Below are 57,671 nucleotides of genomic sequence, written 5' to 3' on the forward strand. Positions count from 1 at the left end.
CATCTGCCGGCGAACAAACGCCGCGAGCTTGCACGTGTGCTGGAGATCATCTTCTTCGAGGCTGAACGGTTCCGTGCGACCAAGCTTTCCGCCAAGCGGTCGGACGGCAAGATCCTCAAGGTCATCCTCTATGGTTCCTATGCCAGAGGTGACTGGGTGGAAGACCGGCTGAGTGGTTACCGTTCCGACTACGACCTGATGGTAGTCGTCAACTCGCAAAGCTTTGCGGATGAAGACGAACTATGGCTTGCACTCGATGAGCGGTTGATCCAGGAACAGATCGCGCATCGCATTAAGACGCCCGTGCTGCCGGTGGTTCATTCCCTTCATGACGTTAATGACCAGCTGGCACGCGGCCGGCCATTCTTTGTCGATCTCGCCCGCGATGGCATTGTGCTTTATGAGGAACCCGGCCATCCGCTCGCGCAGCCGAAGCCGCTATCAGAAGCGGAGAAGCATGCGGAGGCACGGCGGCATTTCGATCAGTGGTTCAAGCTTTCAAAAGAAGCATTACAGGTAGCTTCATACAGCGTTGAAAATAATATCTTTCGCCACGGCGCCTTCATGCTGCACCAAGCGACGGAGGAAGCCTATCATTGCCTGCTCCTCACCCTCACGCTCTATAGCCCGAAATCGCATCGTATCAAAAATCTTCGATCGAAGGCCGAGGATCTCGACACCCGGCTGGTCGATGCCTGGCCGCGGGATAGCCGCGTTGCCCGGCGCCACTTCGAGCTTCTGTCGCGGGCCTACGTCGAAGCTCGGTATTCTGCGAGCTACGAGATCACGGCCGAGGAGCTCAACTGGCTGATCCGGCGCGTGAAAGTTCTGCAGGATACGGTGGAGATGGTCTGCCGTGAGCGGGTAGGCCAAGAGCGGCACAGCTGATGCTCACCGACAACTTCCGGCGCGTTTGAGCCCTCGAAACACGTCCCAGTTAGCTGTCAGCAAACTCACTTCGCTAGCTGAACCCAAGTGTTGAATTGCACGCCGTGGCCGGAACGTGATGTCCTGCCATCCAGGACGGGTCTACATGGTCTAGCGCCTTTCTCCGATGCTCGTGCGGCTTTGTGCCTCCCCCTGGCGTTCGATGTGCGGCTTCAGGTATGCAGTTAGCGAGCGCGCGCTGGACTTGGGTGGCAGCTTGGAAGATGGCCCGCTTGTCGTCACGTAGCACCGTCAGCCAGCTGTCGACGTGGAAGTGCGAAAGCCTGATCCGAGCGACACGGCTTTCGCCGCGAGTTGATTTGTGCAAAAGAGTGTACCTTGAACATGCCCTCACATATTAAGATATGTTATGAAACTACCAATTTTGGAAAGCTTAGCACTGCTTGGCCCGAAGACGCGCCGGAAGCTGCCCATCATTACCGTCAGCTTCGGGCTCGCCGCTGCGCTTGATGCTATCGGGGTTGCGCTGTTCTTTCCCCTCGTTCTCGCTCTTGTTAACCCAGCAGCGTCGGCCAAGCTGCCTTTGTTAGCGCGGTTCTTAGATACAGCAGACTTATCAGAGCCTCGCCTTGTGATCTTGCTGCTTGCAGGCCTGATCGCGTGCGTATTCATGTTCAAAAACATTCTCTCGATGGTATTGGTTTCTTGGCAGTACAAGATCCTCTTCGCAGCAGAAGCAGAATTGGGCACCAGGTTGTACGCCAGATACCTTCAGCGGCCATGGCCCTCGATCGCAACCAGAAACTCTTCAGAGTTGATCCGCAATGCATCTGTGTCTTGCAGCCAGATCTTCCTAACTTTTATCATCCCGATGTTCACGATCATTGTGAACATTTTGCTTTTCCTCGTTATTTTCGCGTTTCTGCTCTTTGTGGATGCGCCGACCGCCATAGGAGCTGCTTTCCTCGTCGCTATTTTTGGCGGCGGCTATTTCTGGGTTGTGAAGACCCGCCTTTATCGCATAGGCGTTCAGTTTCAGGACGCGAATTTCGAACTGCTGAACGAATTGAAGCAGGGAATTGGCGCGGGTCGCGAAATTCGTGTTTTGGGTAGGCAAGAAGAGTTCATTCGAAGACTACACTCCTCGCGCATGAAGTATGCTAGTGCGCAGAGATCGCGGAATGTTCTTACGCAGTTGCCGAGATACTATCTTGAAGTAATTCTCGTTTTTGTCGTTCTAGCCATTATATCAATGATGACCATCGTTCGACCGATAGCGGATATTGCTCCTGTGCTCGCCGTCTTCGGATTTGCGTCCTTGCGCCTTATGGATGCGGCAAGCTCGATCCTCGGTGCAGCTCAACAAATGCGGGTTGGAGCGCCTGCCGTCTTCGCCGTCAGCGCCGAATTCCGCGATAATCCCGATGCTCAGAGCGTCGCTCAAAAAATGGATAGCGATGAACAAGAGCTTGGCGAGACGGGGCTGATTCTTGACAGGGTGAAATTCGCTTATGATCGAGGTGAAAATATACTAAATGGTATTAACCTCAGGATACGATGGGGCGAGTGTGTCGGCATAGTTGGAAAGTCGGGCAGTGGAAAAAGCACTCTTTTCGACATAATGATCGGACTGTTGCCGCCGACGTCAGGCGCTGTTCTCTGCGATGGGATGGACATATCGGAGGGGCGGCAATCATGGTTGTCACGTATCGGTTATGTACCGCAGTTCGTTTATTTGTCGGACGAAAGTCTGCGCCAGAATGTTGCCTTTGGCATCGAAGATGCAGCAATCGATGATTCCCGCGTGTCCAAAGCAATCGAACTCGCGCAATTGAATGACCTAGTTATGCAACTCCCCCTTGGCTTCCACACTTTGGTAGGTGAACAGGGAGCCACCATTTCAGGCGGTCAGCGGCAGAGGATCGGCATTGCGCGCGCCCTGTACCATAACCCTGACGTCATTTTCATGGATGAAGCGACCTCTGCGCTCGACAACGAAACAGAAAATGCTGTTGTCGAAACGCTGGAAGCGTTAAAGGGCGAAAAGACGATTGTGGTCATCGCCCACCGGCTAAGCACCTTGAAGTCCTGTGATCGTATTCTCCTTTTGAAGGAGGCCGTGCTCTGGCCCTTCGATGAAAACGTGGCCGCGGAAAGCACAGGCTAGGATTAATCGGCAGAGGAATCGGAATGAACACACGTTGGTTGATTGTTGGAGGGAGCGGCATGCTCGGGCATGCTTTGAGTTCATCCCTGGTTGCGCGGGAAAAGCAGGTTTGGGCAACGACCGGCAATCATCTCATGGTCGTGCCGGAGGTTCACTCGGTGCCCTTAGACCTCACGGGCAAACTTGATGCAAAGGATGTTATCAAACAGATCGAGCCTGACGCCGTTGTCTATGCAGCAGGCCTGACCGATGTTGACAAATGCGAATCTAACGAATGGCTGGCTGAACGTCTCCACGCTGGAGCAGCAGGCGAATTTGCGGCGGCCAGTCGCGGCAGGTGTCGGTTCCTGTATATATCGAGCGATCACCTCTGGGACGGCACGGAGCCTAACGTTTCGGAAGATGACGCCGTTCATCCCCTGAATGCCTATGCCAGAACCAAGGTGACAGGCGAGCGGATGACTCTGCGGGCGAATCCGGAAACACTTGTCTTGCGTACGAATTTCTTCGGACAGGGTCTGCCATGGCGAAAGTCGTTGTCCGATTGGATGACAGATTGCCTGCGCGCAGGCGAACCACTCGGCGCATTTGCCGATGCCTATTTCACGCCGATTGCGCTGCCGCTTCTTACCGAGCTTATCATCCAGTCCGTGGATGACAATTTGACAGGCCTATATCATTGCGCGGGTTCCGAGCGCATTTCGAAGTTCGAATTCGCCATCCTGCTGGCGGACAGGCTAGGCCTTGATCGAACGCTAGTGTTCCCGCGTTACCTCGCCGATGCCGGTCTGAAAGCGCTGCGTCCCTTGGATATGTCACTTTCGACCCGAAAGCTGTCAACAGCACTGGGGCGTTCTATGCCGGACATCTCCGAAAGTCTTGGCGTCCTTTTCCCTCTGCTGCGCAGCAACATAGGCTGATCTGTTGAGCCCGCGGACCGATACCACTGTTACCAAACACAAAGTTCTGGTTTTCTGCGATTACTATCTCCCGGGTTACAAGGGCGGAGGGCCAATAACGAGTATCCACAACGTAGTTTCACGATTGAACAGCGATGCCGATTTTGCTGTTTTTACACGTGCGAATGATTTGGGTGAGACAGGTACATACCTTGGGGTTCCTCTCGATGTCTGGCATCCTTTTGCTGGCGCTTGTGTCCAGCATTCGACCCCTTCAAATTTGACGATTTCAGGCATTCGACGGGCATTGCGCGAGACGAGACCGGATGTGATTTACATAAACAGCCTTCTTTCGCGAAAATTTTCGCTGCTTCCGTTGATTGCGGCAAGGCTTGAGCGGTGCCGGGCACGCATCGTTCTGGCACCGCGCGGAGAACTCTCGCCCGGGGCGCTGGGATTGAAGCGGATCAGGAAGAAAATCTACCTGTCGGCTCTGCGGGCAAGCGGTCTGCTTCGCAATGTCGTCTGGCAGGCGTCGAGCCCATTCGAGGCAACGGATATACGGTCTGCCATGGGAAACGATGCAGACATCGTCGTCGCCGCCGACTTGCCCTCGATGCCGCTGGAGCCATCACCCCGAAGGGAAAAGGCCCCGGGTGAAGCGAGGATAATCTTCGTCGGCCGGATTTCGCCCATGAAGAACCTCGTCGGCGCCCTTGCCATGCTGCGTCCGCTTTCCGGGAAAATCCTGTTTTCCGTCATCGGCCCGGTAGAGGACCTGGACTACTGGGAAGCCTGTAAACGCGAGCTGGCCACGATGCCCGAAAATATCCGGGTCGAATTCGCTGGTCCGCAAAAGCCGCAAAACGTGCTGGCGTCACTATCCAATTTCGACGTCTTCTTCCTGCCTTCGCTGGGCGAAAATTATGCGCATGTGGTCTTTGAAGCTCTTGGCGCGGGTTGCCCGGTAGTCATCAGCGACCGCACGCCATGGAAAGATCTGGCCGGGAAGGGAATTGGGGCGGATATCGCCCTGGAGAGGCCGGAACTGATGTCCGCCGCCCTTCAGAAGATCATCGACACGGATGAGGCCGACCATGCAAGAATGAGACATGCCGCCGCAGCCTATGCGCGATCATTGCTGGAGGATGACAAGGATATTCGGGCGTCGCTTGACCTGCTGGGCATCAGACGACGGTAGAATTGGCTCCGGCTTCGAATGGTGGCGCGGGTTGTACTCCAAGCTGGCTCCATCGGCTTGTGTTGCATCCCGCCCAGTGATAACAGCACCATAATTTCCAACCTTGCGGTGTCCAATGTCGTTTGAAGCCAGACTTACACGTCGACGGAATCTGAAACAGAAACTGCGTAGCCGCGAGCGGGTTTTCGGCGGTTGGGTTTCCTACCCAGATCCATCGATCGTCGAAACGTTTGCCCGGACGGGTTTCGACTTCATCGCGATCGACATGGAACATACGACCATCTCGCTCGAGCAGGCGCGCCATATCATTACGTCGTGCCAGGCTGAAGGCACGACTTGCCTTCCCCGCCCGGTCTCGCATAGTAACGACATCTTCAAGCCCCTTCTTGAAGCGGGAGCTGACGGGCTAATCGTCCAAATGGTCGAGACAAAGGATCAGGTCCGGGCGCTGATCGATTGCGCCAAGTTTCCTCCTTTCGGCCTTCGGAGCTACGGCGTCAACCGCGCCCATGGATATGGCTTCGACTTCGATGACTATATCACGACATGGAACGAATCATCGATTGTCATGCTTCAGGTCGAATCGATCGCCGGTGTCGAAAACATCGACGAATTGCTGAGTTTCGACGAAGTCGATGCCGTCATGGTCGGACCCTACGATATTTCCGGTTCACTGGGACTGCCGGGCCAGGTCAACCATCCGCGCGTCCGCGAGGCGGCGGCCAAGGTCGTAGAAGCCTGCCGTCGCCATGGCAAGGGATGCTGCACGCAAGTCGCTCATGTCACGCATGAGGCTGTGCAAGATATGTTCGACCAGGGATATACCTTTGCCATTCTTGGTTCGGACCTGTTCGTACTGTGGAAATGGGCCGAGCAGACGCGCGCGGTGGTTTCTCAATTCAGGACTGTCTAGACAATGTCGAAATTCGTTGAAAAGCTGTTCGATCTCGAAGGCCGTGTCGTCGCCATCACGGGCGGAGGCGGCCATCTCTGCGGCGAAATGGCCCGTGCCTTTGGTCAAGCCGGATGTAACGTCGCTGTTCTCGACATACGTCCTGAAAAGGCGGACGCGGTTGCTGCCCAGATAAGGGACAACGGCGGCTCGGCCATCGGCCTGGCGCTGGACGCTACCAGCAAGGCCAGCTTCGAGACCGCTCTCGCTTCGATCAACATGGAATTCGGACCGCTCGACATCGCGGTCAATGGTGCGGGCACCAACAGTTCCACGCCGTTTTTCGAGATGGAGCTGGAAGAGTGGAATTCGGTCATGGATTCCCAGATCACCAGCACCTTCCTCGGTTGCCAGGTGTTCGGCCGCCATATGGTCGAAAAGCGCTCGGGCTCGATCATCAACATATCCTCGGCCTCCGCAGGTCCACCACTGTCGAAAGCGTTTCCGTATTCCGTTGCCAAGGCAGGCATCAAGAACCTGACGCAGAATCTCGGCCGCGAGTGGGCCAAGCTTGGGGTCCGCGTTAACTCCATCAGGCCGGGATTTTTCCCGACGGACTGGAACCGGAAGAATTTCATCACCCCGGAGCGTGAGGCGGCAATTCTCGGTCACACCGCGATGGGGCGGTATGGCGAGGTTAGCGAATTGGTCGGCGCGATGATATGGCTCGCCTCCGACGCGGCCGGTTTTGTAACCGGTGCCGAGATAGCTGTCGATGGCGGCTTCTCGGCCATGACAATCTGAGGCAACGGCGATGAAGGTTGCAGTAGTCACCGGTGGAAGTCGTGGTATCGGACGATCTCTCGTTGAAGGGTTTGTCGACGCCGGCTACAAGGTTGTGGTCGGTGCGCGCAACGATAGCGGAATCTCCGAAGTTTCGGATCAGATTCGCTTCGAGGCCGTAGATGTCTCCAACGAGGATGCACACCGCCATCTAGTTGATACAGCTAAGACATGGGGCGGCAAGCTGGATGTCTACGTCAACAACGCCGGCTTTTCGGAATGGCGGCCCCTTGAGGCTATTGATGAACCGTTCTTCGACACGATGATCGATGTTAACCTGAAAGGTGCTTTTTGGGGCTGCAAGGCGGCGGCCGCCGCAATGCCGCAAGGTGGCTCGCTGATCAACATCTCTAGCCTCGCCGGAAAGCGCGGCAGCGCCAACAATTCTATGTATGTCGCTTCCAAGTTCGGAATGAACGGGCTGACGCAATCCCTCGCCAAGGAGCTCGGGCCTAAGGCCATTCGTGTCAATGCGCTTTGCCCTGTTCTTGTGCGGACTCCGGGACTTGTCGAGGCGCTTGAAATGGAGTGGTCGCCCGCAAAAGGCAAGCCGGATGAGTTCCTGAAGACATTCACGGCGGGCAATGCGGCGCTCGGCTGGCTGCCACGCGGGGAAGACGTTGCCGCAATGGCGGTCTTCCTGGCTTCGGAAGCAGCGTCGGCGATTACCGGCCAGTGCATCAACGTCGACTGTGGTGTCTTTCCCCAATAAGGTTTTGCAACTCAATGAAAGTCGTTGGCCTCATACCCGCGCATCTCGCATCCGTACGCTTCCCGCGGAAGATTCTGTTTCCGTTTCACGGCGTGCCCATGATCGAGCATGTACGCAGGCGAGCCCTGATGGCGGAGGGCCTGGACGAGGTCTACGTCGCGACCTGCGATGAAGAAATTGCAGAGGCCGTGAGAGCTTCGGGCGGCGATGTCATCATGACCGCCAACACCCACCGCAACGGAACGAATCGCTGTGCGGAAGCGGCGGCTTCGCTCGATTGCACGCATGTGCTGCTGCTCCAGGGTGACGAGCCCTTGCTGCTGCCGCAGCACGTTTCGGCCATGATCGCCGCAATGAAGGCCAACCCTGACGGCCACGCCTGGAACGCGACTGCGCCCATCAACGAGTTCGGTGAACTCGACCGCCATTCTTTCGTCAAATGCGCCTTGGGGATGCACGAGCGCATCAGCTTCTGTTTTCGCCGCTCTCCCTCGGTAGCACCGTTCGATGTACAGCAGGGCGCGATCCGAAAGATTCTCGGGATGATCGGCTTCCGGCGCGACTATCTGATGGAGATCGCCGGCCAGCAGGCGACGCCTTTCGAGAAGTCCGAGTCGATAGAACAGATGCGGATCATCGAAACAGGCGGGATACTGACGTCGGTTAGCGTGAACGAAAGCCTTCCGTCGGTCAACGAGCCCGGCGAAGCGCAGCAGGTGCTGGAGTATGTGAGCCAGTCCGGCGAGCAGGCTGAACTGCTGCGCCGCGTTCTGGCATGGTAGGGCATCGATGAGCTCCGGCAGGGCAGTGTCGCAAGGACAGTCGACGGCTTCACGACTGCAGGCGATAGCGTGCTCCGGAACCGAACTGTTGCGTGGCGCCACGAACCCGGCGGTTGTCGCCGCGCCGATACTGCATTTCCGAAATGCTCACCCGAACTCACTGAAATCCTATGCCGATCTCATGCAGTCGCGTTTTGCGGGAGCGTTGGCGCGTGCCTCGATTCCGGTCCTGTACCACAATCTCGCGAAACCCCTTCGCGCGGGTTTTGACAGGCGAGATTCGCGGCAGCAGCAGGACCGGCTGCCTGAGCATACCGATATCCTGTTCATTTCCCACCTGCTCGATGTGCGACGCATGGAGCAGGCAGACGACAACTACATCGGCAATCTTGCCGAGCGCCTGCAGCGTCACGGCATTTCGTCGGTGAACGCCCTTATCGACCACACCGGCAGCTCCCCGCCGCGCATCTCGCAATCGCCAACACCCAGGGTCGTGCTTCCAAGACAACTCGGTTTCCTCGGTGAACTGAGCATTTCATCCCGGCTTGTGCGTGCGGCGCTGGGCCTGGCGGGCAAGGCTGTCGGAAGAAACGCGGAGCTGGCCCGGTTCGCAGCGCTTGATGTCCTTTCTCCTGCTGCGCGGGACGCGGTGCGCATTGCCGACCAGATCGGCGCGCTGGTCCGGCGGCTGAAGCCGCGAATAGTGATGACGACCCTCGAAGGGCATAGCTGGGAGCGGCTTGCATTTCACGCTGCTCACCAGGCGGATCGCTCGACGGTGTGTGTCGGATATGCACACGCCCCCCTGTTTCCTATGCACCATGCGCTGACTGCGCACCTCGGCAACGGGTTCGACCCTGACGTTATCATGGTCCCGGGGGACGTATCTCTGTCGATCCTTCGGAACAATCCGGCCATGGCTGGCAGCGACATCAGGATTCTCGGCAGTATCCGGAGTTTTGCAAAGGGCGAGGACCTGCCGTCGACACCGGATTCGAAGGTCTGCCTGCTCCTTCCCGAAGGTCTTAGCGACGAAGTGGCAGCGCTGATCCGGCTGAGCCTGGAGGCGAGCTCCAGTTGCCCGAACGTGCGGTTTCGAATTCGGCTGCATCCGGCCATGTCGAGGGAAGCCTTCGTGACGGAGCGGCCCGAATTCGCGAATTTGCCGCCGGCCTTCGAATGGTCGACCGAGCGCTCGCTTAATGTGGATCTGGCGGAGGCGAGCTGGGCCGTCTACAGGGGAAGCACGGCCGTCATCAGCGCACCGCTCCTGCGAACCAAGCCGCTGCATTATCGTGTGCCCGGCGATCTCGTCGATATCGATCCGCTTTTCGCGCTGCGGGGCTATCGGGAAAGCGTTGAAAGTCCTGCGGAGCTGACGCGCATCCTGTCTGGAAACGAAACCAGCCCGGAAGCGGAGCTGCTTGCCGCCATCGATTTCTCCACGAAATTCTACGTGCCTCTGCGTGAGCAGGTTTTCGTCGATCTCGTGCGCGATTTGAACGGAAAGAACTGAAACCAAACGGGGGTGGGTTGCTTGCCGAACGTTTTGACGCCCGATCCGGCCCTGGCCGGCGTAAAGCTGCTGACATGCGACGTCGATGGCGTGCTGACCGACGGCGGAATGTATTTCGGCCCCGATGGCCTTTCCCTTCTGCGCTTCCATGTGCAGGATGGAACAGGTCTCAAGCTGTTGATGTCGGAGGGGGTCGAGGTGTGTTTCATTTCACAAAGCCAGAATCCCATCATAACCAGGAGGGCATCCGTTCTTGGTATACGGCACTGCTGTCTGGGCGTCGACAACAAGCTTGCGCCGATAGTCGACCTGGTAGGCCAGCTTGGCATCGACCTCAGGGAAGTCTGCCACATCGCCGACGATGTGAACGACATGAGCCTGCTGGAGAAAGTTGGATTTCCGATAACGGTTCCCGCGGGCGTGGACCGGGTGAAGGCTGTTTGCCGTTATGAAACGAAGGCAGCCGGCGGTCACGGGGCGGTCAGGGAGCTGTGCGAGGCGATCCTTGCAGCAAGAAGGCTGGGATGACCGACCTTTCTGCTCGAGATACCGGGAATTACGGGAGCCAGATCTGACGATTGGCCGGCTGCCGTGCATTTGCGCACCTCCGATTTCTCATGTAGTGGAAACACTCTCCACGGTTCGCTTGAACATGAGTTGTGTCACCGAAGTCGCCAAAACAGAAAACCGGGCAGTGAGAATATCATGCGAATACTGATATTGGGTGGCGACGGCATGTTGGGGCACCAGTTGCTGCTGTCGCTTCGTGATCGTCACACCGTGAAGGTGACCGTCAGGCTCGCGCTGTCGCAATACGAGGCCTACGGCCTGTTCAATGAGTCGAACACCTTCGATCAATTGGATCTGCGCGAATCGGCAGCTCTTCGCGACGTGATTTCCGCATTTTCTCCGGATCTGGTGATCAACGCAGCCGGGATTGTCAAGCAGCGAGATGCGGCATCCGAAGCGCTGGTGAGTCTCGAGATCAACTCTGTGCTGCCTCACCGGCTGGCAGAATACTGCCGCGCTGCCGGAGCCTACCTGATCCATTTCAGCACGGACTGCATTTTCAAGGGAGACAGGGGCGGCTACTCAGAGGCTGACAATCCCGACGCAACCGACCTGTATGGACGGACGAAGCTGCTCGGCGAGGTCTCAGCGGAGAACTGCATCACCCTGCGTACTTCCATCATCGGCTTGGAACTGCACAGAAAAACGAGCCTTGTCGAATGGTTTCTGAGTCAGACCGGCGAGATTAAAGGCTATACTCGGGCTATCTTCACCGGCATTACCACAGCGGAAGCCGCGCGGCTTGTGGATTTTCTGACCTCACGCCTTGGAACGCTCAGCGGCATCTACAATGTCGCGTCCAAGCCCATATCCAAGCATGACCTCCTCCTATCCTTATCCGAGAAAATGTGTCGGACAGACGTAAGAATTGTGCCCGACAGCAGTTTCCATTGTGACCGAAGTCTTTTAAATGACCTCCTGACCGAGAAGAGCGGCTACAGTCCGCCCTCTTGGGACGTGATGCTCGAGGAACTGGCCGGGCTGATTGGAGATAGGCAAGCGCCGAACGCAGCGTCGGCTTGAGATTGCTAGAAAGAGATCGCATGACAAACATACTGGAAGACAAGCGAATCCTCATCACCGGCGGAACCGGCTCGCTTGGCAAAAGCCTCGTGCGCCGGATCATCTCCGGTGAGCGCGGCAATCCCAAAAAGGTTATCGTAATGAGCCGCGATGAGGGCAAGCAGCACGAAATGCGGCTTTCCTACCTCAGCAAGGGCGCGAGCACGGATGAGGTCATCTATCGCAACTTCCTGAATATGCTCGAGTTTCGCATCGGTGACGTTCGTTCCTACGCCGATGTCTGCGCAGCGATGCGCGACGTCGATATCGTTATCAACGCGGCCGCCTTGAAGCAGGTGCCGACCTGTGAATACTTCCCCGAGCAGGCTGTCATGACGAACTGTCAGGGGCCGGTCAATATCGTTCGCGCCGTGCGGGAACGCATGTCGGCGCCCGAGGTCGTGATCGGCGTCTCCACGGACAAGGCCTGCAAGCCCGTCAACGTCATGGGCATGACGAAAGCCATCCACGAACGCATCTTCATCGCCGGCAATGTCCTGGCGGAGAAGACCCGTTTCGTGGGCGTTCGCTATGGCAACGTACTGGCCTCGCGTGGATCCGTCATTCCTGTCTTTCACGAGCAGATCAAGAACGGCGGGCCGGTCACGCTGACGGTCCCGGAAATGACGCGCTTCCTGCTCACCCTCGACCAGGCGGTCGATACGGTCTTCGAAGCCATCGAGCGTGCACTTCCCGGTGAAATCGTCGTGCCTCGCGCGCCGTCCGCAACGGTTCTCGATATCGCCAAGGCACTCATCGGCGACCGTGACATTGCCACGAAGATCGTCGGCATACGTCCCGGGGAGAAGATGCACGAGCTGATGGTCTCTGAAGAAGAGTGTGACCACACCGTCATCCGGGGCAACTTCATGGCCATTCTTCCCATGCTACCGGAACTGCAGAAGGACGCACCCGATAACACCGTCTTCCTTGGCAAGGAATTCAGCTCCGGCGACACGGTCATGAGCCTTGCCGAAACGAGAAGCCTGCTTGAGCGGCATAAGCTGCTGGTCGAACAGCGCGACTTCACGGACACTTCCGAACTCCTGCGCTGAGACAATCCATGACCGGATCGGGAGAAAAATCGGCGCATCGCCTCAGGGTCGCGACCATTGTCGGGACGCGGCCTGAAATCATCAAGTTGAGCCGCGTGATCAACGAACTCGACCGGCATGTCGATCACCTTCTCGTTCACACGGGTCAGAACTACGACTACGAACTGAACGAGGTCTTTTTCGAGGACCTGCGCATCCGCAAGCCGGATCACTTCCTGAACGCCGCCGGCGCCAATGCCGCGGAGACGATCGGAGCGATCATATCCAAGAGCGATGCCCTGCTGCGCGAGATCAGGCCGGATGCCATCCTGCTCTATGGCGATACCAACAGCTGCCTCTCGGTCATTGCTGCGAAGCGGCTGAAGATTCCGATCTTCCATATGGAGGCGGGCAACCGCTGCTTCGACCAGCGCGTGCCGGAGGAAATAAACCGGCGTATCGTGGATCATCTCAGCGACGTCAACATGACGCTGACCGAACACGCGCGGCGGTATCTCCTGTCGGAGGGTATACGGCCGGAACTGACGTTTGTCACCGGGTCCTCGATGCCGGAAGTTCTGGCGCATCATCGGCAGGCAATCGCCGAATCGACGATACTGGACAAGCTCTCGCTTGAGAGGGGCGGATATTTCGTCGTATCCAGCCATCGTGAGGAGAATGTCGATTCACCGGAGAAGCTTCAGATGCTTCTCGAGGGACTGGATCTGCTGGCAGAGCGGTTTGGAAGGGAGATCATCGTTTCCACCCATCCGCGCACACGCAACCGGCTAAGCGGCGCCGAACTCGAGAGATCTTCTCGCATACGCTTCCTAAAGCCTCTTGGCTTTCTCGACTATGTGAAACTGCAGCAGGAAGCATTCTGCGTGGTGTCGGACAGCGGGACGCTTACCGAGGAATCCTCCATTCTCGGCTTTCCGGCCGTGATGATCCGTGAGGCGCATGAGCGGCCGGAGGGAATGGATGTCGGAGCTCTCGTCATGAGCGGCCTCGATCCCGAGCGGCTGTGCGACAGCGTCGCGGTCGTCACATCACAGGCCGCGGATATCGCTGCCGGCCATGCTCAACCGCTGATGCCGCCTCGCGACTACATGGTTGATGACGTTGCACGGAAGGTGGTTCGGATAATCCTGAGTTACACCCAGTATATTGACCGGACAGTCTGGTCGAAGTGATCGACCTGGGTCCTGAACGCGGAAGATGCCTGTGCGCGACAGAATAGCTTACGTGGTTCCGACCAAGGATCGACCGGACGACCTGCGCAAGCTGTTCGAAAGCCTTCGCAAGCAGGAAGACGCGCCGGATCAGGTCATTATCGTCGATGCGAGCGAGCCGCCGGTCAAGACCATCTGTGACGAATATTCGGATCTTCCCCTGACTTACGTCCGCGAATATCCGCCATCCCTCGCCAGGCAGCGCAATGCCGGAATGGCGGCACTGGAGGAGAGCATAACCATCGCTGGCTATCTCGACGACGATCTGGAACTCGAGCCGGACGCGACCGGCAGGATGAGGGCTTTCTGGAATGCGGCGGGAACGGATATCGGCGGGGCTGCCTTCACGATCGTCAACCAGCCGCTACGAAGCTCGGCTTTCGGAGCCGTCGCCGATTTCTTCCTGCTGAATGCAAAGCGCCAGGGGCAGTTGCTGCGCTCCGGTTTCGCCTCCTCCATCGCCGTTCCTTCGGAAAACACCGAGACAGACTGGCTGTACGGCGGCGCCACGCTCTGGCGGCGAAGCGTGATCGAGCAGCATCGCTACGACGAGTGGTACATAGGTCACGGGTTTCTGGAGGACGTCGATTACAGCTATCGGGTCTCGCGCGAGCACCGGCTCTGGGTCGTTGCAGGCGCGCGCGTGTGGCATTGGCCGCGGCCCGTCATGGCGTCGCGACAGTTCACGCTCGGCGTGCAGCAGGTCGTCAATCGCATATATTTCACGAGAAAGATGCGTACCTTCTCTGCCCTCGCCCTCTCGTGGGCACTCTTCGGACAATGTGTCTTCAACATTGCGCAGTCCATCCAGCAAAGAGAGAGCAGCGGTTTCCGCCGGTTTCTCGGAAACCTCAAGGGCTTTACCCTCATCATGGGCGGCAAGCTCAATTCGGTCGACGGCATCTGGAAGTAGCACGACGCTTTTCCGCCGGCGATCGAAGGCCGCCGCACATCATGAGGATTTTCCGAGACCATGCGCATCCTATTGATTTCACAGTATTTCTGGCCCGAGGATTTCCGCGCCAACGATATTGTCCTGGGACTGAGGGAGCGCGGCCACGACGTCGTGGTCGTCACCGGCCTGCCGAACTACCCGGGCGGCAAGCTTTTTCCGGCCTACTCGCTGTTTCGAGGCCCCTACAGGGAAATGTGGAACGGCATCGAAATCATCCGCAGCCCTCTGCTGCCACGCGGTCAGGCAAGCGGCATCAAGCTCGCGCTGAACTACGTCAGCTTCGCACTGCTGTGTTCCCTGGTCATGCTTTTTCGCCGCCGGAAGGCCGATATCGTCATATGCTGGATGGTGTCGCCCGTCACACAGGTCCTGCCCGCGATCGTCGCCAAAGCGCTGCTGCGCGTTCCACTCGTTCTCTGGGTGATGGACCTCTGGCCGGACAGCCTTTTTGCCTCCGGGCGGGTATCGAACGGACGCGTTATCCGTCTCGCCGGCAAGTTGACCAGATGGATCTACAGGCGCTGCGATGTGATTCTTGGGCAGTCCCGCCGGTTCGTCGGTCATATCAGAAAGACCGGGGAGCTGTCACACGACCGGGTCTATTACATGCCGCAGTGGGAGCCGCCCGTGCCGGTTGCGGATTTCGACCAGGGCAGTCTCCCGCCGCTGCCCGATGGGTTCAGGATCGTGTTCACCGGCAATGTCGGTTTCTCGCAGGATTTCGGCACGATCCTCGAAGCCGCCCGCCGACTGTCGGCAAGAACGGATATCCACTGGATCATCATCGGAGAGGGTGATGCGCTTCCGTGGGTGCGCGAGCGCATCGCAGAGGCGGGCCTGCAGGCGAACTTTCACCTGCTCGGACGCTATCCGTTCAGCGCGATGCCGTCGTTTTACGCGAAAGCAGATGCCCTGCTGGCGACCTTGCGCCAGGTCGAGATATTCAGCATGACCATTCCGACCAAGATCCAATCCTACCTCTCCAGCGGAAAGCCGCTGATCACGGCGATCGATGGCGAGGTTGCCGAAATCATCTCTGAAAGTGGGGCAGGATTTGCCGCTGCCGCGGGCGATGGCGCGGCGCTGGCCGAGGCCGTCGAGAAAATGGCGGCTCTTTCCGAAAGGGAGCGTGCGGAGATGGGGCGAAGCGGACAGGAATATTTTCGAAAAAACTTCGGAAGAGATGAACTCCTTGACCGCCTGACGACATTGCTTGAAAAAGAAGCGGAATCGCCTCGCGATCCTGACACAGTGAAATGAACAAGGCTGCGGAGCAGCAAACGCAGCCGTCGCCTGCGAAAGATGCGGAACGACAGGTAACAAGGACACATACATGATTCCCTACGGCCGTCATCACATAGACGAGAGCGATATTCAGGCGGTTGCGGACCTGCTGCGCGATGGCTTTCTGACCCAGGGCCCCATGGTGGGCGCTTTTGAAAATGCGGTTGCGGCCTATACAGGATCGAAGTATGCGGTTGCTGTCTCCAGCGCCACGTCTGGACTACATCTTGCGGCTGCAGTTGCCGGCGCCGGGCCGGCCAGGGCATTGGTCACCTCGCCGATCACCTTCGTGGCCAGTGCCAATGCGGCTCTCTACAACGGCGCGGCGCCACTATTCGTCGATATCGATCCGGAAACGGTCAACCTGGACCCTGCGAAGCTGGAGAAACTGCTGGCGGCCAACAGCAACGTCACGGCTGTCATGCCGGTTCACTATGGCGGACTGGCTTGTGACATGGCAGCGATTCGCGACATCGCGAACCGATACGGCGTTTCCGTCATCGAGGATGCCGCGCATGCGCTAGGCGGGCACTACGCAGACGGCGGAGTAATCGGCAACGGCGCGTTCTCCGACATGACGGTTTTCTCATTCCACCCCGTGAAGGCAATCGCGGCGGGCGAAGGCGGGATGATCATCACCAACAGCGAAGAATCCTACCGGCGACTTCTGAGGCTGCGCAGCCACGGTATCAACAAGCTGGACGATCCATTCATCCATACCGAAGACGCATTTGCCGACGGCGAGGCCAACCCCTGGTACTACGAGATGGTGGAACTGGGGTATAATTACCGCATCACCGACATCCAGTCTGCCCTCGGCCTGTCGCAGTTCGGGAAGCTTGACCAGTTCATCTCCAGACGGCGCCAGCTCGCCAAGCGCTACGATGCAGCTTTCAGCGATTTTGCAAATCTCCGTCCTGCACAGCCGGGTGAAAGCCGCGATCGGAGCGGGCTTCACATCTACGTCGTACGGATCGATTTCAAGAAAATCGGCATGGGACGTGGGGAGCTCATGCGGGCCTTGAAAGCCCGCAACATCGGTTCCCAGGTTCACTACATTCCGGTGACAAGCCAGCCTTACTATCGCAACCTTGGTTTCAGGACCGCGGATTATCCAAACGCGGCGGATTTTTATGATCAGGCCTTGAGCATTCCACTGTACGTCGATCTGTCGGATGATGAGCAGACAATGGTCATAGAGGCACTTCGGGAACTGGTGGGATGAAACTGAGCTTGGGGACTGCACAGTTTGGGTTGACCTATGGCGTCTCCAACACCACCGGGCAGCCCACTGAAGCAGAGACCGCGCTTATCATCGCCTGCGCCCGGCAACGCGGTATCCAGACGATAGACACGGCGGTGACCTATGGTGACGCCGAGACGAGGCTGGGCGAGATCGGGATCGATGGTTTCGAGATCGTGACGAAGATCAGCGGCGTTGCCGGACCTGACCTTGCCGGGCATATCCGATTGTCGCTGTCCAGACTGGGCGTTTCAAGCGTCTACGGTCTTTTGCTGCACAGGCCTCTGGAACTGCTTGGCTACCAGGGTACAGCTCTCAGGAGCGCGCTGGAGGACTTGCGCGGCGAGGGAACTGTGAAGAAGATTGGCGTGTCGGTGTATGATCCGTCCGACCTCGACGCGATCGTGCCGACTTTCCGGCCTGATATCGTCCAGTTGCCCTACAACATCGTGGATCGCCGGATGGAACGCAGCGGCTGGCTGGGGAAGTTGAAGGACATGGATGTCGAAATCCATGCCCGATCGGCCTTTCTGCAGGGTCTCCTGATCATGCCGGCATCGTCGCGCCCGGCCCGCTTTGCGCAGTGGCAACTGCTATGGCAACGATACGGGCAATGGCTGGAGGCTGTGAAGCTGACACCGGTCGAGGCCTGCCTCGGATTCGCGATTGCAAACCCGTTGCTGGACCGTGTAGTCGTGGGTCTCGTTAGCACGGCACAACTGGAGGAACTGCTGGCTGTCGATCCGCTGCGGGACGAGGTTCCCGAAGCCCTGGCGAGCGACGATCAGCTTCTGATAAATCCAAGTCTATGGAACAGCTAGATTCATGCCGTATGGACAGTTTGGGCGGAGTGGAATGACATGAAGGTTGTTGCGATTGTCCAGGCGCGGATGGGCTCCTCGCGTCTTCCCGGCAAGGTGCTTCGGGAGATTTCCGGTCAGCCGCTGATTTCCGTGCTTCTGAAGCGTCTGGCACAATCGCGACGGCTGGACGAGGTTGTCCTTGCAATTCCTGAAGGCGCGGCAGACGACGTTCTCGCGGAGTTTCTGGGAACCAATGGACATAAAACCTTCCGCGGCTCAGAAAACGACGTGCTGCAGCGATATTTCGATGCGGCAACGGAAATCGGCGCCGATATAGTCGTAAGAGTGACCGGGGACTGCCCGTTCATTGACCCTATGGTGCTCGATACTGTTATCGACAGCCTCGTTTCAAACGGCGCGGACTATGCATCGAATGTTGCGCCTCCCACTTTCCCAGATGGGCTCGATGTCGAGGTCTTTCGATTTTCCGCCCTCTGGCGCGCCAATTCGGAAGCAAAAGAAACACCTCAACGGGAACACGTTACACCGTACCTTCGGGAGAGTGGTCTTTTCAAGACCGTGAACGTCAGTAACGAAACCGATCACTCCGCCGAACGATGGACGGTGGACGAAGCAGGCGATCTTCAGGTCGCGGATGCGATCATGGCACAATTGGGGCCAGGTATCGATTTCAGCTGGCGGGATATTCTCCGGCTCAAGGCCGATCGGCCCGATCTTTTCCAGTTCAACAGCGGCATAGCAAGAAACGAAGGCTTGACCATGGGCAAGGGACAGAAACTCTGGAAGCGCGCAAAGGATGTTATCCCGGGCGGGAATATGCTGCTTTCGAAGCGGGCCGAGATGTTTCTGCCGGAGCAGTGGCCCGCCTATTTCAGCAAGGCCAAGGGGCATACGGTCTGGGACCTCGACGGCAACGCTTATATCGATACCTTCCTGTTCGGCGTTGGAACGAACACGCTCGGATATGGCCATCCGGAGGTCGATGCTGCCGTGATGGCCGTGGTCGTGGACGGCAACATGTCGACGCTGAACGCGCCAGAGGAGGTCTACCTCGCCGAGCGGCTTGTCGACCTTCATCCATGGGCAGACATGGCGCGCTTCTGCCGTTCGGGCGGAGAGGCGAACGCCGTTGCGATCAGGATCGCCCGGGCAGCCAGCGGGCGCGATAAGGTCGCCTTCTGCGGCTACCATGGCTGGCACGACTGGTATCTGGCGGCCAACCTTGGAAACGACCGCGTGCTGGCCGGCCATCTCCTGCCGGGACTCGAACCACGCGGCGTTCCGCAGGAATTGCGGGGATCCATTCGCCCGTTCTCCTATAATTCGATCGCCGAGTTCGACGAGGCCGTCTCCGACCCGGAAGTCGGGACGATCTTCATGGAAGTGTCGAGGAATTCCGGCCCGCAGGAAGGCTTCCTGGAACATATCAGGGATGTCGCTTCGCGGCGGAACCTAGTCCTGATCTTCGATGAGTGCACCTCCGGCTTTCGACAGAGCTTCGGCGGACTTCACAAGATCTATGGCGTCGAGCCGGATATGGCCACCTTCGGCAAGACGATCGGCAACGGCTATGCTGTAACCGCCGTCATTGGCCGCCGGTCTGTCATGGAAGCGGCGCAGTCGACTTTCATTTCCTCGACCTTCTGGACCGAGCGCATCGGCTCGGCAGCGGCCCTCAAGACCCTGGAAGTCATGGAGCGGGAACGCTCTTGGGAGGTCATTACCGCAATCGGCCTGGACGTCAGGCGCAGATGGCAGCAGCTTGCCGATGAAACCGGGCTTGCGATCGACCACTGGGGTCTCCCCTCGCTTTGCGGCTTTACCATCAGGAGTGAGAACGCGCTGGCCTACAAGACGCTGATCACACAGGAGATGCTGGCCAAGGGCTATCTCGCCGGCAACAGCATATACAGCTCCATCGTCCACACGCCTGATGTCATCGAGACCTTCTTCGAGAAGCTCGCACCTGTCTTCGCACTTATCAGGGAGTGCGAAGATGGACGGGACGTCATGGAACTGCTGAACGGGCCTGTCGCCCACGGCGGTTTCAAGCGTCTGAACTGAGGATGCGGCAGAGGCCGCGTTCCACAGGAGAACATCGAATGTCCGGGAATGCCAGAACGATCGTCTTCCGCTGCGATGCTTCCATATCGATGGGCAGCGGCCATGTGATGCGCTGCATGACCCTGGCGGAGAAGCTTCGCAAACTTGACTACCGGGCGCATTTCATCTGCCGGGAGCTTGAAGGAAGCCTGATTTCCGTGCTGGCCGAACGGGCTTTCGAGATCCATCGCCTTCCCCCGACACCGGAATCCCCCCCCGAGGTTCAGCAGTATGAGCCCTTGGGCGAACAGGCTGACGCCTTGGCATGCCGTGACATCTTGGACGCGATCCGGCCTCGATGGGTGGTTGTCGACAGCTATTCCCTTGCGTCGGAATGGGTCGACCGGGCGGTTCCGAAAGGTTCCGACGTCCTGGTCATAGACGATCTCGCGGACAGGCCGTTGTCCTGCGACATCATGCTCAATCAGAACTTCGGCCGGAAAATTGAAGAATACGATCATCTCCTGCCCGGCGGCGCCAAACGCCTGGTCGGTTCCCGATTTGCGCTAGTGCGGCCGGAATTCGCCGAGGCCAGGGAGCGCTCGCTGGCGAGACGGCGGGGAAAGGGCCTCGAGCACCTGCTCATCGCGTTCGGCGGCACGGATCCGGGCAATTGCAGTGGCAGGGTTCTCGAATACCTCCTTCAGAAACGCCCTTCTTCGCTGGAAAAGATCACGGTAATCCTTGGCGCGCACGCGCCACATTTCGACGAGGTATCGCGGCAGGCGGAAACCATGCCCCTCCCGGTGGAAGTTCGTTCCGGGGTGACCGACATGGGGGAATTGCTCATCGGTTGCGACGCCGCGATCGGAGCGGCCGGGACAAGCGTGTGGGAAAGGTGCGTCCTCGGCCTTCCTTCGCTGTTGCTCTCATTCGCCGAGAACCAGAGAGCCGGGATGATTGCACTCGATGAAGCGGCAGCCGGCGCAGCACTTGGAGACGACAGGTCGGAAGACTGGAAGACCAGGCTTGGAGAGGCACTCGCCATGCTCAGCGACCCTGATGCCCTGCGGCTTTACAGCGAACGCGCCGCCGCAGTTTGCGATGGCCTGGGCGCCGACCGGGTGGCGCAAGCGATCGTCTCCCATGGATTGACATTGCGTGAAGCAGGGCTTGATGACGCTGAGGCGGTCTGGCACTGGAGGCGCGGCGGAGGCGCGGACCGCTACTACAGATCTCCACAAGGCGGTGATATCGCCTCGCACATAACCTGGTTCAAGGCGGCATTGGCCGACAGGAAGCGCCATCTTCTCATATTCGAACTGGATTCCGTCCCGGTCGGGCATATCCGCCTCGACAGGACGGAAGACGAGCGGACGGCGGACGTCAGCATATGCATCGATGTCGCGCATCGCGGGGCCGGCCTGGGATCGCGCGCGCTCGAAAAGCTGCTTGGATTTGCCCGCGAGCGGGACATAGCAACGCTTTATGCCGAAATCCACCGCGACAATCTTGGATCTCTCAAGGTTTTCAAGGGGCTGAAGTTTGATGTCATTGAGGAATCGGGGATGTTTCTAAGACTGGGATTGATGCTTTAGGTGCCGGCCGCTGCTGTCCAGGCTGTCTGCATTCGCTTTACAAGCGTACGCTAGTTGAATATTGCAACTGTGCCCTGGCTGCCTTGCGGAGGCTGGACGGTGGTGACCTCTTGTGGAGAATTCGATGACGATAAAGATCGGCAATCGGCTTGTCGGACGCGAACACGCTCCGTTCATCATTGCGGAAATGTCCGGAAATCATAATCGGTCGCTGGATAGGGCTCTGTCGATCGTGGACGCCGCGGCAAAGTCCGGCGCGCATGCCCTCAAGCTGCAGACCTATACGGCCGACACGATCACGCTCAACGTGCGGGGCGGCGACTTCGAGATTTCCGACGCGGGCAGCCTTTGGGCAGGCAAGAACCTTCATGATCTCTACAAGCAGGCCTACACACCCTGGGAATGGCATGCCCCGATCATGGCGCGGGCCCGCGAGCATGGAATGGAGTGTTTCAGTTCGCCTTTCGACGAGACCGCGGTCGATTTTCTGGCTGACCTGGATGTCCCGGCCTTCAAGATCGCGTCGTTCGAAAACAATCATCTTCCGCTCATCCGGAAGGCCGCATCCACCGGCAAGCCCCTGATCATATCCACCGGCATGGCGACGATTGCCGAACTGGACGAGGCCGTTCGAACCGCCCGCGATGCAGGCTGCAGAGATCTCATTTTGCTGAAGTGCACAAGCACCTATCCTGCCACGCCGCAGAACAGCAATATCCTGACCATTCCGCACATGTCCGCGCTTTTCGGCTGTCAGGTCGGCCTTTCCGACCATACCATGGGCGTTGGTGTCGCCGTGGCGGCGGTGGCGCACGGTGCGACCGTCGTCGAGAAGCATTTTACCCTGCGCCGCGCCGATGGCGGCGTCGACAGCGCCTTCTCCCTGGAGCCCGAGGAGATGGGCAGCCTCGTCACGGAAACGGAACGTGCTTGGCAGGCGCTCGGTGCCGTCACCTACGGCCCGACCGAGGCCGAGCGGAAATCGCTCGTTTTCCGGCGGTCGATCTACGTGGCAAGCGAAATCCGGGCTGGCGATATCTTCACGACGGAAAATATCCGCATCGTCCGCCCCGGGCAGGGATTGCCGCCGCGTGAGTTCTCGGCAATCCTGGGGCGAAAGGCAAATCGCGATTTGTCCGCGGGCACGCCGATGTCCTGGGACCTCATAGGATAGGTCATCGAAGATGATCACGACACCGAGGTTGCACCTGCGGCCGCTGCGGGAGGACGATGCGACGCAGCAGTATCTCGGCTGGTTTCGCGGCCCGGCTTCCGAGCGAATATATTCAAGCGACCTGATGAAGGAAACCGACGATCTTCGCCGCTACATCGCGGAGCGGCAGGGACGTGACGACGTATTGTTTCTGGGAATATTCGAGCGGGCATCAGGCGTCCATCTCGGCAATCTGAAGTATGAACCGATCCGCGAAAGGCAATCCGTGGCGACGATGGGCATCCTCATCGGCGAGCCGTCGGCGCGAGGCAAGGGAATTGCCGGCGAAGCGATACAGGCGGCTAATGCCTGGCTGAGGGAGCATCGCGGTATCCGCAGGATTGTGCTCGGCGTGGCGACCGATAACATCGCTGCTATCCGGGCATACGAAAAGATCGGCTTCGTGTCGCAGCCGTGCGAGGAAATTCCTCCTTCAGCATCGACGCAAAGCATGGTGCTCATCCTATGAGGTTGCCCTCCCTTATTAAGAGGGTGATTGTCCGCCGCAAAAGACGGGCGATACGCCGCTACATGCGAGGCTATAGTCGGCTCCGGAAGGCCGGCAATCTCGCGAGGATCGACGATGTCAGGAATGTGCTGGCGCACACCGAGATCGGCGTCGGAGGAAAGGGCTCTGACAGGTTTTTTGGGAGCTCGCTTCCATTCGCCGACAAGGTTGTCCGCCAATACTTGCTGATCACAATTGCTGAAAAGGCGCTGACCAGAAAGCTGCTGGCCGCCTCAGAGAAGGACGGGAGTCCCGTTGTCCATCCGCTGCCTTCAGCCTGGCGACGGGCATTGGCAGCAAACGGCTTTCGGGTCTCGAACTTTCGCTGCCGGCTGTTCTGGCTCGCTTTCCTTTTCGCAATGTTCTGCTATGGGCTCGTCGCGATCTGCCGGACGATGATTACCGGCTTGAACCGGCAGGATCGGACGCCGATGGGTGATACCGCCTATTTTGCCGGCATCTCCGCCGGCCAGCTGCCAAGGCTTGAGCAGCCGAGCTACGACATCTTTTCATGGTACGCATGCTGGCCCTCCCGGGCGCCAGCGTTGAAAGCATTGACACACAGCGTTCCCGTTCCATCGTCTGCTTCCGCCGCCGGTCTGCCCCTTCGCCTCGTGGCAAGGCCGCAACCACAGCCTGGTGGAGCACGAGAGTGGCGCCGACTTGCCTGGCGTTGCTGTCATCTCGCCAGTCTAGCGGTTGCGAGCGCATTGCGGGGTCGATGGTGGCATGCGCTTCTGCTTCGCGAAGCCGCCAGGTCCGCTGAGATAGAAGCTGTATCCCCCGATCGTCTCCCGAGGGACTACCTGATCAATAATTCCGGATGGCTTTACAGGCCGCTCTGGACCTACTTTGCGGAAGCGGCTGGAAGCCGCGTACTGTTCTACTTCTACTCCACCAACTGCGAAGTCTTCAAAGATCGACAAGGATACCCCCGCCAGAGCAACCACTGGGATCTCTGCAGCTGGTCGACCTATGTCGTGTGGGATGACTACCAGGCGGATTTTATTCGGCGGCAGGGCTTGGACGGAGACATCTTGATTTCCGGCCCCATCTGGTTTTCCGACGCCGATGCGAAAATTCCACCGTCTGACGGCGCAACGATCGCGGTGTTCGACGTGCAGCCAATGCGGGACTCGATCTACCAGGGATTTGCTCTCAGCATGGAGTATTATACCCCCGCCACGGCGATCCGGTTTGCGGAGGACGTGGCTGCGAGCGCGCGCGACTGCGGCGCCAACGTCCTCTGGAAAAGAAAGCGCAACATAGGCCGCAACGTCCACACCCATTACGCGCGGGTTATTGACGATCTCGCAACCCGAGATCGCATAGTATCGGTAGAGCCTTCCCTGGCAGCCCAGCACGTCATCGCCATTTCCGATTGCGTCGTCAGCATGCCTTTTACGTCGACAGCGATTATCGCCCGCGCCATGAACAAACCGTCATGCTACTACGATCCGACAGGCCTGGTCGAGATCGACGACCGTGCAGCGCACGGTATCCTAATACTGAAGACGGCTGGTGAACTTAACGCTTGGATTAAAAAAAACGCGGTGGTAAATGGCCTCGGCGATGGGAGTAGTCAGAATGAATGAACTTCGCATTATCGAAATCGGCTATGGCAACGTCCGCCGTGTGCGTATCGGCAGGGGCCTGCCGCTGGTCTATATAGGAGGACCGTGCGCGATCGAAAGCCGGGACCATGCGTTTAAGATGGCTGAGGCCATTGGGACCATCTGCGATCGGCTGAAGATGCCCTGGATATTCAAAGCGTGCTATGATAAGGATTCCCGCTCTTCCGCTACAAGCTTCCACGGTGTGGGGATCGACGAAGGAATGCGGATTCTTTCGGATATTCGCAAGGATTTCGGTATTCCCGTTGTCTCCGATTTTTCGGATCCGTCGTGGGCCGCTGCCACGGGCGAGGTTTGCGATTTCGTGCAGGTCCCTGCTTATTTGTGCCGCCAGACCTCGATTTTGCGCGCCGCAGCCGAAGCTGGACGCCCGGTCCATCTGAAAAAAGGCCAGTTCATGAGCCCTTGGAATATGCGCAACTCGGTGCGCAAGCTCGAATCCTTCGGTTGCGATCAAATCCTTCTGACAGATCGCGGGACGTTCCTAGGCTACAATATGCTGGTAAATGACATGACCTGTTTCCCTATCATGGGAAAAACCGGCTATCCAGTATGCTTCGACGCGACCCACTCGGTGCAGATGCCGACATCGATGGGCAATCTTTCCGGCGGTCAGCGTGAGTTCATTCCATTCCTGGTGCGGGCTGCCGTAGGCGGCGGCATCGATGCGCTTTTCATGGAAACCCATGACGATCCGGATAACGCCCTGTCCGACCCCAACACCGTCTTGGACCTTAAGTACTTAGAATTGGTGCTTGCGCAGGCCATGGCGATGCACGAGGCAAGATTGTCCATCCTGCACAAATACGGAGAAGACAATGTCCACCCAGCCAATTGAGGATTTTCTCGTATCGGAAGTCGCCATGACAATCGGAGATTTTCCGGTGGTACAGGAGAATACGATATTCAAGGCAGCTCTGGAAGAGATGGGGCATAGCAGGCTCGGAATCGTTTGTATAACCGATGCACGGGGAAAGCTTTTAGGCATCGTTACCGATGGCGATGTTCGCCGACGGCTTTTGTCAGATCAGCGTCCTTTTTCAGCCCTTTTTGGTGACGATGCGCTGGATCATGCAACTCGCAACCCCGTAACGGTACATGCCGATTCAAGTTTGGTTGACGCGGTGCGGGTCATGGAGGACAAGCAGGTCTGGGATCTGCCGGTGGTTAGTTCCGACGGTCGACTTGAAGGCCTCCTCCATCTTCATCGGGTCATGCAGATCCTACTGAGACCAAAGGAATCTTAGGATACAACGTAGTTGAAGAGTGTTTGACGATTGCGATTCAGATCAAAGACAATGAAATGAACTAATCGCAATGGGTGCATCTCTGATGCAGTCATTACATCATTATTTCGACAGCTAGGTTAGCCAAATTCCAATGCTCGGATGGAGATAGGCCGTCCTCGGCAGTCATGCGAACGGCTATAAAATTGTTGAGCCGGGTATATGAATGCATTTCGACATTCATAGATCGCTTACTGGGGATCGTGGGGCTACCTATGGGATAGGTTTGCCAGTGGGGAGACGTTTTAATGGCTTATCTGGGAACGTGGGCTCACAACAGAGCTGACCTAGTTCAAACACTGGTTCCAGTTTTCATCGTCACTGCTATATCAGCCAACGTTTTGACGGCACAGACCAGCGAATGGCTCGTGCTGGCAGGCAGAGGATGCCACCTCGCATCTATTTGTCTTGCGGTGAGTTTCGCCGTAGTAAGTTCACGGGCCAGTGTAGTCTTTGTGGCAGCTCTCGTTCTATCTTTTTTGGCTGGAGCTTTGCTTGGTGCAAGGCAACTGTACATCCACTTGCTGTGCATCTTATTCCTGTTCGCGGGTGCGTTGACTTCCAAATTTTATCGCAAGAGCCTTACAACAACTTTTCAGGCCTTAACGCTTATCAGCGGTGTTGTGATGCTTCTGCAGGTGCTCGGCGTTGGAGAATGGGTTCAGTACCTCAACACTGCCGGCGGGTCGGAAATACCACTTACGCCGTTCCCGACATTCCTTGTGTCGGCGCAGGACCTGTTGGCACAGCACGTTCAGGGACGTCCAGTGGGATTGTTTCATTCCAATCCCTTCGCCTGCCTGATTGTCCTCGTTACCATGGCGCTGACTCTTGCCAATGATGATCAGCGGCCTTTTTGGCTGGACGCTGCTCTTGGAGCCGTGGCAGTCATAACACTTGCGAAAGCGGTGTATCTTGGAACGGTTCTGATCGCGCTGCTGACTATTGGTAAAGGTGACTGGCGCCAGCGTTCAGAAGCACTGCGTTTCTCGTTCATGTTCACGGGCCTTCTCATTGCCTACGTCGCGCTCTTCCCAGGATTGACATCCATATTCATGTTCAACCCTCAGACATTTGTCGTAAGCGTGATGACACGAGTTATCGATATTGGTGTGACTGTCGCTCCCCAACATGAGGCCCAACTGATGGCTTTTCTTGTTTGGATTGAAAGTATCGTTGGGTCCAGGGAGTTGACGAACCATCTTATACCGCAGCTAATTGACGTCTATTCCCAAGATCGGTTATCGATATTCACCTTGATATATCAGGTGCGAACCGGATTTCTCGTATGCTTGGCCGTCTTATTTCTAGTCGCGTGCACTAGCAGGCCAACGCGACGGGGGCTGACTTGGTTAGGGCGGTCTTTCGGTCTTCAAGAGCTTGCGCTACTGGTTGCGTTGTTCTCTATTTCTCTTGCAGCGAATTTTGCAGGGGCGCAGCTCTTCTGGCTTTTTGTTGGCATGGCTATCCCGTCCTGCGTAACCGACGCGGTCGTCGATGACCTAAAGAATTGAGCTGCTGGCAAAAGGTACCAGTTCCAGACTAGTTGCCCAATATTTTGAGATCCAGCGGGCTTGTAATCTTCCAGAATATTGCATCGCTGCAGAGCCCCATAGAACCGCACGGCCTAGTCGCCGATGTGGTTTTGCCATCAAGGTTGTCGGGGATCCGACCAGCATTCCAATCTGTACTCAGTGAGGTGATGTAGTCGTCAAGCTTCTTACACGTGAAAAACCTTAGGGACACTTTTGACATTGTCTTGACGGCGACATCGTCCGGTGAAACGGGGAGCACTCCATCCGGTTATTGGCTCGGCTGAACTGCCAAATGAATCGATATTCAGACGGACCAAATCCGAGTATAACCATTCATCTTTTGGTTGAGTTACATAGGCCCACGCCACCAAGAAGACTTGCTCTGCGGATTCTCACCTCGGCAAACAGATTGACCCAACGAATCATCCAGTTTGAAGGGTTCAGACCACTGCCCGCGATGTTCAGAGGGATTTGGGATATCCGCTTCCATCCACAGCGAAGGTCAATTCTTTGAAACGTTGAGGCTATCTCTCGCAGCAGTACTCTCGCCAGCCAAAACGGAGTCGCTGGTGTTCCTAGAAGCGACGGCGTAGTTAGGAGATTTCCGTGCAGAGGTTAGCCAGCGACGAGACGGCCCCTCCACGAACTTCCAAGCAAGGACGGCAGTCGTCATTGCAATGGCAGCGAAAACAGGAAATGCAAAAAGCCCAACGTCCCTGTTCCTGATGAATTCGTAGGCTATCCAATGAGTCAGATAGAGTGCGTAGCTGATATCTCCCAGGAATTGGCTCGCTCCGGACAATGCCGTAGGTATTCGAGCGTTCAGCGCAAAGTAGACAGAAGCAACGGAAAGGCCTGTCAGTAACAGGTATATTGCTCCGGGACTGAAGACATTATGCGAGCTAATTAAAGAGAAGCTGAAAAGAGTGGTCAGGCAAGCCAGAGACAGGAGCAGGTCTCGTGCGCTCGATCGACGTGGCAGCGAGTAGATCAGGAAGCCAAAGGCGAAGAAAGGGGCAAAGGTCAAAGGCATAATGTACTCGCCCCAAAACTCAGGCGTATCGCTTGCAGGAAGGGACCTGAGGAGCGCGTGCTGAGCAACGAGGAACAACGCCGTAATAAGCGCGAGCGCACGGGGCTTAGCGTCATTTAAAAGTAAAACGAGCATGGGGAAAACCGCATAGAACGCGAGCTCGATCCCAAGTGACCAAGCCCCGGTCGTCGTGGATATGATTCCCGGCATGTGTAATGCCATCAACCCCGACGCGGTCAAAAACGTCTTCCTCCAAGTGTAGGAGAATGGCGCTCCTTGCTGGAAGTACACGAAGACCATCCCGAAAATGGCGACCAACGCCAGCAGTGGCATCACTCTCGCGATTCTCAGCCGATAAAACGCAATCAGTGTGCTTCGGTCTATGCCGGCAGAGAAATCTGACTGGTGTCGATGAAGGAGCACTACGGCTGACAGGGTAAAGAACGTGTAAACCCCGAACGTTCCCACGCTTCCTACAACGAAGTCATATCGCCATGCCGAAAAGTGATAGCAGGCCACCCCGATGGCGCAAATCCCGCGAATGAGATGCAGACACGGCAGGAACGTCGCGCTGGAAGACTTCTCGATCATGTTTTGTAACTGCCCTTTTCGCTCGGAGAGCCGACGGACGTTTTCACACCAATTATTGGTTTCCGCAACATCTGGATTCAGCAGCCAGAAGTGAATGTAGGACGAGCTTATTTCTAATCACTGTACAGCGGGATTGGAAGTCCGCGTTAGAAGTGGGCGACCCCAAGGATTGCCAGAAATGCTACGGCAAAGCGATTTTGCAGACTGAAACCGCTTACATACTATCCTGTATTTAAACTTCTAGTGGGCCGAAGCTTCAGGTCAAAGATCCGGCATAAGCTAAAGTGTCCCTACGCGCGAGGTCTTTCCCTCCCCGTCATCTCCCTCGGCACAGTTCCAAACCAATCAGCCGCGCCAACTGCGGTGTCACAATCGCGCGCCCGCTAGCTTCCGATTCGTCGGCGTTCGGATCAGGGGCCAACCGGTCGTGTTCTTTCATGCCGATCACGGCGGTTACCCAATCTGCATCCTCCCTGCCTGCTGGGGATCTCTTCGCGCAGCGTTGCCCACCTCAACTGGGTGTCGCTGGACGCGCGACGTCGAGTTCCCCTTCCCTCACCAAACAACTTGCAAAGTGCAATCAGTCAGCGTATCGTAACTTTCATGATGAAAGTTACTAGGTGCCGCGGTGCAGAATAAGAGCTTTAAATCCATGCAGTGTCCCGTCGCCCGTAGTCTGGATCGCGTCGGCGAATGGTGGAGCATTCTGATCCTCCGTGATGCAATGCGTGGCGTGACGCGGTTCGACGATTTTCAGAAAAGCCTTGGTATCGCCACCGCAACCCTTACCCGGCGCCTCGACAATTTGGTGAAGGCAGGGATGCTTGAGCGACGCGCTTACCAGGAGCGGCCCCAACGCTTCGAATATGTGCTGACGGCCTGCGGCGAGGATTTCCGGCCGGTCATCTGGTCGATGATCGCCTGGAGCAATCGGCATTTCGCACCTGAAGGGCCGAGCCTTGTCATCGTCGACAAGGAAAGCGGTGTCTGGGCCGATCCGGTGCTCGTTGACCGCGAGACCGGAAACCCGCTCGCTAAGCCGCAATACGACGTCGCGGCGGGTCCTGCCGCCGGCGAGACGTTGCGGCTGCGCTATCCCTTGCGCACCGAAGCGCCTGGCACGGCGCTGATCGAACAGCCTCCCATTTCCACCCAAGAACAGTAAGACTGGAGCATGGCCATGAATAAGGTCGTGACTGAATCCGAACTGACCCAGGGAGCCATTTCCCTGAAGCCGAAGAGAAGCCTCAAGCGCCCGCTCGGCATCCTGGCGCTCACTGCCATCGCCGGCGGCGCCGGATGGTACGGTTATTACTGGTCGCAGACCGGCCGCTATCTCGAGACCACTGATGACGCCTATATCGGCGGCAATACCACGGCGCTCTCGCCGCGGGTTTCCGGCCATGTCGAGGCTGTTCTGGTTGATGACAATCAGCGGGTGACGGCAGGTCAGTTGCTGGTGCGTCTCGACAGCCGCACATTCAAGACGGCAGTCGATCGTGCAGAGGCGGCGGTGCGCGAGCAACAGGCGAGCCTCGACAATCTTCACGCCCAGTCGGAGCTTCAGGCCTCGCTGGTGAAACAGGCGGAAGCCGACCTTGCTGCCAAGAAGGCGGCATCCGATTTCACGGAAATCGACGCGGTGCGCTATCGCAATCTGGCGACCCAGAGCACGGGAACAGAGCAGAACGCCCAGAAGGCGGTTCTGGCCGATACGCAGGCGAAGGCCGCAGTCGCCGCCTCCGACGCGGGCCTCACGGCGGCGCGACAGCAGATACAGGTTCTGAACACGCAGATCGCCCAGGCGCAATCGGCGCTTGATGGCGCCAGGCTCGATGCCGAGACGGCGCGGCTCAATCTCGGCTACACGGAGGTCCGCTCGCCCGTTGATGGCTATGTCGGCAACCGGGCAGCCCAGATCGGCGCCTTCGTGTCCGATGGCAGCTATCTCCTGAGCGTCATTCCTGAAAAGGGACTGTGGATCGACGCGAACTTCAAGGAAGATCAGCTCGCCGTCATCAAGCCTGGACAGAAGGTGACCGTGGTCGCCGATATCTATCCCGGCCACGATCTGACCGGCAAGATCAGCAGCATCGCACCGGCTACCGGCGCCACCTTCAGCGTCATTCCGCCTGAAAACGCTACCGGCAATTTCACCAAGATCGTCCAGCGCGTGCCCGTCCGTGTGGCGCTCGATGACACCGCCGTCAAGGATCAGGCGCTGCGGCCCGGCCTCTCGACAACCGTGACCGTCGACACCCGTCCCTGATCAGGAATAGACCATGACAGCCCCCGTCACGCCTGCCCAGCCAAGCTGGGTTCGCAGTCTGCTGCCCTTCGTGGTGATGTGCTTCGGCATGTTCATCGCGCTGCTCGACATCCAGATCGTCGCCTCCTCGCTGCAGGATATCGGCGGCGGCCTGTCGGCCTCGCAGGATGAGATCAGCTGGGTACAGACCGCCTATCTGATCGCCGAAATCATCGTCATCCCGCTGTCGGGATGGCTGACCCGGGTGTTTTCGACGCGCTGGCTGTTCACGGCATCCGCCGCCGGTTTCACTTTGACCAGCATGCTCTGCGGCCTTGCCTGGAACATCGACAGCATGATCGTCTTTCGCGCCCTGCAGGGTCTGCTCGGTGCCTCGATGATCCCGACCGTCTTTACCTCTTCCTTCCACTATTTTCAGGGACCGCGGCGCGTCTATGCGGCAGCGGTCGTCGGCACCATCGCCTCGGTCGCGCCGACGCTCGGCCCGGTTATCGGCGGATGGATTACCGATACCTGGAACTGGCACTGGCTGTTTTACATCAACGTTGTGCCCGGCGCCCTGATCGCCGTACTCGTCGCCATCCTGGTGAAGATCGACGAGCCCGATATCAAGCTTCTCAAGGAGGCCGACTATCCCGGCATCCTGCTGATGGCGGTGGCACTCGGGACACTGGAATATACGCTGGAAGAGGGCACGCGCGCCAACTGGTTCGACGACCAGACGATCCGCACGACCGCGACGATCGCGGCCATCTCCAGTCTGCTGTTCTTCATCCGCAGCCTGACCTATTCGAAGCCGGTCGTCGATCTGCGCGCCTTCGGAAACCGCAACTTCGCCATCGGCTGTCTGCTTTCCTTCGTGACAGGGATAGGCATATTTTCGACCATCTACCTGACGCCGCTGTTTCTCGGCTATGTCCGCGGCTTCAATGCCTGGGAGACCGGACTTGCCGTCTTTTCCACCGGGGCCGCATCGATGCTCGGCGTCCCCTTCTACATCATGCTCGCCAAGCGCTACGATATCCGCTGGCTGATGATGTTCGGGCTTGCCTCCTTCGGTATCTCGATGTGGGGCTTCAGCGCCATCACCCATGACTGGGGCGGCGACCAGCTTTTCTGGCCGCAGGTGTTCCGCGGCTTTCCGCAGGTCTTTGCTGTCGCACCCGCCGTGACGCTCGGCCTCGGCAGTCTGCCGCCCGAACGGCTGAAATATGCCAGCGGTCTATTCAACATGATGCGCAATCTCGGCGGCGCCGTCGGCATTGCCGTCAGCGCGGCAATCCTCAACAACCGCACCAACATGCATTTCAACGCCATCGCCTCCAACCTGACGCCTGCGAATGGTGCGATGGAGCGGCTGACGGGCGGCGTTGCGCGGCGCTATTCAGAGATCGCCGGAAGCATCAACGACGGGCAGACGGCCGCCCTGAAGCAGTTGTTCAGGCTCGCCTACCGCGAGGCCTCGACCATGGCCTATGCCGATGCCTTCCGGGTGATCATGGCCGCCTTCGTCATCGCCACGGCGCTGGTGCCGCTATTACGCAATGTCACGCCACCGAAGAGCCCGCAACCGGGCGGCGGTCACTGAGAGGGAAGCCGTCAGAAGGACCGTCGTTCACTTGGTGCACGAAACCGCGCCGCAGGCGATCAGTTCAACGCTTTGCGCTTTGCAGCAGCGTCTCGACCGCCGCCTTGGCGGAAGCGAAAGGCACGGGATTGCGGCACACCTGCGACATCAGCAATGCGCCCTGGAAGAGAATGGCGATCTGCTTTCCAAGACTTTCGGGATCGGCCACGCCGAGACGCCCGCACATGCCGATGAAGCGCTGCTCGACATGGAGGCCGAGGCGTTCGCCGCGCGCCGCGATGCCTTCATGCTTGCCGGCATATTCCTGCGAAGCCTTGATCCCCAGGCAGCCCCGGCGGTCTGCCTCCAGCTGCATGCGCCGGCTGTCGAAACAGGCGAGGATCTGCTGGCGCGGATCGCCATCCGTGGCCGTTGCCGGGGCAAAATAAGCGTCCGCGATGCCCTCGCCGTAATAATCGAGCACCGCTTCGATCAGGTCCTCTTTCGAGGCGAAATACTTGTAAAGCGTGCGCTTGGAGATGCCGCTCTCGGCCATGACGGTGTCGATGCCGGTGGCATGAAACCCGCCATCGTAAAAGCGGTCGAAGGCCAGCTTCAGTATCTCACGCTTCTTGGCCGGGATCGGCGCAGCATCGGGCATGTCTCGTTTCCTCGCGGGGCGTCTGACGACAGCTTTAGCAAACTGCGTTGACACGGTAAACAGATCTGTTTATCCATTCATGATGTAAACAGATCTGTTTACTAAATTTTCGAACCTATGGCCGCAGCGATGGCCTGGAAGGAAAACAAATGTCACTGAGAGATAAGACCGTCCTGGTTTCGGGCGCCAACCGCGGCATCGGCGCAGCCACCGTCAAGGAATTGCTCGGCGCTGGCGTCAAGAAGATCTACGCCACAGCCCGCAATGTCGCGTCGCTTCCCGATTTCGCCGATGCCCGCGTCGTGCCCCTGCAGCTTGATGTGACCGACGATGCCTCGGTCAAGCAGGCGCTTGCCGCCGCGCCCGATGTCGACGTGCTGCTTAACAATGCCGGGAGCCTGGCGTTCAACGATTTCATCAGCAGCACGCATGAAGAACTGAACGGCGACATGGAGACCAATTATTACGGAACGCTGCGGGTCATCCGCGCCTTCGTGCCCGGTTTCGTCGCCCGCGGCTCCGGCACGATCGTCAATGTCGTCAGCATTGTCGGCCTGGTTTCCGCCCCGCCGCTCGGCGGATATTCGGCCTCGAAGGCCGCGCTGCAGTCGCTGACGCAGACTTTGCGCGGCACATTGAAAGCATCCGGCATCGATGTCATCGGCATCTATCCCGGCCCCGTCGATACCGATCTCGCCCGGCATATCCCGCTCGAAAAGGCGACGGCGGAGCATGTCGCGGTCAATATCGTCCGCGGCATCGAAAACGGCGATGCCTATATCTTCCCGGATCCAACTGCCCTGCAGATCGAGCATCTGTGGGCAAATGACGGCCGCAGCCTGGAAGCCGCGATGGCCGCCGCCGGCTGATTGCGCCTGCGGGTTCGACGGCGTGCCGCTTCCGCAAGAGGCGCGCCGCCGAGATGGCCGAGCAGCATGGCCTCTTTTACTGGCGTGCCACAGTTCCTATTTGCTCTGGCACACCGCTCTCGCATCATCGCGGCCGGCTTCCACTGACGGATTTTTCATGCGCCCTTCCGCCTTCTTCGTCCGCGTCATGGCCATCGGCCTTCTGATGCATCTCTATGTCGGCATCCGGCTGATACCCGCAGCACCCGTCGATGGTGCGCTGAAGTGGCTGGCGGTCATCGCCCTTGCCGCTTCCGTGACCCTGATACCGCTTGGCATGGCAGCTCGAATGATCAGCCGCCAGCCACTGTCCGATCTGCTGGCATGGGCCGGTCTTTCCGCCATGGGCTTCTTCTCGTCTCTGCTCGTTCTCACGGTCCTGCGCGACATCGCGCTGACCGCACTCGCCATCGCCGGATGGGTATCGGGGGCGGGTACGCCCGTCCCGTCCTTTGCGGAGTTCACGGCACTCGGCGTGCCCGCGCTTGCGCTGCTTCTCAGCCTTCTCGGCCTCTATTTCGCACGCCGCCGCGCGCCGGTGAAAACGGTCGATGTTCCGGTCGCCGGACTTGATGCGGCGCTTGACGGTTTCACCATCGTTCAGGTCAGCGACATTCACATCGGCCCGACGATCAAGCGCGGCTATGTCGAAAAAATCGTCGCGACGGTCAACGCGCTGAAGCCTGACCTCATCGCCGTGACGGGCGACGCCGTCGATGGCTCGGTGCCGCAGCTGCAGAAGCACACGCAGCCGCTGGCGGACCTGGCGGCTCCCCATGGCACGTTCTTCGTCACCGGCAATCATGAATATTATTCGGGCGCCGATCCGTGGATCAGCGAGTTTCGCCGGCTGGGGCTGACGGTGCTGATGAACGAGCATGTGGTCATCGATCACCGCGGCGCGCAGGCCGTCATTGCCGGTGTAACCGATTATGGCGGCGGTCATTTCGACCCGAGGCATCAGAGCGATCCGGCCAAGGCCGCCAAAGGCGCGCCGGACGATGCGTCCTTCCGGCTGCTTTTGGCCCATCAGCCGCGTAGCGCCCCCGAGGCTTCGAAGGCGGGTTTCACCCTGCAGCTCTCCGGCCACACACATGGCGGCCAGTTTCTGCCGTGGATGTTTTTCGTGCGGATGCAACAGCCCTTCGTTCACGGGCTCGCAAAGCTCGGCGATCTCTGGGTCTATACCAGCCGGGGAACCGGCTATTGGGGACCGCCGATCAGGCTCTTTGCGCCTTCCGAAATCACGCGGCTGCGTCTTGTGCAAGGCGGCTGAAGCCGCCGCCTTGCAGGTTTTTTAAGATCCGCTCAGCGTGCTGCCGTGTGCATGACGACGCCACCATCCACCGGCTCGATCGACACGGTGATCGCGGCGATGTCCTTCAGGCTCGCCACGTGGGTTCCGGCGCAATACATCTGCGCCTGCCTGCCATCGAGAGCGCATTCCCAGAGGCGCCGCGTATCGAGCGTCGAGGGAACTGGCGTCAGCGAGATGGCTGTGGGCTCAGAAAGCCAGCCGCGCAGCGTCCCGTTGATTGCCTCGATGACGGCCGGCAGGTCGGCGACGAAGCGGTCGAGTTCGAAGCCCTTTTTGCGCAGCGTCTTGCCGACGCGATAGGTATCGACCGACGCCTGCTCCGACAGCAGCGCGCTGACGATCGCTTCCTTGTCGAAATCGGGATTTCCGAGCGTATCGAGCGCGGCGCCCTCCTTGGTCCAATAGCTCTTGGCGGCGCGGTTGAGCGCAAAGGCGGAGAGGTGAGCTGCCGTGTGAGCCAGGCTGAGCTTGCGGCGGCGGTCGGCATCGACCTCGATGCTGACGGTCTCGCCAGCAGCAGGCGCATCACCTGTGATCACATGGATGACGACGCTCTTCCATTCGTCCCCGGTGCGGCCGAGCGCCCGGGCGTCTTCGCCGAGAACGAGCTCGCCGGTTTCGGCATTGGCCATGCCGGTCCAGGCATCGGTGATCTCCAGACGCTGTCCGCCGGCCGTGATCATGACGCCGCGATCGGCCGGCTGGTCTGGCCAGCGGAAGCTCACCGGATGAGCCGGCGTCTCGTCGCATATGACGAGCGTGTTGCCGTCGGGTCCAGCAGCCGCAAACAGCACCTTGCCGCTGCCGCTCACATCGCCGCTGGCAAAGCCGATCCGTGTGCTGTCCCTGACATCTGTTTGAAAACGCATAATGCTATCCTTGGTAAATTGGTCAAAGCCACTGCTTGAGCAGCGCGAGATCGACATTGCCGCCGGAAACGACGCAGACGACCGGTCCCTTGCCGCGCACCCGCTCGCGATTGGCAAGGAGACCCGCCAGCGCCGCGGCTCCTGCGGGCTCGGGGGTGAGCTTGCAACGCTGCATCAGAAGCTTCATTGCGCCGACGATCGCTTCGTCGTCAACAAGCAAGACATCCTCGAAGCGCTGGCGGACAAGCTCGAAGCACTTCACGCCGGCGCTGGGTGCGGCCAAGCCATCGGCAATCGTCTTGACGACGGGCAGCCGCACGGCGCTTCCCGTCTTCAGGCTCTCGTACATCGCCGGCGCCCCCTCGGGCTCGATGCCGAACAGCGAGACGGAATGGCTGTGGGCGATCGCCGCCTTGGCAAGCCCACCTGCCATGCCGCCGCCGCCCATGCCGAGGAAGATCGTCGCGACGTCAGGAAGATCCTCGAAGATCTCGCAGCCGAGCGAGGCATGGCCGGTCATCAGCGCATCGTCGTCATAGGAGGAGATATAGGTGAGGCCACGTTCCCGCGCTGTATCGAGGCAGAACTGGGCCGCTTCCTGCGGCGTGCCGTGCAGGATCACCTCTGCGCCGTAATCCTTGGTCGCCTGCACCTTGGTCGGGTTGGCGGTCGCGGCCATGACGACGACGGTCTTCACGCCGAGCGCCGTTCCTGCGTAGGCGAGCCCCTGCGCGGCGTTGCCGGCCGAAAAGGTGATGGCACCGGCCGCCCGCTCGGCATCGGAGAGCGACATCAGCGCCCAGATCATGCCGCGCGGCTTGTAGGAGCCGGTTTTCTGGAAAAGCTCCGCCTTCAGATAGACGTCCTCGCCGACAAGCTTGGAAAGCGTCGAGGAGTGCCAAAGCGGCGTGCGATGGATATGCGGCTGGACGGCGGCCCGGGCGCGTTCGATATCGTCAAGCAGGCTCATGGTGATCCATCTCCGTCCGTTTCAGGAAAAATCGACGCTGGCGCCGAGCCCGTGCTCGGTGGCAGCCGTGTAGAGAAAATGCGCGCAGACGAGATCCTCGGCGGGAATCCCGAGCGACTTGTAGATGGTAATCTCATCGGCCGTCTGGCGCCCGGTCTTGCGGCCGATCAGGATCTCGCCGATCTCGCCGAGAATATGATCGTCGCTGACGCGGCCCTCGCGTTTCGCGGCCAGAAACTCTCCGCCCTGCAGCAGCGTCGAGGGTTTGTAATCGACGAAGAAGCGCGAGCGCGCAACTGCATCGACGTCGATCTCGCGGGCCGCGGCAACGCTTGAGCCGACCACGTTGAGATGCGCACCTGGGCTGATCATCCGGCCGGCAAGAACAGGTTCGGCCGCACCCGTCACTGTGCAGATCAGACTTGCACCGGAAACAGCTGCTTCGACGGATGGGGAAACTTCGATGGCGCAATCGACGAGCGCCCGGCCCTCACGGACAAAATGTTCGGCGCGCTCCTGCGAGCGGCCCCAGACACGGACGCGGCTGAGCGTGCGGACAGCCGCCATCGCCTTCAGATGCTGGAGCGCCTGTTCGCCATAGCCAAGGATCGCCAGATCACTGGCGTCCGGGCGTGCCAACAGGCGCGTTGCGAGCGCGCTGGCTGCTGCCGTTCTGATGGCGGTGACCTCGCCGCCATGGACGATCGCCACCGGCGCGCCGGTCTCCGTGTCGAAAAGCGCGATGATACCGCGATGCGACTGCAGGCCCTTGGCGCCGTTCTCGGGATAGACGGCCGTCAGCTTGGCGCCGAAGCCCGCCGGTTCCTTCATCGCCCCCGGCATCAGCCCGAAGCCCCGGCCGCGGTCTCCGGGCAGACGCATGATCCAGCGCGGCGGCTGCAGCGTTTCACCCTGGGCGGTCTGCTGCATCGCCTGTTCCATCAGATCGATGCAGACGGGCATGGTGAGGAGTTGGCGAACAACGGGCTGGTCGATGATGCGTAATGTCATGCTTGGTTCATTTCGGGCATAGAGGTTTCGTCATCGAGCCGGATGCGCTCGACCATTTCACGGAAGACCTGGCGGCCGCGGAACCAGACCATCTCGCGCCAGTCGTCGCTGTCGGGGCAATGCAGATCGCGCCAGCGGCGGCGCGTGGCGCGCGCTTCGGCCGAGAGACGATCGCCATCGCGCCACAGCAGCGCGTCGTTGCGTTCCAGCCGCGCCCTCTGTCCATCCGCCAGCCATTCGCCGCCGAATTCCAGGCACATGGCGATGACATCGGCCTTGGCGATCTGGCGTTCGCAATAGCCGTAGAAATGGCCGTGCTGGATGAATTCCTCATGGGCACGATCGCCGGCCAGCGGCGCCTCGATGGTCGGGCCGAAAAGGGTACGCGCCTTCTCAAGCTGCGGTCCGCCGGGCATGTGCCAGAGTGGAATGCCGTAGCCATAGGGGCCGTAGCCCGTGTGGATATCGACGACGGCGATGCGCCTGGCCTTGCCGCAATAGCGGGCGAAGATCTCATCGACAATCCGGCGGCTCCAGACTGGTGCCGACCCGCCATAGGATGGCGCATCCGGGAAAGAATACTGGCCGCCCTGCAGGGTCATGCCGGAGGTCAGGCGGCCACGCTTCTCGCGATAGGCGGCGAGCGCCGCATCGGCCGCGCTGCGCCGGCTGGTATCATCCTCAGGGCACATTACATGCTCGTAGAATTTCGAATAATCGGGATTGGCCGGAACGCCGTCGAAATCGACATAGTGGCGGTTGAGGTCGACATTGTCTTCCTGCTGGCGCCGGTCCCAGGCCATGCCCCAGGGATTGATGGCATGGATATGCAGCATCGCGACATCATCGGGCAGCGCCAGGTCGCGGCGCGCCCAGCCCGTCTGGCAGGCAGAACCCGCCCAGCCCTCGACACCATGGGTGCCCGAAACCGAGACGATCAGATATGGCGCATCGATACGGCCGAAATAGGCGATATCGGTTGCAAGCTCTTCGCCGTCTGGACCGTTGAGCGAATGCGGAAAGGTTTCGAGAATTGCCGCATCCCGGCACGCATCGAGAAATTTCTGGCGCGCCGCGGGAAAGGTCGCCGAAAAATCCTCCAGAAAGCTGCGATCATACATGGCTGCATTTCCCTGATATCGTCACAGGCATAGCGGACATCACGCCAGCGCCCGTTCCGCCGTCGCGGCAAGCAGGCTCGCGCCACGCACGAGAATGTCGTCGTTGAAGTCGTAGTTCGGCAGATGCAGCCCGGCACTTTCATCGGCGGTGCCGTTGCCGATCCAGATATAGGCGCCGGGCAGATGCTGCAGGAACACGCCGAAATCGTCGCCCGCCATCGTCGGTGGCAGGGTTTCGACCTCGCTTTCGCCGAAAAGCTCGGTGGCCGCATCGCGCATCAGCCTGGCTTCCGCCCGCGTATTGACCACTGGCGGACACAGGCCATCGTCGAAACGGATCGCACCCTCCGTTCCGGCAATTGCCGCGGCTGAGCGGACGATCTCTTCGAGGCGGCGCTGGATCAGCCCCAGCACGTCGAGACCGAAGGCGCGGAAGGTCCCCGTGAGGACTGACTTCTTGGAAATGATATTCTGCGCGTGTCCACCCTGAAACGAACCGATGGTGACGACCGAGGCGCTGAGCGGATCGATGGCGCGTGCGGCAATCTGCTGTACACCGGTGACGAAATGCGACCCGGCCAGGATCGGATCACCGGTCAGATGCGGCATGGCCGCATGCGCACCGGCGGCCGTGAACGAGACCTCGAATTCCCCGGTGCCGGCCATGACGGGCCCGTCGTGGACGACGATGGCGCCGGCCCTGAGGCCCGGCCAGTTGTGCAGGCCGAAGACGCGCTTTGCCGGAAAGCGGGCGAGAAGCCCATCATCGATCATGTGCTGGGCGCCGCCATAGCGCTCCTCGGCCGGCTGGAAAAACAGATAGACCGTTCCACGGAAACGACGCGTGCGGGCAAGGTGCATCGCCGCGCCGATCAGGATCGCCACATGGCCGTCATGGCCGCAAGCATGCATCTTGCCGGGAATCTCCGACGCATAGGGACGGCCGCTCTGTTCCTCTATTGCCAGCGCATCCATATCGGCGCGCAAGGCAATGGCTGGTCCAGGGGCCGATCCGTGGATGACGCCGACAACACCGTGGCCACCGATCCCGGTGTGAACCTCGATCCCGAGCTCGCGCAGACGCTCCGCGACAAAGGCTGCGGTCCACGCTTCCTCGAGCGACAGCTCCGGATGCGCATGCATGGTGCGGCGCATGTCCCGCAGCTGGGGGAAGGCGTCCACTATCGTCTGAAACATGACGTCACCTCGTTGAACACGGACACCGCACGCGGCGCGGCAGGCATCAGATATCTCCGGCGATAACCGCCGATGCGATCGCCACGTCCTGCACCGCCAGACCGGTGAGTGCTGCAACGGTCACCTGACCGGCGCTGGACCGCCCCTTCGCCGTGCCGGCGATGATCTGACCCAGTTCGCTGATGCGGTCGAGCTCGACAGTCCGGGCATCCAGCGCACCCTTCAGGTCACCGCGCAGCGCGCCCTGGACGCGGCTATCGACCGCAACCAGATCGGCAGCGGCGAAAATATCGGCATGCAGCTCGCGCTTGTCGGGCGTATCCGCGCCCATCGCGGTCACATGCGTTCCCGGGCGGATCATGGCGCCATGGAGATGCGGCTCGTGGCTTGCGGTGGTCGTGACGATGATCCGGCAGCGTTCCGCCACATCTTCGACGCTCGACGCGACTGCGACCGTGTAGCCGTCCTTGCGCATCCGCTCGGCATAGCTTTCGGCAGCTTCCGCCCGACGGCCCCAGACGAGGATATTCTTGCAGGGCCTGACGGATCGCAGGAATTTGACCTGAAGCTCGGCCTGCAGACCAGTCCCGATGACACCGATCGTCTCGACGTTTTCGGGGGCCAGATACTTGGCCGCGACGGCGCCTGCCGCAGCGGTGCGGATATCCGTCAGATGGCCGCGATCGTCGAGAATAGCCGCAAGCGCGCCCGTCTGACGATCGAAGGCCAGCATCACGCCGTTGCTGCTCGGCAGACCATGGCGCGGGTTCTCGTAGAAACCGGAGGCGATCTTGACGACATAGAACGCGCCACCGCCGATATAGCCATACTTGATATGCACGTCACCCGGCGGGTTGTCGAAGATCAACTCGCCCGGCGGCGGGACGACGGCTTCGCCGCGCGAAAAGGAGCGAAATGCCTCTTCAACGCAAAGCACGGGATCCACCGTCTCGAGGCGCTTTCTGATTTCCTCGGGAGAAAACAGCCGTGGCGCGCTCAAATTACGCTCCTCAGTACATCGCGGCTGATATTCGCGCCGCAGATGACGGCAACCGAGCGGCCGCGGGTCCATTCGGCACCGGCCTTGCAAAGGCCCGCGAGTGCAACGCCAGCTGCACCTTCGAGCAGCATGTGGTGGCCGTCGATGAAGGTACGCATCGCCTCGGCGATCTCTTCTTCTGAAACGTCGATCCAGTGATCGACGAGATCGCGGCAGAAGGGGAAGGTGATCGTATCGGATTCGAGGCCACCGGCCGTGCCATCGGAAAGCGTATCGTCAGACGGAAGATCGAGAACCGAACCGGCCTCGACCGAGCGCGCCATCACGCAGGATGCCGCAGGCGAGCAGCCGATGATACGGGTGTTCGGCGAGACGGCCTTGATATAGGCGGCAATGCCGCCGATCAGGCCGCCGCCGCCGACGGAGATGAAGAGGTTGTCGATCGGCTGGCTCTGACGCATCAGCTCGACCCCGATGGTGCCCTGGCCGCGCATGACCTCATAGTCGTTGTAAGGCGGAACGTAGAGGCAGCCATGCTCTGCAGCATAGGCGCGGGCGTGGATTTCGGTATCGATGCTGTCGTCACCGAAGAATTCAACCTCGGCGCCGAGGTTCCGGATATTGGCGACCTTCGAGGGCGATGCACCCTCGGGGACGAACACCAGACCTTTGCCGCCGATGACGCGCAAAGCGTAGGCAACGGCAGCGCCGTGATTTCCGGATGAAGCCGTGACCACCTTGGTCTTCGTCGCCTCGCTGCCCATCGCCAGGATCTTGTTCAGCGCGCCGCGCAGCTTGAAGGATCCGGTATGCTGCAGGTTTTCAAGCTTGAGGAGAACCTCCTGGCCCACCCGGCTTGAAAACACCGGTGACGGCTCCAGCAGGGTTTCCCGTGCGTATGGCCGGATACGGCGCTCTGCCGCTTCGATGGTCTCGGAAATGCTCATGTAAAACTCCATTCTTGAAGGCCAGCGCAGGATCGTCTCGGCGGATAAAAGATTAGACAGAAAATCCATCGGGAGACACTGCGTCTGCATCCACAACCTCGGCTTGAGAAATTCGGCGGCGAACGAGAAGCGATAAAACCAGCGCTGAAATGCTGGTCCATGCCTCTATTACGCACTCCATTTCCTCCCTTCCAATCTCCTATACCCGGATCTCGTTTGAGACAATATGTCTGAATTGACAAAATGTCTCATCAGCCGTAACTGTTGCTTATGAAGGAAGTTCTGAAACCCTACGTCCCCGTTTGCCAGGCGATCGCAACGCTGCTGCAGCCGCATGCCGAAGTGGTTCTGCATGACCTCGCAACCGGCAACATCGCCTATATCGCCAACGCCTTTTCGAAGCGCCGGCCGGGCGACTCGTCGATGACCGATCTCGATGTGGCGATCTCGATCGACTCCTCGGTGATCGGGCCGTACCGCAAGACCAACTGGGATCGGCGCCAGCTTCGCTCCGTCACCGCAGTGCTGCGCGATCACGCCGAGCGGCCGGTCGGACTTCTCTGCGTCAACCTCGATATCTCCGCCTTCGAAGGTGCCGTCGAATTCATCCGCAACCTCATTCAGTTCTCGCCACCGTCGGATCCGCCGGCAGCGCTCTTCAAGAGCGACTGGAAAGAGGTCGTCAGCGCCACGATCGACGCATATCTACGCGAGAAGCGGCTGACCGAGGCAGGCCTCAGCAAGGACGATCTGAGCGAATTGGTCGGCATTCTCGATCGCCAGGGCATTTTCTCGATCCGCAACGCGACGCCTTACATCGCCGAGGTGCTGAAGATGTCGCGCGCGACGCTCTACAAGCACCTGAAAGACCTGAGGCAGAAAAAGAGCGGCAGCAATTCTTCCGAGAACTACGGATCCTTGGAGGAAATTTAAGGCCGCCCGGCGCGGAACGGCATCAGCGTTCCAAGGGCGGTTTCCGGCAAGCAACCACCATAATGATAAAGGGAACTGAGATGAACAGGACTATTGCAGCTGCAGCACTGACGGCATTCGGCCTTCTCGGGCTTTCGGCGACCGCCGCCAGCGCCCAGGACACGCTGACCATCGCCACCGAAGGCGCCTATCCTCCCTTCAACTTCAAGCAGGCCGATGGCACGCTGGCCGGTTTCGACGTCGATATCGCCAAGGCGCTCTGCGATAACATGAAGGCCGATTGCAAGATCGTCGCGCAGGATTGGGACGGCATCATTCCTGGCCTTCTCGCCCACCACTACGATGCGATCGTCGCTTCGATGTCGATCACCGACGAGCGCAAGAAGAAGATCGCCTTCACCAACCCCTACTACCACACGGCTGGTGCGATGGCGGTTCTGAAGTCGGCGCCGCTGCCGGGCAACACGCCTGACGACCTGAAGGGCAAGACGCTCGGCGTGCAGTCCTCCTCGACCTTCTCGACGCTGATCGAAGACAAGTACAAGGACGCCGAAGTCCGCCAGTATGGCACCGTTGACGAAGCGCTTCTCGATCTCGTCGCCGGCCGCGTCGATGCCGTCATGGCCGATAAGATCACGCTGACCGAGTGGTTCAAGAAGTCGGGCAACGATTGCTGCCAGCTGACCGGCAACGACATCAAGGACTCGCACTATCTGGGTGACGGCGTCGGCATCGGCATCCGCCAGGCCGAACCGGAGCTGCAGGACAAGCTGAACAAGGCTCTGGCCGCGATCGTCGCCGACGGCACCTATAAGACGATCAACGCGAAGTACTTCCCCTTCTCGATCTACTAAGCCCGCTCTGCCGAGCCCCTGGAGACGAAGAGGCATATGGAAACTCTCGGATTTGGCGCGAATGGCTGGGGCGGTCAGCTACTCGCCGGTACTCTGCTGACGGTAGAGCTGGCGCTAACGACCCTGCCCTTCGGTTTCGCGCTGGGGCTCGCACTCGCCTTGATGAAGAATGCCCGCAGCAAAGCGCTGCGGGCATTTGGCGAGGCATTCACCACCGCTTTCCGCGGCCTGCCGGAACTGCTGACGCTTCTCCTGATCTATTACGGCTCCTCCATCGCCATCCGGAGGATCGGCGAATGGATGGGCTACAGCGTCAATCTCGAACTCAGCCCGTTCATCGCCGGCGTCATTGCGCTCGGCGCCGTTTTCGCCGCCTATTCCAGCGAAATCCTGCTCGGCGCGCTGCGCGGCATCGACCGCGGCCAGATCGAGGCCGGGTTGAGTCTCGGTCTCAAGCCCTTTCCGCTGTTCCTGAAGGTGATCTTTCCGCAGCTTCTGCGCCCTGCCCTGCCCGGGCTCGGCAATTGCTGGCTGGCACTTCTCAAGGAAACATCGCTGGTTTCGGTCATCGCCCTCGATGACATCCTGCGTCAGGCCTACCTGGCATCCGGCCAGACCAAGCAGCCTTTTCTGTTCTACGCCGCCGCCTGCGGCATCTATCTGCTGCTGACGATGATCTCCAGCACCGTGCTCTCGGCACTCGAGCGCTATGCCAATCGTGGTTGGGGGCACGCCCGATGATCGATCTCGACGTTTTCCAGCAATATGGCGGGCGGCTGTTCTCGGGCCTGCTGATCACCGTCGAGCTGACGGTGATCTCCATTGCTCTCGGGGCGATCCTCGCCGCACTCCTCACCTGGGCACGCTTGTCTGGTCCCAAGGTGGTGAGGGCTGCAGCCTATGCCTATTCCTATGCCGTGCGCGGCACGCCGCTGCTCGCCCAGGTGTTCCTGGTCTATTATGGCTCGGGACAATTCCGGCCGGAATTGCAGGCGCTCGGCCTTTGGCCGCTGTTCCGCGAGCCGCAGTTCTGCGTGCTTCTGACCTTCAGTCTCAACACCGCAGCCTATCAATCCGAGATCTTCCGCGGCGCCGTGCTTGCCGTTCCGCGCGGTCAGATGGAAGCCGCCAAGGCTCTTGCCCTGAAACCGTGGCTGGCGATGCTGATGATCGTCGCGCCGCAGGCGGCGCGTCATGGCCTGCGCGGTTTCGGCAACGAAGTCGTACTCGTCCTCAAAGGCAGCGCGGTGGCGAGCGTCGTCACCGTCTACGACCTGCTCGGGGCCACGCGCTTCGCCTTTCAACGCACCTACGACTTCCAGCTCTATGTCGCCGCAGCGGTCGTCTACATCGTCATCGTCGAGATTCTCAGGCGCAGCTGGAACCACCTCGAGGCCCGCTTCCGCCTGAAAGGCGCCCGCTGAACGCTTCCCGGGGCCTGTATTCATCACCAACATGAATCGATCCGGCCGGACCGATTCCTATTCGTCGTTGGACGCCGGCACCGCGCGAATGCGAATCTGGGGGTATGGATGTCGTCCTCCTCACACGCCGCGATCCGGCCCGGAACATGGCCCGGTTCTATCTCGTATCGATCGAACGAAGCCTGTTCGGCGATCATGCCGTCCTGCGCTGCTGGGGCCGCCTCGGCACGAAAGGGCGCAGCCGGATCGATCTCTACGCCGGGGCTGAGCAGGCCGCTTCGCGCATGACCCGGCTCGTCCGCGCCAAGCTCAAGCGTGGCTATGTTACAGGCTGATGCCTGTTCGTGAAGGAACGTGCTTGTCCACAGCTGCGTTTGGCTGACGGTGGCAATCGCGCGCTTGTCATGCGATTGACTGAAACGGAATCGCTGACGAGGACATGATGGCTTTCGATTTCGGCATGCTTCCGATTGCGCTTGCGGCGGCAATCGTCACCGCATCGTCCGCGCCGCAGGACACGTCCCCACCGATGCTGCCCTTCGGCATTGCGCAGGACATGCGTCCTTCGGCGCTTGGCTGCGAGGCGATCGATGGCGGCAGCAGCACCGCGGACGCGACCGGGCAATATGTCTGCAAGGCAGCCCCGGAAGCCAGCAGTCTCTTCAACGAGTATATTCTTGCCTATGTAAAGGGCACCGGGATCTGCAACATTTCGGCGGTCTCGCCTTATATCGCCGGCGACGAAGATGGCCGCAAGACGCGCGCCTTGTTCGCCAAGGCCTACCAGCTGATGAGCCGCCAGCTTGGGAAACCCGACGAGACCGTCGACCATGCCGACGACGGTGAGCTGCGCGACAACAGTCAGTTCGAGGCCGCGATCATCAACGAAGACAGGCAGATCTTCGACCAGTGGAACGATCTGTCGCTGCGTTTCGGCAACGCTGAATCTGCCAGCCTGACGATATCGGGCAGCGAGGATCTCGGTCTTGCCGTCTATGGCATCTTCCGTTTCTCCGGTAACGACGACTGCCTGCGCAAGCTGGAACTCGCGACCGGACGTTCGGCCGGAGAGTGATCGCAGCCACCTGTCAGCCCTGCAGCGCGCCATCGCAGCGTTTCCAGGGCCGCTATCTGGCATGGCTTGCCGAACGCCACCCCCGGGCGTAGTCTGAACTGAACGGGCATTTCCCTGAAAACTGTTTTCGGGCGCAACTGGTGCCGGAAATAGAAACCAGTTTCACTTATCGCGCAGCGGCCGCCCCACCGGCCGCAAGTCGCGCTTGCGTTTGAACCGCGAAAACTGCGCCTAGATCGTATATGATGAAAATAAATTTCATCAATGCGCTTTCAGGCCCGTTTTCGGTTGACGGCCTCTGATTTTTGTCCCAACTTGAAGAAAATAAATTACTAAATTGGGAACGTCATCGGGATGAAAGTGGGAATCATAGGGCTGGGATTCCGGCTCGGCTACCTCGGCCATGTCTTCACGGCAATCGACAGCAGCTTCGAAATCGTCGGCTATGTCGATCCCGAACCCGCGGGCCTTCCGGGGTTGCAGGAAAAGGGCATCTCCGTCGGCAAGGCCTATGGCACGCCGCAGGAACTCCTCGCTTCCGAAAAGCTCGATCTCTTGATGATCGGCTCTCCCAATCACATGCATCTCGATCACATCCGCCTCGGCCTTGAATCCGGTCTCAAGGTTTTCTGCGAAAAGCCGATCGTCACGACGATCGCCGAGAGCATCGAGCTTGCTCACCTGATGGCCAAGTTCGGTCATGAGCGGCTGATGGTCGGTCTCGTTCTGCGATACTCGCCGCTTTACAAGGACCTGCGCGCCGTCCAGGCGGAAGGCAAGCTCGGTCATATTGTTTCCATCGAGGCCTCCGAGCATATCGAGCCCTATCACGGCGCCTTCTTCATGCGCGACTGGCGCCGCTACGAGCGCTATTCCGGCAGTTTCATGCTGGAAAAGTGCTGCCACGATCTCGACCTCTATAATGGCGTCGTCGGCGCCCGGCCTGAGCGCGTCGCCAGCTTCGGCGGCCGCAAGAGCTTCACGCCCGCCAACGATCCGGCCCGCGAGGGCATCAACGACCTCGAACTCTTCCATCGCAAGCCAAGCGGCTGGATGGGATCCGACAAGGTGTTCGACAGCGACGCCGATATTATCGATTACCAGGTGGCGATCGTCGAGTATGCCAATGGCGTCGGCATGAACTTCCACACCAACCTCAACGTTCCCGACCAGTTTCGCCGCTTCGCGATCATGGGATCGCGCGGTATGGCGGAAGGCGATTTCGTGCGCGGCTATCTCGATGTTCACGAGCAGTTGACCGGCAAGAAGGTCTTCGAGACCAAATATGCCGCGACCGAACTCTCCCAACATTACGGCGCCGACGAGCAGATGGCCGCCGATATCCTTGAGAGCGTCCGGACCGGCCTCGAGTTGCCTGTCTCGACCCTGAACGCATTGGAAGCCGGCATTCTGGCGCTCGCCATGGATGAGGCGCGAATGAAAAAGACGATCGTCGACTTGCGTCCCATCTGGGACCGCTTCGACGAAGCCCTTCACGCAAGAGCGGCTTGAGGAGGGCTGGAGATGGGTGTTCAACGCAGCACAATCATCTTCGCCTGGCTCCTCCTCTTTCCGGCCGTCCTTTATGTGACAGTCATTGTCGCCTATCCGCTGCTTGACACGTTCATCCTGTCATTCACCGACGCGTCGCTGAAGAAGACCACCAATTGGGTGGGCTGGGTCAATTACGGCAAGATCTTCAACTCGACCTTCGCCGAAGTCATCATCCGTACCTTCATCTGGACGTTCTTCTCGGTGTCGATCAAGATGATCATCGGCGTCTTCGGCGCCACGATGCTGAACTCCGCCGTGCCCGGCCGCGCGCTGTTTCGCGTGCTGACCATGCCGCCCTGGATCGTTCCGATGGCGATCGGCATCTTCATGTGGGGCTGGATGTATAACGGCCAATTCGGCATGATCTCCGGCATGCTGCAGCGCTTCGGGCTCGCCTCCGGCCCTGTGGCCTTCCTTGCAGAGGGATCGACGGCCTTCTGGGCGACCATCATCACCGACGTCTGGATCGGCGTGCCGATGGTGACGCTCTACATGCTGGCGGCCATGCAGGCGATCCCGCAGGATCTTTACGAAGCGGCCTGGACCGACGGCGCCGGACGTTTCTATCGCTTCCGCCGCATCACGCTGCCGCTGATCGTGCCGTCTATGATCACCATGTCGATGCTGTCGCTGATCTCGACCTTCAATTCCTTCGACATCATCTGGATCCTGACGCGCGGCGGCCCGAGCGGCGAGACGACGACGATGATCATCGATACCTACAAGACGGCGATCGGCTCCAACAAATATGGCGAGGGCGCCGCCCGCGCCGTGCTGATCTGCATCTTCCTGTCGATCTTCTGCGTCTGCTACTTCCGCATCACCAGCCGTCTTTCTTCCGGAGACAAGCGATGAGAACGCCGCATCTGCTGATCAACCGCTACAAATGGTACGAGATCGTCGGCATCTATGCCGGTATCCTGGTGTTCCTCACCTTCGTTCTCGCTCCCTTCGTCGAGGGTTTCCTCGTCTCGCTGAAGCCGCTCAGCCAGCTGTTTTCGTCCCCCTATCGCTTCATTCCCGAAAACGGCTCGTTCGAAGCCTACCGGACCATGTGGGTGAGCGTACCGGGCTTCGCGCGCTACATCTTCAACTCCTTCTTCATCTCGACGATCGTCACGACGGTGGTGCTGATCCTCGTCGTCCCGGCCTCCTATGCCTTCGCGCGCTTCGAATTCCGAGGCGCTGGACTGCTGCTCGGCGCGTTCCTGGCGGTCAACATGTTCTCGGGGGCCGTTCTGCTCATCCCGCTCTTCCGGCTGATGCGTTCGTTCGGGCTGCTGAACACCTATTTCGCCATCATGGTTCCCGGCATTGCCTTCCTGATCCCCTCGGCGATCTGGCTGCTGCGCACCTATATGATGCGCATCCCGAGAGAGCTCGATGAAGCGGCCTTCGTCGATGGCGCCAGCCATTTCTATACGCTGCGCCGGGTCATCCTGCCGATTGCTATGCCCGGGATCACCGTCGTTGCCATCACCACCTTCATCGGTTCATACGCCCAGCAATTCATCTACGCCCTGACCTTCAACTCCAAGACGGAATACGCCCCTCTGCCGGTTGGCCTGTTTGCCTATTTCGGCCGCCAGGAAGTCGTCTGGAACGAGCTGATGGCGGCAAGTTTCGTCGGCATCGCGCCGGCGATGATCGTGATTTTCTTCCTTCAACGGTATCTCGTCAGCGGTCTGACCGCGGGCGCGGTGAAACAGTAAGACAAAACTAAACCACCAGAGAAAATGGGAGCTAAAAAAGTGACGATTCAATTCAAGACAGGCCTCATGGCCCTTGCCCTGCTCGGCTCCACCGCGCTTGGTACCATGACCGCTCATGCCGCTGATCAGGAAATCAGCTGGATCTATTGCGGCGACAAGATCGACCCCATCCATGAAAAATACATCAAGGAATGGGAAGGCAAGAACCCGGGCTGGACCGTCAAGCCTGAAGTCGTCGGCTGGGAGCAGTGCCAGGACAAGGCAACGACGCTGGCTGCTGCCGGCACGCCCGTCGGCATGGCCTATGTCGGCTCGCGCACGCTGAAGGAATTCGCGCAGAACGATCTCATCGTTCCGGTTCCGATGACCGACGAAGAGAAGAAGAGCTACTATCCGAACATCGTCGACACCGTTACCTTCGACGGCAACCAGTGGGGCGTGCCGGTCGCTTTCTCGACCAAGGCCCTCTACTGGAACAAGGACCTGTTCAAGCAGGCCGGTCTCGACCCGGAAACCCCGCCGAAGACCTGGGCTGAAGAAATTGCCGACGCCAAGGCGATCAAGGAAAAGACCGGCATTGCCGGTTACGGTCTGCCTGCGAAGACCTTCGACAACACGATGCACCAGTTCATGCATTGGGTTTACACCAACAACGGCAAGGTTATCGACGGCGACAAGATCGTCATCGACAGCCCGGAAGTTCTCGCAGCTCTTCAGGCCTACAAGGACATCACGCCCTATTCCGTCGAAGGCGCAACCGCCTACGAGCAGAACGAAATCCGCGCCATCTTCCTCGATGGCAAGGTCGGCATGATCCAGGCAGGTTCGGGTGCTGCTGCCCGCCTAAAGGACACCAAGATCAACTGGGGCGTTGCGCCGCTTCCGCTCGGCCCTTCGGCCAAGGGTGAAGGCACGCTGCTGATCACCGACAGCCTGGCCGTCTTTAAGGGCACGGGCGTCGAAGAAAAGGCCGCCGAATTCGCCAAGTACATCACCTCACCGGGCCCGCAGGGCGAATACGAGTTGCAGGGCGGCGCTGGCCTTACCCCGCTGCGTCCGTCGGCGAAGGTTGACGAATTCGTCAAGGCCGATCCGTCGTGGAAGCCGTTCATCGACGGTATCGCCTTCGGTGGTCCCGAGCCGCTCTTCACCGACTACAAGGGCTTCCAGAACTCGATCATCGAGATGGTTCAGTCCGTCGTGACAGGTAAGGCCGAACCGGAAGCCGCTCTGAAGAAGGCTGCCGGCGAAATCGAAGCCTTCAAGTAAGCCGTAACAGAGGATCGCGGTCACTCGGCCGCGATCCTCACCGACCAACCTCATGCGCGTTCAGGCCGGGACCGGAGACAGATTTTTGGGACAGCTTCAGCTCAATAAAGTTCAAAAATTCTATGGCGACTACGAAGTTCTGAAAGGCGTCGAGCTCGACGTGAAGAACGGCGAGTTCGTTGTCTTCGTCGGACCGTCAGGCTGCGGCAAGTCTACGCTATTGCGGATGATTGCCGGTCTCGATGCCACCACCAAGGGCGACATCGTCATCGACGGCGTCCGTGTCAACGAGCTGCCGCCCGTCAAGCGCGGGATCGCCATGGTCTTCCAGTCCTACGCGCTCTATCCGCATATGACGGTGTTTGAAAACATCGCCTTTCCGCTGCGTGTCGAGAAGATGGAAGAGGAAAAGCTCAAGGCGCGCGTCGAAAACGCTGCCCGCATCCTCCACCTCGAAACCCGCCTGCAGCAGAAGCCCGGCATGCTCTCGGGCGGACAACGCCAGCGCGTCGCCATCGGCCGCGCGATCGTTCGCGAACCGAAAATCTTCCTCTTCGACGAACCACTGTCCAACCTCGACGCGGCATTGCGCGCCGACATGCGTATCGAGCTGGCCAAGCTGCACCGGCAGCTGAAGGCGACGATGATCTATGTTACCCACGACCAGGTGGAAGCCATGACCATGGCCGACCGCATCGTGGTGCTCGATTCCGGCAATATCTCGCAGACGGGCGCACCGCTGGAGCTCTATCACAAACCGGCAAACCAGTTCGTGGCCGGCTTTATCGGCAATCCGAAAATGAATTTCCTGCAGGTCACCTGCAAATCCGTCAGCGATGCGGGCGTGACGGTCGATTATCGCGGCCAGACGGCGACATTGCCGGTCGCCCCGCGCGACGGGATGGCAGGCAAGACGCTGACGCTTGGCATCCGGCCGGAGCATGTGCAGCTTGCCAATGGCGACATCTCGCTGACGGTGACGCCGAGCGTCATCGAGCGGCTGGGCGCCAATACGGTTGCCTATGCCGCGCTTGGCAGCGAAACGGAAAATTTCTGCGCCATGCTGCCCGGCAGCGTCGGCATCCGCGCCGATGTCCCGGTGACTGTTGGCATCAATGCTGTGGACTGCCATCTGTTCGACGAAGACGGTATCGCCTTCGAACGCCGGGTGGAACTCACCGAAATCGATATGAACCTGCTGTCTCCGGCGACAGCCTGAGGATCGCAATTGGACCGCGGCAGCGGTCCGATCCCGGCTATTCTTCGATCAGGCCGTCATAGACTTCCATCAAGGCGTCGGTGATCGCCTGCCCGAGTGCGGCGCCGGCGGCACGGACATCGTCCTCGCTGCCTTCACGGGCAGCCTTGGCGAGTTCGAAACCCTGGTCGCTGACGATCAGTTTGGCGACCTCGATTGCCCACTGGCCGAAATCACCGCGATTTCCAATCTGGACTTGCTCTTCCACGCCACTCTCCTTCGCTCGATGAACCTCATCTAGCGAATGCGGCAGCGTGCGCAAGCAGCAATTGACCGATCAGTTACCAGACGAGGCCGCGGGCCGCGACTTCCTCGACGCGGGTGACGACGCCATTGCGGTGGAAGACCATCGTGTCGAAAAGGTTCGAAACCACGCAGGTGTGGTTGGGGATGATGAAGATCTTCTCGCCGATCTGCGGCCGCGGCCCCGTGCAGGCCGAGAGGTCGATAACGCCATGCTCTTCGGAGAGGCTTGCAATCTTCGCTTCGGGATAGCCGACGACAAGGCCGAAGTCGCTGAAACCCTGCAGATCGGAGGTCAACGCCTTCGAACCGGCGTCGATGACGGCACGGTCGCCATTCGGACGCGACACCACGGTCGCGACGATATGCATGGCGCAATCGTCTTCGCTGCAGTGGCCCATGCGGACCATCTGCCGGTCGTTATAGATATAGGTTCCGGCGCGGTGTTCCGTCGCCGACTTGACCAGATGCGCGTCGAACAGGCTCGGCGTCCCGCCATTGCTGACGATCGGGCAGGCGATGCCTTGTCCCGAGAGGAGCGAAAGGGTCGACTGGATGAAAGCCTCGACGGCATCGGCCGATTGCGGTTTCGGATAGGTGAGAATGCCGCCGAAGGTCAGCCCGTCGGCCGCAGCGATCCGCTTGGCAAGCGATGCCGCCTCATCCGGCGTCTGGACCCCGCAGCGGCCCGCGCCCGTGTCACATTCGACCAGCACGGTCAGCGGCCGGTGGCCGGAGAAATGGGCTGCCAGTCCGTCGATCGTCACCTCGCTATCGGCAACCACCTTCAGGCCGGAAATTCGCTCATTGAGAGCACTCAGCCGCTCCAGCTTCTGCGGCCCGAGGATGTTGAAGGTGATCAGGATGTCCTCGAAGCCGGCCTCGGCGAAGACTTCGGCCTCGGTAACTTTCTGGCAATTGATGCCCTTGGCGCCGGCCGCGACCTGCGCGACGGCGAGTGCCGGGATCTTGTGGGTCTTGATATGCGGGCGAAAGTTCAGCCCGTGCTGATCCATGTAGGATTGGACACGGTGGATGTTGGCGGCCAGCTTGTCTTCGTCGATAACCGGGCGGGGGGTCGAGAGATCCGCGATCCTGTCACCAGCCTTGGCGACGACGGCAAACTGGTTGTCATGCATCTCAGGCGGCTCCGCGTTCGGTTCCATGTGGATCGGCCACGATCGGCCAGATGTTCTTCGGCGCCCGGCGATAGGCCGTCGTTGCCGGATTATTGGGATAGGGCGTTCCCGCGGAGCAGTAAAGGATCTCGGCCGCGATCTTGGAGAAGGACGCGAAGAAGTGGTTGGTGGACTTGACCACCAGGATCTTCTGCTTTTCCGGATCGATACCCATCACCGAGAACAGGCTTGGATCGAAGCTCTGGGCGCGCGTCGAATTCAGGATGATATCGATGCCATCGAGCACGATATGAGCGGAATCGCCGAAAGGCGCCAGGCTCTCGCCGAACTGCATCTCGGCATTCTTCACCAGCTTGACGATCTTGACTGTGCCATCGACGGGATTGCCGGTGCCGGGTGCCGATTTGGCGCCGAAGCGCAGCGGGATCTCGGCCCCCTCGCCTGCCGCAAAACAGATCTGCACGGCGACCGGATCCCAGATCGTGCCGATGGCAGCACTCTTGACGCCGCGGGCGATCAGCTCTTCGAGAATGACCGTCGCATCGCCAGCCGTACCGCCGCCCGGATTGTCCCAGACATCCGCGATCACGACAGGCCAGGCCGTTGCGGCAAGCGCGCGGGATACTGCTTCCTTCTCGTCGATCTGCGGCACCATGAAGGTCCCGCGCTTGGAAAACAGTTCCATGCCGAGTTCGCGCGCCAAGGCGGCGCCCTTTTCCGGCTTGTTGTTGGTCACGACCAGAAGCTTGGTGCCCATCTCGGGCACGTCGCCGACCATGAAACCATGCACGACCGAGATCGACAGGACATCCGCGTCGTCCTTCTCGATCTTCATGATCTTGTCGACGAAGGAGCGCATCGGATCGCGCGAGGTCGGGAAAACATCGATCATCCGGCAATCGAACACCGAATTGACGGGCTTCACCCGGCCCTCCAGCGCATCGACGGCGATCCGCCAGAGATCTTCGGCGCGATCGACGAAATCGGTATGCGGGAATTCCTTGAAATAGACGGCGAAGTTCAGCGCTTCGATACGCTTCTTCGTGAGGTGGCTGTGCGGATCGAGCTCGGCACAGATCAGCACGTCAGGCCCGACCATTTCACGCATGCGGGAAAGCAGATCGCCTTCGGTGTCTTCATAGCCGGCAGCGACCATCGCACCGTGCAGGCCCATGACGATGGCATCGACCGGCAGCGCTGCCTTCAGCTGGCCGAGGATTTCGTCGCGCAGTTCCTCATAGGTGTTGCGATTGACGAGACCAGCCGGGTCTGCCCAGGTGGCGGTGCCCTCGATCAGCTCCCAGCCTTTTTCGGCGGCGACACGGCGGCCGACCGTGATCGGGGCGGTGCAGAGCGTCGGCGTTTCGGGATGCTGGCCGGGCGGCGCATAAAGCGAAGCCTCAAAGGCGCGGCGGTCCACGCAGATCGGTGAAAAGGTATTGGTCTCGGTCGCCAGTGCTGCCGTGAAAATGCGCAAGTGATTAGGCCTTTTAATGTCGGCCCTGCGTCAACCCATCGGGTTCGGCAGGTAGCCGGTGAAACCGCAGATCTTCCACCGTCCGTCGTGGAGCCTGCAATAATAGAGTGTCTGCCACTGCATGATGTCGCGGCTGCCATCGCTCTTCGTCAGGCCGCCGTCGAACTTCTTGCGGACAAGCGCCATCTCGCCCTCGATCTCGATGTGTTCGAGCGTCGTGGTGGTGAAGATCGCCGTCCGGGTATCCTCGGCAAAGCTTTGCGTGGCGAAGTCTTTCGCCTGCTTCAGCCACTCGTCGCGATAGGCTTTCAGCGTCGGAAAAGCGAGGCGCCATTTATCAGGGCTGACTTCCTTGCGGCCATCGATGCCGATGAAGCCTTCCTCGACGAAATCATGCTCGACCGCGGACCAGTCGGCGGCCAGAAAAGCGTCGATATCGCGGGGAACAAGCATCTCCCAGATGCTGTGCCTGGCGGTATCCGAGGACGGGAAAGGGTTCTGGAAAGGATCACGCATGGCCGCCCCCGATTTAAATAGTTTTCATAAATGGCGTTTTTCGCTGGTCAAATTCTGCTTTCTATGGTCACTTGTCAACTTATCAAGAAAATAATTTGCAAGGAACCGGGCATGTCCATCAAACGCTATGGCACTGTTCAAACCGGCGCCGGTGGTAAGGCGCTGCCGTTCGCACGCGCTGTGGAAGCCGACGGCTGGCTCTATGTTTCCGGCCAGGTGGCGATGGAAAATGGCGAGATCATCGACGGCAATATCATTTCCCAGACCCACAAGACGATCGCCAATGTGCTCGCCATTCTCAAGGAAGCCGATTACGGCGTCGAGGACATCGTTCGCGTCGGCGTCTGGCTTGATGACCCGCGCGATTTCTGGACCTTCAACAAGATCTATCAGGAATATTTCGGCGAGCACCCTCCGGCCCGCGCCTGCGTCCAATCGTCCATGATGGTGGATTGCAAGGTCGAGATCGATTGCGTCGCTTATAAGAAAAAAGACTGAGAGCGGCGATTACGGGGGGACCGGCTTGGATATCTTTTCCACATTGCAGGAAGACAAGAGCCGGCTCTCAGCCTCCGAGGGCCGCATCGCCGAGATCATCGTCAATGATTTCGAGTTTGCGGTGAACGCGTCGATCATCGAGCTCGCCGAGCGAGCCCAGGTTTCCCCGCCGACCGTCACCCGTTTCTGCCGGCGGCTTGGCTGCGAAAGCTTCTCCGACTTCAAGGTGCAGCTCGCCCGCACCGCCCATATCGGCGTGCGCTATCTCAAGCCGGAATCGAAAAGCAGCGATCCGGCTGATGTTGCCCAGGATATCATTACCAAGGCGCAGAACGC

Annotated in this window: 56 protein-coding genes (1 of these 56 running past the window's edge); 43 read left to right on the forward strand and 13 right to left on the reverse strand. The window is 59.5% G+C overall.

The window, feature by feature from the left end; genetic code table 11:
• The 25 genes from AB4Z25_RS15330 to AB4Z25_RS15450 all read left to right on the forward strand — a co-directional run.
• Positions 1–888: HEPN domain-containing protein (locus tag AB4Z25_RS15330; RefSeq protein WP_442208367.1), on the forward strand; the 888-nt coding region annotated here is incomplete at its 5' end.
• A 409-nt stretch (positions 889–1,297) separates the two neighbouring features.
• Positions 1,298–3,055, forward strand: a complete 1,758-nt coding sequence (locus tag AB4Z25_RS15335) for an ABC transporter ATP-binding protein (protein ID WP_112538299.1) — start codon at positions 1,298–1,300, stop codon at positions 3,053–3,055.
• Positions 3,056–3,078: 23 nt separating this feature from the next.
• Complete coding sequence (locus AB4Z25_RS15340) at positions 3,079–3,975, forward strand: dTDP-4-dehydrorhamnose reductase family protein (protein ID WP_112538298.1); 897 nt, start codon at positions 3,079–3,081, stop codon at positions 3,973–3,975.
• 124 nt (positions 3,976–4,099) lie between these two features.
• Entirely contained in the window at positions 4,100–5,155 is a 1,056-nt protein-coding gene (locus AB4Z25_RS15345; protein WP_442208368.1) for a glycosyltransferase, read from the forward strand.
• 115 nt (positions 5,156–5,270) lie between these two features.
• The gene (locus tag AB4Z25_RS15350) at positions 5,271–6,068 is read left to right on the forward strand and encodes an HpcH/HpaI aldolase family protein (RefSeq protein WP_442208369.1); all 798 of its coding nucleotides are present in this window, start codon (positions 5,271–5,273) and stop codon (positions 6,066–6,068) included.
• 3 nt (positions 6,069–6,071) lie between these two features.
• Entirely contained in the window at positions 6,072–6,851 is a 780-nt protein-coding gene (locus tag AB4Z25_RS15355; RefSeq protein WP_442208370.1) for an SDR family oxidoreductase, read from the forward strand.
• A gap of 10 nt (positions 6,852–6,861) precedes the next feature.
• Positions 6,862–7,602, forward strand: coding sequence for an SDR family oxidoreductase (locus AB4Z25_RS15360; RefSeq protein ID WP_112538294.1), 741 nt, complete (start codon positions 6,862–6,864; stop codon positions 7,600–7,602).
• 14 nt (positions 7,603–7,616) lie between these two features.
• Entirely contained in the window at positions 7,617–8,384 is a 768-nt protein-coding gene (locus AB4Z25_RS15365) for a cytidylyltransferase domain-containing protein (protein WP_112538293.1), read from the forward strand.
• Positions 8,385–8,472: 88 nt separating this feature from the next.
• Positions 8,473–9,900: a hypothetical protein gene (locus AB4Z25_RS15370; RefSeq protein WP_442208371.1), complete on the forward strand. Its 1,428-nt coding sequence runs from the start codon at positions 8,473–8,475 to the stop codon at positions 9,898–9,900.
• A 21-nt stretch (positions 9,901–9,921) separates the two neighbouring features.
• Positions 9,922–10,428, forward strand: a complete 507-nt coding sequence (locus AB4Z25_RS15375; protein WP_162698705.1) for an HAD hydrolase family protein — start codon at positions 9,922–9,924, stop codon at positions 10,426–10,428.
• A 177-nt stretch (positions 10,429–10,605) separates the two neighbouring features.
• Complete coding sequence (locus tag AB4Z25_RS15380) at positions 10,606–11,493, forward strand: dTDP-4-dehydrorhamnose reductase family protein (protein ID WP_112538290.1); 888 nt, start codon at positions 10,606–10,608, stop codon at positions 11,491–11,493.
• Between the two features lie 20 nt (positions 11,494–11,513).
• Positions 11,514–12,587: a polysaccharide biosynthesis protein gene (locus AB4Z25_RS15385; RefSeq protein ID WP_442208372.1), complete on the forward strand. Its 1,074-nt coding sequence runs from the start codon at positions 11,514–11,516 to the stop codon at positions 12,585–12,587.
• Between the two features lie 8 nt (positions 12,588–12,595).
• Positions 12,596–13,759: a non-hydrolyzing UDP-N-acetylglucosamine 2-epimerase gene (gene wecB / locus AB4Z25_RS15390; protein ID WP_442208373.1), complete on the forward strand. Its 1,164-nt coding sequence runs from the start codon at positions 12,596–12,598 to the stop codon at positions 13,757–13,759.
• A 25-nt stretch (positions 13,760–13,784) separates the two neighbouring features.
• The gene (locus tag AB4Z25_RS15395; RefSeq protein WP_442208374.1) at positions 13,785–14,711 is read left to right on the forward strand and encodes a glycosyltransferase family 2 protein; all 927 of its coding nucleotides are present in this window, start codon (positions 13,785–13,787) and stop codon (positions 14,709–14,711) included.
• Between the two features lie 60 nt (positions 14,712–14,771).
• Positions 14,772–16,013: a glycosyltransferase family 4 protein gene (locus AB4Z25_RS15400; RefSeq protein ID WP_442208375.1), complete on the forward strand. Its 1,242-nt coding sequence runs from the start codon at positions 14,772–14,774 to the stop codon at positions 16,011–16,013.
• A 73-nt stretch (positions 16,014–16,086) separates the two neighbouring features.
• Complete coding sequence (pseC, locus tag AB4Z25_RS15405; protein WP_442208376.1) at positions 16,087–17,262, forward strand: UDP-4-amino-4,6-dideoxy-N-acetyl-beta-L-altrosamine transaminase; 1,176 nt, start codon at positions 16,087–16,089, stop codon at positions 17,260–17,262.
• Positions 17,259–18,101, forward strand: a complete 843-nt coding sequence (locus tag AB4Z25_RS15410; protein WP_442208377.1) for an aldo/keto reductase — start codon at positions 17,259–17,261, stop codon at positions 18,099–18,101. The genes pseC and AB4Z25_RS15410 overlap by 4 nt, the downstream gene beginning before the upstream one ends.
• A gap of 39 nt (positions 18,102–18,140) precedes the next feature.
• Positions 18,141–20,168: an aminotransferase class III-fold pyridoxal phosphate-dependent enzyme gene (locus tag AB4Z25_RS15415; RefSeq protein ID WP_442208378.1), complete on the forward strand. Its 2,028-nt coding sequence runs from the start codon at positions 18,141–18,143 to the stop codon at positions 20,166–20,168.
• Positions 20,169–20,206: 38 nt separating this feature from the next.
• Positions 20,207–21,745 (forward strand): UDP-2,4-diacetamido-2,4,6-trideoxy-beta-L-altropyranose hydrolase, encoded by a 1,539-nt coding sequence (pseG, locus tag AB4Z25_RS15420; protein WP_442208770.1) that lies wholly within the window; start codon positions 20,207–20,209, stop codon positions 21,743–21,745.
• A 124-nt stretch (positions 21,746–21,869) separates the two neighbouring features.
• Positions 21,870–22,919, forward strand: a complete 1,050-nt coding sequence (gene pseI / locus AB4Z25_RS15425; protein ID WP_442208379.1) for a pseudaminic acid synthase — start codon at positions 21,870–21,872, stop codon at positions 22,917–22,919.
• A gap of 10 nt (positions 22,920–22,929) precedes the next feature.
• A complete protein-coding gene (locus tag AB4Z25_RS15430; protein WP_442208380.1) occupies positions 22,930–23,427 on the forward strand; it encodes a GNAT family N-acetyltransferase in 498 nt (165 codons plus the stop codon).
• Between the two features lie 62 nt (positions 23,428–23,489).
• Positions 23,490–25,061 (forward strand): polysaccharide biosynthesis PFTS motif protein, encoded by a 1,572-nt coding sequence (locus AB4Z25_RS15435; RefSeq protein WP_442208381.1) that lies wholly within the window; start codon positions 23,490–23,492, stop codon positions 25,059–25,061.
• Entirely contained in the window at positions 25,054–25,938 is an 885-nt protein-coding gene (gene kdsA, locus AB4Z25_RS15440) for a 3-deoxy-8-phosphooctulonate synthase (protein WP_442208382.1), read from the forward strand. The genes AB4Z25_RS15435 and kdsA overlap by 8 nt, the downstream gene beginning before the upstream one ends.
• Positions 25,919–26,347, forward strand: a complete 429-nt coding sequence (locus tag AB4Z25_RS15445) for a CBS domain-containing protein (RefSeq protein WP_442208383.1) — start codon at positions 25,919–25,921, stop codon at positions 26,345–26,347. Before kdsA ends, AB4Z25_RS15445 begins: the two co-directional genes overlap by 20 nt.
• 287 nt (positions 26,348–26,634) lie before the next feature.
• Complete coding sequence (locus AB4Z25_RS15450; RefSeq protein WP_442208384.1) at positions 26,635–27,900, forward strand: hypothetical protein; 1,266 nt, start codon at positions 26,635–26,637, stop codon at positions 27,898–27,900.
• 523 nt (positions 27,901–28,423) lie between these two features.
• Here AB4Z25_RS15450 and AB4Z25_RS15455 read toward each other — a convergent pair.
• A complete protein-coding gene (locus tag AB4Z25_RS15455; RefSeq protein ID WP_442208385.1) occupies positions 28,424–29,545 on the reverse strand; it encodes an acyltransferase family protein in 1,122 nt (373 codons plus the stop codon).
• 652 nt (positions 29,546–30,197) lie between these two features.
• On the opposite strand from AB4Z25_RS15455, the gene AB4Z25_RS15460 reads away from it, so the two are divergent.
• From AB4Z25_RS15460 to AB4Z25_RS15470, 3 genes are read left to right on the forward strand one after another with little or no spacing between them, the layout of a single operon-like run.
• Positions 30,198–30,710: a winged helix-turn-helix transcriptional regulator gene (locus AB4Z25_RS15460; protein ID WP_442208386.1), complete on the forward strand. Its 513-nt coding sequence runs from the start codon at positions 30,198–30,200 to the stop codon at positions 30,708–30,710.
• A gap of 15 nt (positions 30,711–30,725) precedes the next feature.
• The gene (locus AB4Z25_RS15465) at positions 30,726–31,814 is read left to right on the forward strand and encodes an HlyD family secretion protein (protein ID WP_442208387.1); all 1,089 of its coding nucleotides are present in this window, start codon (positions 30,726–30,728) and stop codon (positions 31,812–31,814) included.
• A gap of 13 nt (positions 31,815–31,827) precedes the next feature.
• The gene (locus AB4Z25_RS15470) at positions 31,828–33,402 is read left to right on the forward strand and encodes a DHA2 family efflux MFS transporter permease subunit (protein ID WP_442208388.1); all 1,575 of its coding nucleotides are present in this window, start codon (positions 31,828–31,830) and stop codon (positions 33,400–33,402) included.
• 64 nt (positions 33,403–33,466) lie between these two features.
• On the opposite strand, the gene AB4Z25_RS15475 is transcribed toward AB4Z25_RS15470, so the two are convergent.
• Positions 33,467–34,042 (reverse strand): TetR/AcrR family transcriptional regulator, encoded by a 576-nt coding sequence (locus tag AB4Z25_RS15475; protein WP_442208389.1) that lies wholly within the window; start codon positions 34,040–34,042, stop codon positions 33,467–33,469.
• Positions 34,043–34,191: 149 nt separating this feature from the next.
• On the opposite strand from AB4Z25_RS15475, the gene AB4Z25_RS15480 reads away from it, so the two are divergent.
• Both AB4Z25_RS15480 and AB4Z25_RS15485 read left to right on the forward strand, forming a co-directional pair.
• Entirely contained in the window at positions 34,192–34,911 is a 720-nt protein-coding gene (locus AB4Z25_RS15480; protein ID WP_442208390.1) for an SDR family oxidoreductase, read from the forward strand.
• A gap of 157 nt (positions 34,912–35,068) precedes the next feature.
• Positions 35,069–36,226, forward strand: coding sequence for a metallophosphoesterase (locus AB4Z25_RS15485; protein WP_442208391.1), 1,158 nt, complete (start codon positions 35,069–35,071; stop codon positions 36,224–36,226).
• Positions 36,227–36,258: 32 nt separating this feature from the next.
• Here AB4Z25_RS15485 and AB4Z25_RS15490 read toward each other — a convergent pair whose 3' ends face one another.
• From AB4Z25_RS15490 to AB4Z25_RS15520, 7 genes are read right to left on the reverse strand one after another with little or no spacing between them, the layout of a single operon-like run.
• Positions 36,259–37,137 carry a hypothetical protein gene (locus tag AB4Z25_RS15490; RefSeq protein WP_442208392.1) on the reverse strand — a complete coding sequence of 293 codons (879 nt, stop codon included), beginning with the start codon at positions 37,135–37,137 and terminating at the stop codon, positions 36,259–36,261.
• A gap of 22 nt (positions 37,138–37,159) precedes the next feature.
• On the reverse strand, positions 37,160–38,107 hold the full coding sequence (locus AB4Z25_RS15495; protein ID WP_162698702.1) for a threonine/serine dehydratase: 948 nt from the start codon (positions 38,105–38,107) through the stop codon (positions 37,160–37,162).
• Positions 38,108–38,128: 21 nt separating this feature from the next.
• Complete coding sequence (locus AB4Z25_RS15500) at positions 38,129–39,118, reverse strand: ornithine cyclodeaminase family protein (RefSeq protein ID WP_442208393.1); 990 nt, start codon at positions 39,116–39,118, stop codon at positions 38,129–38,131.
• Entirely contained in the window at positions 39,115–40,239 is a 1,125-nt protein-coding gene (locus AB4Z25_RS15505) for a DUF2817 domain-containing protein (RefSeq protein WP_442208394.1), read from the reverse strand. Before AB4Z25_RS15505 ends, AB4Z25_RS15500 begins: the two co-directional genes overlap by 4 nt.
• Positions 40,240–40,278: 39 nt before the next feature.
• A complete protein-coding gene (locus AB4Z25_RS15510; protein WP_442208395.1) occupies positions 40,279–41,436 on the reverse strand; it encodes a M20 metallopeptidase family protein in 1,158 nt (385 codons plus the stop codon).
• Between the two features lie 46 nt (positions 41,437–41,482).
• Entirely contained in the window at positions 41,483–42,436 is a 954-nt protein-coding gene (locus AB4Z25_RS15515) for an ornithine cyclodeaminase family protein (RefSeq protein ID WP_442208396.1), read from the reverse strand.
• The gene (locus AB4Z25_RS15520) at positions 42,433–43,383 is read right to left on the reverse strand and encodes a threonine/serine dehydratase (RefSeq protein WP_112538306.1); all 951 of its coding nucleotides are present in this window, start codon (positions 43,381–43,383) and stop codon (positions 42,433–42,435) included. The genes AB4Z25_RS15515 and AB4Z25_RS15520 overlap by 4 nt, the downstream gene beginning before the upstream one ends.
• Before the next feature lie 270 nt (positions 43,384–43,653).
• Here AB4Z25_RS15520 and AB4Z25_RS15525 point away from each other — a divergent pair, with 270 nt between their 5' ends.
• The 11 genes from AB4Z25_RS15525 to AB4Z25_RS15575 all read left to right on the forward strand — a co-directional run bounded on the left by AB4Z25_RS15525 (position 43,654) and on the right by AB4Z25_RS15575 (position 53,423).
• Positions 43,654–44,316, forward strand: coding sequence for a helix-turn-helix transcriptional regulator (locus AB4Z25_RS15525; RefSeq protein WP_112388810.1), 663 nt, complete (start codon positions 43,654–43,656; stop codon positions 44,314–44,316).
• Positions 44,317–44,396: 80 nt separating this feature from the next.
• Positions 44,397–45,170 carry a lysine/arginine/ornithine ABC transporter substrate-binding protein gene (locus AB4Z25_RS15530; protein WP_442208397.1) on the forward strand — a complete coding sequence of 258 codons (774 nt, stop codon included), beginning with the start codon at positions 44,397–44,399 and terminating at the stop codon, positions 45,168–45,170.
• Positions 45,171–45,206: 36 nt separating this feature from the next.
• Entirely contained in the window at positions 45,207–45,911 is a 705-nt protein-coding gene (locus tag AB4Z25_RS15535) for an ABC transporter permease (RefSeq protein WP_442208398.1), read from the forward strand.
• Positions 45,908–46,594 (forward strand): ABC transporter permease, encoded by a 687-nt coding sequence (locus AB4Z25_RS15540; protein WP_442208399.1) that lies wholly within the window; start codon positions 45,908–45,910, stop codon positions 46,592–46,594. Before AB4Z25_RS15535 ends, AB4Z25_RS15540 begins: the two co-directional genes overlap by 4 nt.
• Before the next feature lie 104 nt (positions 46,595–46,698).
• Positions 46,699–46,929, forward strand: coding sequence for a WGR domain-containing protein (locus tag AB4Z25_RS15545; protein ID WP_310290625.1), 231 nt, complete (start codon positions 46,699–46,701; stop codon positions 46,927–46,929).
• 104 nt (positions 46,930–47,033) lie between these two features.
• Positions 47,034–47,669, forward strand: a complete 636-nt coding sequence (locus AB4Z25_RS15550) for a hypothetical protein (protein WP_442208400.1) — start codon at positions 47,034–47,036, stop codon at positions 47,667–47,669.
• Between the two features lie 354 nt (positions 47,670–48,023).
• Entirely contained in the window at positions 48,024–49,181 is a 1,158-nt protein-coding gene (locus tag AB4Z25_RS15555) for a Gfo/Idh/MocA family protein (protein ID WP_442208401.1), read from the forward strand.
• 12 nt (positions 49,182–49,193) lie between these two features.
• A complete protein-coding gene (locus AB4Z25_RS15560; RefSeq protein ID WP_442208402.1) occupies positions 49,194–50,078 on the forward strand; it encodes a carbohydrate ABC transporter permease in 885 nt (294 codons plus the stop codon).
• Complete coding sequence (locus tag AB4Z25_RS15565; RefSeq protein ID WP_112597407.1) at positions 50,075–50,935, forward strand: carbohydrate ABC transporter permease; 861 nt, start codon at positions 50,075–50,077, stop codon at positions 50,933–50,935. The genes AB4Z25_RS15560 and AB4Z25_RS15565 overlap by 4 nt, the downstream gene beginning before the upstream one ends.
• A gap of 24 nt (positions 50,936–50,959) precedes the next feature.
• On the forward strand, positions 50,960–52,204 hold the full coding sequence (locus AB4Z25_RS15570) for an ABC transporter substrate-binding protein (RefSeq protein ID WP_405049557.1): 1,245 nt from the start codon (positions 50,960–50,962) through the stop codon (positions 52,202–52,204).
• Between the two features lie 85 nt (positions 52,205–52,289).
• A complete protein-coding gene (locus tag AB4Z25_RS15575; protein WP_442208403.1) occupies positions 52,290–53,423 on the forward strand; it encodes an ABC transporter ATP-binding protein in 1,134 nt (377 codons plus the stop codon).
• A gap of 37 nt (positions 53,424–53,460) precedes the next feature.
• Here AB4Z25_RS15575 and AB4Z25_RS15580 read toward each other — a convergent pair whose 3' ends face one another.
• The 4 genes from AB4Z25_RS15580 to AB4Z25_RS15595 all read right to left on the reverse strand — a co-directional run bounded on the left by AB4Z25_RS15580 (position 53,461) and on the right by AB4Z25_RS15595 (position 56,837).
• The gene (locus AB4Z25_RS15580) at positions 53,461–53,670 is read right to left on the reverse strand and encodes a hypothetical protein (protein WP_112388800.1); all 210 of its coding nucleotides are present in this window, start codon (positions 53,668–53,670) and stop codon (positions 53,461–53,463) included.
• Positions 53,671–53,743: 73 nt separating this feature from the next.
• Entirely contained in the window at positions 53,744–54,844 is a 1,101-nt protein-coding gene (locus AB4Z25_RS15585; RefSeq protein WP_442208404.1) for a D-TA family PLP-dependent enzyme, read from the reverse strand.
• Position 54,845: 1 nt separating this feature from the next.
• Positions 54,846–56,321 carry a M81 family metallopeptidase gene (locus AB4Z25_RS15590; protein ID WP_442208405.1) on the reverse strand — a complete coding sequence of 492 codons (1,476 nt, stop codon included), beginning with the start codon at positions 56,319–56,321 and terminating at the stop codon, positions 54,846–54,848.
• Between the two features lie 30 nt (positions 56,322–56,351).
• Positions 56,352–56,837 carry a hypothetical protein gene (locus AB4Z25_RS15595; RefSeq protein ID WP_442208406.1) on the reverse strand — a complete coding sequence of 162 codons (486 nt, stop codon included), beginning with the start codon at positions 56,835–56,837 and terminating at the stop codon, positions 56,352–56,354.
• Between the two features lie 111 nt (positions 56,838–56,948).
• On the opposite strand from AB4Z25_RS15595, the gene AB4Z25_RS15600 reads away from it, so the two are divergent.
• Positions 56,949–57,335 (forward strand): RidA family protein, encoded by a 387-nt coding sequence (locus AB4Z25_RS15600; RefSeq protein ID WP_442208407.1) that lies wholly within the window; start codon positions 56,949–56,951, stop codon positions 57,333–57,335.
• 25 nt (positions 57,336–57,360) lie between these two features.
• Positions 57,361–57,671: the beginning of a MurR/RpiR family transcriptional regulator gene (locus tag AB4Z25_RS15605; RefSeq protein WP_442208408.1), read on the forward strand. 556 nt of this gene lie beyond the right edge of the window; the window shows 311 of its 867 coding nt (coding positions 1–311); the start codon lies at positions 57,361–57,363; its stop codon lies beyond the right edge, outside the window.

The organism is Rhizobium sp. RAF36 (assembly GCF_052114105.1).
Taxonomy (GTDB): Bacteria; Pseudomonadota; Alphaproteobacteria; order Rhizobiales; family Rhizobiaceae; genus Rhizobium.

Coding starts and splice junctions, on each gene's coding strand:
- AB4Z25_RS15485 (WP_442208391.1), top strand. CDS start 35,069: ATGCGCCCTTCCGCCTTCTTCGTCCGCGTCATGGCCATCGGCCTTCTG.
- AB4Z25_RS15335 (WP_112538299.1), top strand. CDS start 1,298: ATGAAACTACCAATTTTGGAAAGCTTAGCACTGCTTGGCCCGAAGACG.
- AB4Z25_RS15380 (WP_112538290.1), top strand. CDS start 10,606: ATGCGAATACTGATATTGGGTGGCGACGGCATGTTGGGGCACCAGTTG.
- AB4Z25_RS15535 (WP_442208398.1), top strand. CDS start 45,207: ATGGAAACTCTCGGATTTGGCGCGAATGGCTGGGGCGGTCAGCTACTC.
- AB4Z25_RS15435 (WP_442208381.1), top strand. CDS start 23,490: ATGCGAGGCTATAGTCGGCTCCGGAAGGCCGGCAATCTCGCGAGGATC.
- AB4Z25_RS15540 (WP_442208399.1), top strand. CDS start 45,908: ATGATCGATCTCGACGTTTTCCAGCAATATGGCGGGCGGCTGTTCTCG.
- AB4Z25_RS15585 (WP_442208404.1), bottom strand. CDS start 54,844: ATGCATGACAACCAGTTTGCCGTCGTCGCCAAGGCTGGTGACAGGATC.
- AB4Z25_RS15355 (WP_442208370.1), top strand. CDS start 6,072: ATGTCGAAATTCGTTGAAAAGCTGTTCGATCTCGAAGGCCGTGTCGTC.
- AB4Z25_RS15450 (WP_442208384.1), top strand. CDS start 26,635: ATGGCTTATCTGGGAACGTGGGCTCACAACAGAGCTGACCTAGTTCAA.
- pseG (WP_442208770.1), top strand. CDS start 20,207: ATGTCCGGGAATGCCAGAACGATCGTCTTCCGCTGCGATGCTTCCATA.
- AB4Z25_RS15520 (WP_112538306.1), bottom strand. CDS start 43,383: ATGAGCATTTCCGAGACCATCGAAGCGGCAGAGCGCCGTATCCGGCCA.
- AB4Z25_RS15385 (WP_442208372.1), top strand. CDS start 11,514: ATGACAAACATACTGGAAGACAAGCGAATCCTCATCACCGGCGGAACC.
- AB4Z25_RS15560 (WP_442208402.1), top strand. CDS start 49,194: ATGGGTGTTCAACGCAGCACAATCATCTTCGCCTGGCTCCTCCTCTTT.
- AB4Z25_RS15445 (WP_442208383.1), top strand. CDS start 25,919: ATGTCCACCCAGCCAATTGAGGATTTTCTCGTATCGGAAGTCGCCATG.
- AB4Z25_RS15475 (WP_442208389.1), bottom strand. CDS start 34,042: ATGCCCGATGCTGCGCCGATCCCGGCCAAGAAGCGTGAGATACTGAAG.
- AB4Z25_RS15340 (WP_112538298.1), top strand. CDS start 3,079: ATGAACACACGTTGGTTGATTGTTGGAGGGAGCGGCATGCTCGGGCAT.
- AB4Z25_RS15510 (WP_442208395.1), bottom strand. CDS start 41,436: ATGTTTCAGACGATAGTGGACGCCTTCCCCCAGCTGCGGGACATGCGC.
- AB4Z25_RS15480 (WP_442208390.1), top strand. CDS start 34,192: ATGTCACTGAGAGATAAGACCGTCCTGGTTTCGGGCGCCAACCGCGGC.
- AB4Z25_RS15360 (WP_112538294.1), top strand. CDS start 6,862: ATGAAGGTTGCAGTAGTCACCGGTGGAAGTCGTGGTATCGGACGATCT.
- AB4Z25_RS15400 (WP_442208375.1), top strand. CDS start 14,772: ATGCGCATCCTATTGATTTCACAGTATTTCTGGCCCGAGGATTTCCGC.
- AB4Z25_RS15495 (WP_162698702.1), bottom strand. CDS start 38,107: ATGAGCCTGCTTGACGATATCGAACGCGCCCGGGCCGCCGTCCAGCCG.
- AB4Z25_RS15600 (WP_442208407.1), top strand. CDS start 56,949: ATGTCCATCAAACGCTATGGCACTGTTCAAACCGGCGCCGGTGGTAAG.
- AB4Z25_RS15505 (WP_442208394.1), bottom strand. CDS start 40,239: ATGTATGATCGCAGCTTTCTGGAGGATTTTTCGGCGACCTTTCCCGCG.
- kdsA (WP_442208382.1), top strand. CDS start 25,054: ATGAATGAACTTCGCATTATCGAAATCGGCTATGGCAACGTCCGCCGT.
- AB4Z25_RS15415 (WP_442208378.1), top strand. CDS start 18,141: ATGAAGGTTGTTGCGATTGTCCAGGCGCGGATGGGCTCCTCGCGTCTT.
- AB4Z25_RS15525 (WP_112388810.1), top strand. CDS start 43,654: ATGAAGGAAGTTCTGAAACCCTACGTCCCCGTTTGCCAGGCGATCGCA.
- AB4Z25_RS15555 (WP_442208401.1), top strand. CDS start 48,024: ATGAAAGTGGGAATCATAGGGCTGGGATTCCGGCTCGGCTACCTCGGC.
- AB4Z25_RS15500 (WP_442208393.1), bottom strand. CDS start 39,118: ATGACATTACGCATCATCGACCAGCCCGTTGTTCGCCAACTCCTCACC.
- AB4Z25_RS15545 (WP_310290625.1), top strand. CDS start 46,699: ATGGATGTCGTCCTCCTCACACGCCGCGATCCGGCCCGGAACATGGCC.
- pseI (WP_442208379.1), top strand. CDS start 21,870: ATGACGATAAAGATCGGCAATCGGCTTGTCGGACGCGAACACGCTCCG.
- AB4Z25_RS15470 (WP_442208388.1), top strand. CDS start 31,828: ATGACAGCCCCCGTCACGCCTGCCCAGCCAAGCTGGGTTCGCAGTCTG.
- AB4Z25_RS15410 (WP_442208377.1), top strand. CDS start 17,259: ATGAAACTGAGCTTGGGGACTGCACAGTTTGGGTTGACCTATGGCGTC.
- AB4Z25_RS15530 (WP_442208397.1), top strand. CDS start 44,397: ATGAACAGGACTATTGCAGCTGCAGCACTGACGGCATTCGGCCTTCTC.
- AB4Z25_RS15350 (WP_442208369.1), top strand. CDS start 5,271: ATGTCGTTTGAAGCCAGACTTACACGTCGACGGAATCTGAAACAGAAA.
- AB4Z25_RS15395 (WP_442208374.1), top strand. CDS start 13,785: ATGCCTGTGCGCGACAGAATAGCTTACGTGGTTCCGACCAAGGATCGA.
- AB4Z25_RS15460 (WP_442208386.1), top strand. CDS start 30,198: ATGCAGTGTCCCGTCGCCCGTAGTCTGGATCGCGTCGGCGAATGGTGG.
- AB4Z25_RS15570 (WP_405049557.1), top strand. CDS start 50,960: ATGGGAGCTAAAAAAGTGACGATTCAATTCAAGACAGGCCTCATGGCC.
- AB4Z25_RS15550 (WP_442208400.1), top strand. CDS start 47,034: ATGATGGCTTTCGATTTCGGCATGCTTCCGATTGCGCTTGCGGCGGCA.
- AB4Z25_RS15430 (WP_442208380.1), top strand. CDS start 22,930: ATGATCACGACACCGAGGTTGCACCTGCGGCCGCTGCGGGAGGACGAT.
- AB4Z25_RS15365 (WP_112538293.1), top strand. CDS start 7,617: ATGAAAGTCGTTGGCCTCATACCCGCGCATCTCGCATCCGTACGCTTC.
- AB4Z25_RS15490 (WP_442208392.1), bottom strand. CDS start 37,137: ATGCGTTTTCAAACAGATGTCAGGGACAGCACACGGATCGGCTTTGCC.
- AB4Z25_RS15465 (WP_442208387.1), top strand. CDS start 30,726: ATGAATAAGGTCGTGACTGAATCCGAACTGACCCAGGGAGCCATTTCC.
- pseC (WP_442208376.1), top strand. CDS start 16,087: ATGATTCCCTACGGCCGTCATCACATAGACGAGAGCGATATTCAGGCG.
- AB4Z25_RS15455 (WP_442208385.1), bottom strand. CDS start 29,545: ATGATCGAGAAGTCTTCCAGCGCGACGTTCCTGCCGTGTCTGCATCTC.
- wecB (WP_442208373.1), top strand. CDS start 12,596: ATGACCGGATCGGGAGAAAAATCGGCGCATCGCCTCAGGGTCGCGACC.
- AB4Z25_RS15595 (WP_442208406.1), bottom strand. CDS start 56,837: ATGCGTGATCCTTTCCAGAACCCTTTCCCGTCCTCGGATACCGCCAGG.
- AB4Z25_RS15565 (WP_112597407.1), top strand. CDS start 50,075: ATGAGAACGCCGCATCTGCTGATCAACCGCTACAAATGGTACGAGATC.